The sequence below is a fragment of the Streptomyces sp. SP18BB07 genome (genome assembly GCF_036322545.1).
In the GTDB taxonomy this organism is placed as follows: domain Bacteria; phylum Actinomycetota; class Actinomycetes; order Streptomycetales; family Streptomycetaceae; genus Streptomyces; species Streptomyces deccanensis.
The window spans coordinates 56,732-113,711 of record NZ_JAQYWT010000342.1; the positions used below are offsets into that span (position 1 = coordinate 56,732).

At 72.2% G+C, this 56,980-nt stretch carries 49 protein-coding genes (1 of these 49 only partly in view); 17 read left to right on the forward strand and 32 right to left on the reverse strand.

The genetic code is table 11. The annotated features are described in order from the left end of the window. Both PUR53_RS31350 and PUR53_RS31355 read right to left on the reverse strand, forming a co-directional pair. Window positions 1-1,312, reverse strand: the 5' portion of a protein-coding gene (locus PUR53_RS31350; protein ID WP_443080388.1) for a hypothetical protein. 437 nt of this gene lie to the left of the window's left edge; the window shows 1,312 of its 1,749 coding nt (coding positions 1-1,312); its start codon is at window positions 1,310-1,312; its stop codon lies beyond the left edge, outside the window. Window positions 1,313-1,728: 416 nt separating this feature from the next. Further along, entirely contained in the window at window positions 1,729-2,853 is a 1,125-nt protein-coding gene (locus tag PUR53_RS31355; RefSeq protein ID WP_329899779.1) for an alpha/beta hydrolase, read from the reverse strand. Between the two features lie 193 nt (window positions 2,854-3,046). Here PUR53_RS31355 and PUR53_RS31360 point away from each other — a divergent pair, with 193 nt between their 5' ends. After that, entirely contained in the window at window positions 3,047-4,909 is a 1,863-nt protein-coding gene (locus PUR53_RS31360) for a phosphatidylglycerol lysyltransferase domain-containing protein (protein WP_329910418.1), read from the forward strand. A gap of 146 nt (window positions 4,910-5,055) precedes the next feature. Here the strand turns inward: PUR53_RS31360 and PUR53_RS31365 are convergent, their stop codons facing one another. The 11 genes from PUR53_RS31365 to dacB all read right to left on the reverse strand — a co-directional run bounded on the left by PUR53_RS31365 (window position 5,056) and on the right by dacB (window position 16,246). Next, on the reverse strand, window positions 5,056-5,541 hold the full coding sequence (locus PUR53_RS31365; RefSeq protein WP_329899777.1) for a DUF3180 domain-containing protein: 486 nt from the start codon (window positions 5,539-5,541) through the stop codon (window positions 5,056-5,058). Between the two features lie 119 nt (window positions 5,542-5,660). After that, a complete protein-coding gene (folK, locus tag PUR53_RS31370) occupies window positions 5,661-6,272 on the reverse strand; it encodes a 2-amino-4-hydroxy-6-hydroxymethyldihydropteridine diphosphokinase (RefSeq protein ID WP_329899776.1) in 612 nt (203 codons plus the stop codon). Then, complete coding sequence (gene folB, locus PUR53_RS31375) at window positions 6,269-6,628, reverse strand: dihydroneopterin aldolase (protein WP_329899775.1); 360 nt, start codon at window positions 6,626-6,628, stop codon at window positions 6,269-6,271. The genes folK and folB overlap by 4 nt, the downstream gene beginning before the upstream one ends. 254 nt (window positions 6,629-6,882) lie before the next feature. After that, window positions 6,883-7,386, reverse strand: a complete 504-nt coding sequence (locus PUR53_RS31380; RefSeq protein ID WP_329899774.1) for a nuclear transport factor 2 family protein — start codon at window positions 7,384-7,386, stop codon at window positions 6,883-6,885. After that, a complete protein-coding gene (gene folP, locus PUR53_RS31385) occupies window positions 7,383-8,249 on the reverse strand; it encodes a dihydropteroate synthase (RefSeq protein WP_329899773.1) in 867 nt (288 codons plus the stop codon). Before folP ends, PUR53_RS31380 begins: the two co-directional genes overlap by 4 nt. Before the next feature lie 59 nt (window positions 8,250-8,308). Beyond that, window positions 8,309-8,914, reverse strand: coding sequence for a GTP cyclohydrolase I FolE (gene folE / locus PUR53_RS31390; RefSeq protein ID WP_033524700.1), 606 nt, complete (start codon window positions 8,912-8,914; stop codon window positions 8,309-8,311). 201 nt (window positions 8,915-9,115) lie between these two features. Beyond that, entirely contained in the window at window positions 9,116-11,131 is a 2,016-nt protein-coding gene (ftsH, locus tag PUR53_RS31395; RefSeq protein WP_329899818.1) for an ATP-dependent zinc metalloprotease FtsH, read from the reverse strand. 179 nt (window positions 11,132-11,310) lie between these two features. Beyond that, window positions 11,311-11,871: a hypoxanthine phosphoribosyltransferase gene (gene hpt / locus PUR53_RS31400; RefSeq protein ID WP_239756444.1), complete on the reverse strand. Its 561-nt coding sequence runs from the start codon at window positions 11,869-11,871 to the stop codon at window positions 11,311-11,313. A 91-nt stretch (window positions 11,872-11,962) separates the two neighbouring features. Then, window positions 11,963-13,129, reverse strand: coding sequence for a tRNA lysidine(34) synthetase TilS (tilS, locus tag PUR53_RS31405; RefSeq protein WP_329910420.1), 1,167 nt, complete (start codon window positions 13,127-13,129; stop codon window positions 11,963-11,965). 191 nt (window positions 13,130-13,320) lie between these two features. Beyond that, window positions 13,321-14,445 (reverse strand): zinc-dependent metalloprotease, encoded by a 1,125-nt coding sequence (locus PUR53_RS31410; RefSeq protein ID WP_329910421.1) that lies wholly within the window; start codon window positions 14,443-14,445, stop codon window positions 13,321-13,323. Between the two features lie 148 nt (window positions 14,446-14,593). Beyond that, window positions 14,594-16,246 carry a D-alanyl-D-alanine carboxypeptidase/D-alanyl-D-alanine endopeptidase gene (gene dacB, locus PUR53_RS31415; protein WP_329910422.1) on the reverse strand — a complete coding sequence of 551 codons (1,653 nt, stop codon included), beginning with the start codon at window positions 16,244-16,246 and terminating at the stop codon, window positions 14,594-14,596. Window positions 16,247-16,325: 79 nt separating this feature from the next. On the opposite strand from dacB, the gene PUR53_RS31420 reads away from it, so the two are divergent. Together PUR53_RS31420 and PUR53_RS31425 are read left to right on the forward strand one after the other, a co-directional pair. After that, entirely contained in the window at window positions 16,326-16,817 is a 492-nt protein-coding gene (locus PUR53_RS31420) for an inorganic diphosphatase (RefSeq protein WP_048819635.1), read from the forward strand. 150 nt (window positions 16,818-16,967) lie between these two features. After that, window positions 16,968-18,692: a threonine/serine ThrE exporter family protein gene (locus tag PUR53_RS31425; protein ID WP_329910423.1), complete on the forward strand. Its 1,725-nt coding sequence runs from the start codon at window positions 16,968-16,970 to the stop codon at window positions 18,690-18,692. A 137-nt stretch (window positions 18,693-18,829) separates the two neighbouring features. On the opposite strand, the gene PUR53_RS31430 is transcribed toward PUR53_RS31425, so the two are convergent. Continuing rightward, the gene (locus tag PUR53_RS31430; RefSeq protein WP_329910424.1) at window positions 18,830-19,822 is read right to left on the reverse strand and encodes a DedA family protein; all 993 of its coding nucleotides are present in this window, start codon (window positions 19,820-19,822) and stop codon (window positions 18,830-18,832) included. A gap of 204 nt (window positions 19,823-20,026) precedes the next feature. Continuing rightward, window positions 20,027-20,788, reverse strand: coding sequence for a MerR family transcriptional regulator (locus PUR53_RS31435; RefSeq protein WP_329910425.1), 762 nt, complete (start codon window positions 20,786-20,788; stop codon window positions 20,027-20,029). 366 nt (window positions 20,789-21,154) lie between these two features. Between PUR53_RS31435 and PUR53_RS31440 the strand changes: the two genes are divergently transcribed. Next, the gene (locus PUR53_RS31440) at window positions 21,155-22,594 is read left to right on the forward strand and encodes a glutamate decarboxylase (RefSeq protein ID WP_329910426.1); all 1,440 of its coding nucleotides are present in this window, start codon (window positions 21,155-21,157) and stop codon (window positions 22,592-22,594) included. Between the two features lie 172 nt (window positions 22,595-22,766). Here the strand turns inward: PUR53_RS31440 and PUR53_RS31445 are convergent, their stop codons facing one another. The 5 genes from PUR53_RS31445 to PUR53_RS31465 form a co-directional block, all read right to left on the reverse strand. Next, on the reverse strand, window positions 22,767-23,564 hold the full coding sequence (locus PUR53_RS31445; RefSeq protein ID WP_329899765.1) for an ABC transporter permease: 798 nt from the start codon (window positions 23,562-23,564) through the stop codon (window positions 22,767-22,769). After that, on the reverse strand, window positions 23,561-24,550 hold the full coding sequence (locus PUR53_RS31450; protein ID WP_329910428.1) for an ATP-binding cassette domain-containing protein: 990 nt from the start codon (window positions 24,548-24,550) through the stop codon (window positions 23,561-23,563). The genes PUR53_RS31445 and PUR53_RS31450 overlap by 4 nt, the downstream gene beginning before the upstream one ends. 110 nt (window positions 24,551-24,660) lie before the next feature. Further along, window positions 24,661-25,302, reverse strand: a complete 642-nt coding sequence (locus PUR53_RS31455) for a PadR family transcriptional regulator (protein ID WP_329910430.1) — start codon at window positions 25,300-25,302, stop codon at window positions 24,661-24,663. Window positions 25,303-25,456: 154 nt separating this feature from the next. Then, entirely contained in the window at window positions 25,457-26,917 is a 1,461-nt protein-coding gene (locus tag PUR53_RS31460) for an aldehyde dehydrogenase family protein (protein WP_329899762.1), read from the reverse strand. 122 nt (window positions 26,918-27,039) lie between these two features. Continuing rightward, on the reverse strand, window positions 27,040-27,864 hold the full coding sequence (locus PUR53_RS31465) for a helix-turn-helix domain-containing protein (RefSeq protein ID WP_329910431.1): 825 nt from the start codon (window positions 27,862-27,864) through the stop codon (window positions 27,040-27,042). 424 nt (window positions 27,865-28,288) lie between these two features. On the opposite strand from PUR53_RS31465, the gene PUR53_RS31470 reads away from it, so the two are divergent. Next, complete coding sequence (locus PUR53_RS31470) at window positions 28,289-28,807, forward strand: ATP-binding protein (protein WP_329910432.1); 519 nt, start codon at window positions 28,289-28,291, stop codon at window positions 28,805-28,807. Window positions 28,808-28,884: 77 nt separating this feature from the next. Here PUR53_RS31470 and PUR53_RS31475 read toward each other — a convergent pair whose 3' ends face one another. The 5 genes from PUR53_RS31475 to rpmG all read right to left on the reverse strand — a co-directional run bounded on the left by PUR53_RS31475 (window position 28,885) and on the right by rpmG (window position 31,502). Next, on the reverse strand, window positions 28,885-29,151 hold the full coding sequence (locus PUR53_RS31475; protein ID WP_033524685.1) for a DUF397 domain-containing protein: 267 nt from the start codon (window positions 29,149-29,151) through the stop codon (window positions 28,885-28,887). 398 nt (window positions 29,152-29,549) lie between these two features. After that, window positions 29,550-29,783 carry a 30S ribosomal protein S18 gene (rpsR, locus tag PUR53_RS31480; RefSeq protein ID WP_329899760.1) on the reverse strand — a complete coding sequence of 78 codons (234 nt, stop codon included), beginning with the start codon at window positions 29,781-29,783 and terminating at the stop codon, window positions 29,550-29,552. Between the two features lie 6 nt (window positions 29,784-29,789). Next, window positions 29,790-31,040: a CobW family GTP-binding protein gene (locus tag PUR53_RS31485; protein WP_329899759.1), complete on the reverse strand. Its 1,251-nt coding sequence runs from the start codon at window positions 31,038-31,040 to the stop codon at window positions 29,790-29,792. A gap of 5 nt (window positions 31,041-31,045) precedes the next feature. Further along, a complete protein-coding gene (locus PUR53_RS31490; RefSeq protein ID WP_045562601.1) occupies window positions 31,046-31,330 on the reverse strand; it encodes a type B 50S ribosomal protein L31 in 285 nt (94 codons plus the stop codon). 7 nt (window positions 31,331-31,337) lie between these two features. Then, window positions 31,338-31,502, reverse strand: a complete 165-nt coding sequence (rpmG, locus tag PUR53_RS31495; protein WP_033524681.1) for a 50S ribosomal protein L33 — start codon at window positions 31,500-31,502, stop codon at window positions 31,338-31,340. 61 nt (window positions 31,503-31,563) lie between these two features. On the opposite strand from rpmG, the gene rpmB reads away from it, so the two are divergent. The 4 genes from rpmB to PUR53_RS31515 all read left to right on the forward strand — a co-directional run bounded on the left by rpmB (window position 31,564) and on the right by PUR53_RS31515 (window position 33,632). Further along, window positions 31,564-31,800: a 50S ribosomal protein L28 gene (gene rpmB / locus PUR53_RS31500; protein ID WP_045562600.1), complete on the forward strand. Its 237-nt coding sequence runs from the start codon at window positions 31,564-31,566 to the stop codon at window positions 31,798-31,800. Then, the gene (rpsN, locus tag PUR53_RS31505) at window positions 31,800-32,105 is read left to right on the forward strand and encodes a 30S ribosomal protein S14 (RefSeq protein WP_329899758.1); all 306 of its coding nucleotides are present in this window, start codon (window positions 31,800-31,802) and stop codon (window positions 32,103-32,105) included. Before rpmB ends, rpsN begins: the two co-directional genes overlap by 1 nt. Before the next feature lie 166 nt (window positions 32,106-32,271). Further along, on the forward strand, window positions 32,272-32,871 hold the full coding sequence (locus tag PUR53_RS31510; protein WP_329910434.1) for a hypothetical protein: 600 nt from the start codon (window positions 32,272-32,274) through the stop codon (window positions 32,869-32,871). 191 nt (window positions 32,872-33,062) lie between these two features. After that, a complete protein-coding gene (locus PUR53_RS31515) occupies window positions 33,063-33,632 on the forward strand; it encodes a DUF4232 domain-containing protein (protein ID WP_329899756.1) in 570 nt (189 codons plus the stop codon). A gap of 81 nt (window positions 33,633-33,713) precedes the next feature. On the opposite strand, the gene PUR53_RS31520 is transcribed toward PUR53_RS31515, so the two are convergent. Then, the gene (locus PUR53_RS31520; protein WP_329910435.1) at window positions 33,714-34,925 is read right to left on the reverse strand and encodes a DUF2786 domain-containing protein; all 1,212 of its coding nucleotides are present in this window, start codon (window positions 34,923-34,925) and stop codon (window positions 33,714-33,716) included. A gap of 135 nt (window positions 34,926-35,060) precedes the next feature. Between PUR53_RS31520 and PUR53_RS31525 the strand changes: the two genes are divergently transcribed. The 4 genes from PUR53_RS31525 (at window position 35,061) to PUR53_RS31540 (ending at window position 40,919) form a co-directional block, all read left to right on the forward strand. Continuing rightward, the gene (locus PUR53_RS31525) at window positions 35,061-35,912 is read left to right on the forward strand and encodes an ABC transporter ATP-binding protein (protein ID WP_329899754.1); all 852 of its coding nucleotides are present in this window, start codon (window positions 35,061-35,063) and stop codon (window positions 35,910-35,912) included. After that, complete coding sequence (locus PUR53_RS31530; protein WP_329910436.1) at window positions 35,906-38,128, forward strand: ABC transporter permease; 2,223 nt, start codon at window positions 35,906-35,908, stop codon at window positions 38,126-38,128. The genes PUR53_RS31525 and PUR53_RS31530 overlap by 7 nt, the downstream gene beginning before the upstream one ends. Before the next feature lie 220 nt (window positions 38,129-38,348). Then, window positions 38,349-39,092, forward strand: coding sequence for a Clp protease N-terminal domain-containing protein (locus tag PUR53_RS31535; RefSeq protein ID WP_329899751.1), 744 nt, complete (start codon window positions 38,349-38,351; stop codon window positions 39,090-39,092). A 120-nt stretch (window positions 39,093-39,212) separates the two neighbouring features. Next, complete coding sequence (locus PUR53_RS31540) at window positions 39,213-40,919, forward strand: bifunctional 3'-5' exonuclease/DNA polymerase (protein WP_329899750.1); 1,707 nt, start codon at window positions 39,213-39,215, stop codon at window positions 40,917-40,919. A gap of 114 nt (window positions 40,920-41,033) precedes the next feature. Here the strand turns inward: PUR53_RS31540 and PUR53_RS31545 are convergent, their stop codons facing one another. Both PUR53_RS31545 and PUR53_RS31550 read right to left on the reverse strand, forming a co-directional pair. Next, window positions 41,034-44,375 carry an AfsR/SARP family transcriptional regulator gene (locus PUR53_RS31545; RefSeq protein WP_329910438.1) on the reverse strand — a complete coding sequence of 1,114 codons (3,342 nt, stop codon included), beginning with the start codon at window positions 44,373-44,375 and terminating at the stop codon, window positions 41,034-41,036. A gap of 336 nt (window positions 44,376-44,711) precedes the next feature. After that, complete coding sequence (locus PUR53_RS31550) at window positions 44,712-45,611, reverse strand: glycosyltransferase family 2 protein (protein ID WP_329899748.1); 900 nt, start codon at window positions 45,609-45,611, stop codon at window positions 44,712-44,714. 470 nt (window positions 45,612-46,081) lie between these two features. On the opposite strand from PUR53_RS31550, the gene PUR53_RS31555 reads away from it, so the two are divergent. Together PUR53_RS31555 and PUR53_RS31560 are read left to right on the forward strand one after the other, a co-directional pair. Then, window positions 46,082-46,774 carry a DUF6000 family protein gene (locus tag PUR53_RS31555; protein WP_329910439.1) on the forward strand — a complete coding sequence of 231 codons (693 nt, stop codon included), beginning with the start codon at window positions 46,082-46,084 and terminating at the stop codon, window positions 46,772-46,774. A 195-nt stretch (window positions 46,775-46,969) separates the two neighbouring features. Next, window positions 46,970-47,587: a hypothetical protein gene (locus PUR53_RS31560; protein WP_329910441.1), complete on the forward strand. Its 618-nt coding sequence runs from the start codon at window positions 46,970-46,972 to the stop codon at window positions 47,585-47,587. Between the two features lie 98 nt (window positions 47,588-47,685). Here the strand turns inward: PUR53_RS31560 and PUR53_RS31565 are convergent, their stop codons facing one another. The 3 genes from PUR53_RS31565 to PUR53_RS31575 all read right to left on the reverse strand — a co-directional run bounded on the left by PUR53_RS31565 (window position 47,686) and on the right by PUR53_RS31575 (window position 53,054). Beyond that, window positions 47,686-49,134, reverse strand: a complete 1,449-nt coding sequence (locus PUR53_RS31565) for a Tat pathway signal sequence domain protein (protein ID WP_329899745.1) — start codon at window positions 49,132-49,134, stop codon at window positions 47,686-47,688. 492 nt (window positions 49,135-49,626) lie between these two features. Further along, on the reverse strand, window positions 49,627-52,185 hold the full coding sequence (locus tag PUR53_RS31570; protein ID WP_329910443.1) for an ABC transporter permease: 2,559 nt from the start codon (window positions 52,183-52,185) through the stop codon (window positions 49,627-49,629). Next, window positions 52,182-53,054, reverse strand: coding sequence for an ABC transporter ATP-binding protein (locus PUR53_RS31575; protein ID WP_329910728.1), 873 nt, complete (start codon window positions 53,052-53,054; stop codon window positions 52,182-52,184). Before PUR53_RS31575 ends, PUR53_RS31570 begins: the two co-directional genes overlap by 4 nt. Before the next feature lie 209 nt (window positions 53,055-53,263). Here PUR53_RS31575 and PUR53_RS31580 point away from each other — a divergent pair, with 209 nt between their 5' ends. Together PUR53_RS31580 and PUR53_RS31585 are read left to right on the forward strand one after the other, a co-directional pair. Then, window positions 53,264-55,051, forward strand: a complete 1,788-nt coding sequence (locus PUR53_RS31580; protein ID WP_329910444.1) for a sensor histidine kinase — start codon at window positions 53,264-53,266, stop codon at window positions 55,049-55,051. Next, complete coding sequence (locus PUR53_RS31585) at window positions 55,048-55,776, forward strand: response regulator transcription factor (protein WP_329910446.1); 729 nt, start codon at window positions 55,048-55,050, stop codon at window positions 55,774-55,776. Before PUR53_RS31580 ends, PUR53_RS31585 begins: the two co-directional genes overlap by 4 nt. Window positions 55,777-55,802: 26 nt before the next feature. Here PUR53_RS31585 and PUR53_RS31590 read toward each other — a convergent pair whose 3' ends face one another. Continuing rightward, a complete protein-coding gene (locus tag PUR53_RS31590; protein ID WP_329910447.1) occupies window positions 55,803-56,882 on the reverse strand; it encodes a saccharopine dehydrogenase NADP-binding domain-containing protein in 1,080 nt (359 codons plus the stop codon). Between the last annotated feature and the right edge of the window lie 98 nt (window positions 56,883-56,980).

The window sequence follows — 56,980 nt, forward strand, 5'->3', positions numbered from 1 at the left end:
GTGCGGGGCCACCGGCCGCGCGCTCGTGCCCCTGGGGCGCCGCCGACCTCCCCACCGCGTCGCCCTCCTCGGCGGTGAGCACCGGAACCGACTCCTCCTCCGCCTCGGCGGAACGTCCCTGCCGAGTGCCCCCGTCCGTCGGCCCGTCCGGGTCCCCCTTGGGAGAAGGGCCCTTCGGGGAACCGCTCCCCTTCGCCCCCTCCCCCTTGGCCGTTTCATCGGCGGACTCGGCGGACTCGGTGGACTCGGTGGACTGATCGGGCTCGGCGGACCGGCCGGCTTCGGCCGGGTCGGTGGATTCGGCCGACGCCGGAGCATCGGCAGACGTCTCGACCGACTCGTCGACCGGTTCGTCCGACGACTCATTGCTCGGCTCAGCGGCCGGGTCATCAGCGGACTCGCCCCCGGCCTCCGTGCTGGAGTGCTCGGTGCTGGGCTCCTCAGCGTTGGAGTCCCCGGAGTCGGCCCCCTCGGGTTCGAAGCCCTCGGAGGTGGTCTCCTCCTCGGCCCCGGCCGCTACGGACTCGGCGGCACCCTCCTCGTCCGCCCCGGCCTCCTCCGCGCCCCGCTGGGTGATGATCCGGTCCAACGCCGAGTTCGCGCGCAGGAAGAGCGACGAACCGGCCGGCGAGAACACCGAGGGGACCGACTTCTCCGCCTCCGAGTCCTCCTCGCCGACCACGGCCCCGGCCTCGGCAGCGGCCGCGGCCTCGACCTCGCCCTCCGCACCCTTCGCGGCAGAAGTCCCCGTACCCGCCCCGCCCGTCGTGTCCCGGGCCGCCGCCTTCGCCGCCGCGGCCTTGGACGCCGTCTCCCACGAGGCCCAGGGCGCACCCTGCACGGGCACCCCCTGTGGCGGCACCGTGGAGGTCCGGGACGCCGCCGTGGCCCCGTCGCCGTCGCCGTCGCCCGCGTCCGCGCCGGCCGCAGGCAACGCCCGCGCGTCCTCGGGGCCGGTCGCCTCGATCTCCAGCAGGCGGCGGCCCTCCAGGGCGCTGGCCCGCTCGGTCTCGGCGGTGGCATAGCGCCGCAGCAACGCCGCGTGTTCGTTGCGGAGGTTGGCCAGTTCGGTGCGCTTGGCGCGAAGCTTGTGCTCCAGCTTGGTGCGCAGCTCACGGGACTCGTCGAGGTCGGTCTCCAGTTCGGCGACCTTCTCCTCGTGACGCCACTCGTCGCTCGCCCGCGCGCGCGTGAGGTCGGCGACGCGTTTGCCCGCCTCGACGTCCCAACGGCGCATGACCGCCGCGCCCACGGCCGCGGTCGCGGCGGCGACGGCGGCGGTGACCCGGAGCACCGCCGGCTCGGAGAACATCCATGGCCCAAGGGCGCAGACGAGCGAGACGCCTGCGATCGCCGTGGGGGGCAGCAGCCTGTGCAGAGGCGGTGAATGGCGGTGACGTCCACGTGGCATGGCCAGAAACTTACCGCGCGTAGGCGAATGATGGTGCCCCGGGCCGCAAAAACTCAGCCGCCCCTCTCACCTCTCACAAGCCTTCACAAGCTTGCCCACCGCGGGTGCGGCAATGCGCCCACCGGCGCCTACTCCACTGGATCAACCTCATTGAATCCGGATACGCCTTGGCCACATCCGTCTCTTTCCCCGCCGCTGAATTCCCCGAATTGCCGAACGCGCCCCGAACGCGCTCCGGACCCACCCCCGAACCGTTACCGAACTCGTCGCCGCCCCGTCGCCCGACCGTGACCGCCCCGCCCATTCACCGGCCGACTTCACCGATCGCTCAACCGCCCGCTGACCCACTGCAACGTCGCCGGGATCTCCCGGCGCCACGTGTTGAAGTTGTGCCCGCCGCTGTCGAGGATGATCGACGAGATCCGCGTCGGCCGGATCTCCTTCACCTGTTCGATGAACTTCAGCGTCGCCTTGTAGTTGGTCTCCCCCTGTTTGCTGCTGGTGACCAGCAGAGAGGTGTCCGGCGCCGGACGGTGCTTCAGATACCAGAACAGGTCCGCCTCGTTCCGCAGCGTCTTGTCCCCTTGGAAGAGATCACCGGTCGTCGGGTCGATCGGCGCCTTGTAGTACGGCGAGAGGCCCGCGCCGGCGGCGAACACCCGGGGGTGGTGCATGGCGAGTTTCAGCGCGCAGTAGCCACCGGTCGAGTCGCCGACGACGCCCCAACTGCCGGGCTTCTTGCCGACCCTGTAGTGGTGGCCCACGGCGTCCGGCAGATCCCTGGCGAAGAACGTCTCGGTCTGCGGCCCGCCCGGGACGTCCACGCACTCGGTGTCGCGCGGCGGCGCCACCGTCGGCCGCAGCATGACCAGGATCATCGGCTGCGCCTTCCCGTCCCGGGCCAACGCGTGGGCCGTCTGCGGAAAGTGGAGCCCCTTGATGAGCGCCTCGGCGGTGCCCGGGTAGCCGGTGAGGACGACCGCGGCGGGGAAACTGCGGGTGCGGTACCGGGGCTGGAAGTACTCCGGCGGCAGATACACGTACGCCGGGCTCGCGATCCGGCTCGTACGGCCGACGATCTCGACCTTCTGGATCTGGCCGCCGACCTCGGGACGCCCGCCGCCCGCCACGTTCACCTGCTGGGTGTCGACGACCCGTAACGGGCCCCCGGTCTCCACCCCGTCGTGGTCGACGACCACCCCCTGACCGGTCTCCCGGCCGAGGAGGTCGGCCCAGCTGGCGTAGAAGCCGAAGGCCTGGTTGGCGGCGAGGCCGACCGACACGAAGACGGCGACCTGCGTGGCCAGCAGTACGACGATCCGACCGCTGACGGCACGCCACCCGCGCCGGGCCAGGCGTGGCCACAGCCACACCGTCCCGATGAACAGCAGCACGGCGGAGAGCACCGCCAGCACCAGCACCTTGTTGCTCGTAAGACCCATCGGACCGTCCCCCGCCGCCCTTTCTTTCCTTCTCTTTCCCTGCCCTTTGGTTCAGCTTTCCGATGGAGAGTGAACCTCCCTCGCCAAGGCACCGTCCTAGAGGGCGCAATGTCGCCGGATGCCGGAAAAGGCACCGGATCCAAGCTCTCTCGCGGAACTACGGGATGCGATGTCTGTCAGGACAGATGGGGAAATGTCGGGTGCGGTTCCGGTCCGGTCGGACCGACTCGCGCCGAGCGCCGACCGGCCGCTGAAGGGCGCGCGCCGGGGCGCGATGCATGGCGCCCTGCGCGGCGTACTGCGCGGCCCGCGCCCCGAGGCCGTACCCGCCCTGGTCGCCAGGGCCTGCACGCTCGTCGGGCTCGTGGACATCGCCGCGGGGGTGTTCCCCCGCTTCCGCAACAGCCGTATGCACGCGCTGGCCGAGGTGCTCCCCGGCGCGCTCGGCCCGTTCGCGGCGGCGCTGTCCCTGAGCGTGGGCGTCCTGCTGCTCCTGCTCGCCCATGGCCTGCGCCGGCGCAAACGGCGGGCCTGGCGCGCGGCCGTGGTCCTGCTCCCGGCCGGGGCCATCGCCCAGTTCACCTACCGGCACTCGCTCGTCGGTGTGCTCGTCTCGCTCGCGCTGCTCGTCCCCCTGCTGCGGCACCGGGACGAGTTCCGCGCCCTGCCCGACCCCACCAGCCGCTGGCGGGCGCTCGCCAACTTCGTGCTGATGGGCGCCGGTTCGATCGTCCTCGGTCTGGTCGTCGTCAGCGCCCACCCCGGGCGCATGGTGGGCGACCCGAGCCTCGCCGACCGGCTCGAACACGTCATCTACGGCCTGTTCGGCTTCGAGGGCCCGGTCGACTACGCCGGTTCCACGTCCTGGACGGTGGCCTTCTCCCTCGGCGCCCTCGGTCTGCTGACCGCCATCACCACGATCTACCTGGCCTTCCGCCCCGAACACCCGGCGGCCCGCCTCACCGACGACGACGAGGTACGGCTGCGCGCCCTGCTCGACCGGCACGGCGGCCGCGACTCACTCGGCCACTTCGCGCTCCGCCGCGACAAGGCGGTCGTCTTCTCCCCGAGCGGCAAGGCGGCGGTGACGTACCGCGTCGTCTCCGGGGTCATGCTCGCCAGCGGCGACCCGATCGGCGACGTCGAGGCCTGGCCCGGCGCGATCGAACGCTTCATGGACGAGGCCAAGGCCCACTCCTGGACCCCGGCCGTCATGGGCTGCTCGGAGACCGGTGCGGAGGTCTGGACCCGGGAGACCGGTCTGGACGCCCTCGAACTGGGCGACGAGGCGGTGGTGGACGTCGCGGATTTCTCCCTCGCCGGACGCGCGATGCGCAACGTGCGTCAAATGGTGAAGCGCATCGAGCGCCTCGGTTACGAGACCCGGGTACGGCGCGTCCGTGACCTCGGGGAGGCCGAGCTGGACCGGATCCGCCGGGCCGCCGAGGACTGGCGCGGCACCGACACCGAGCGCGGCTTCTCCATGGCGCTGGGCCGCATCGGCGACCCGGGCGACGGGGACTGTCTCATCGCCACCGCGCACAAGGCCGACGAGACCCCCGGCCCGTACGGCGACCTGAAGGCCGTTCTCCACTTCGTGCCCTGGGGGCCGGACGGCGCCTCGCTGGATCTGATGCGCCGCGACCGCTCCGCCGACCCCGGCATGAACGAACTCCTCATCGTCGCGGCCCTCCAGGCGGCCCCCCGCCTGGGCGTCCGGCAGGTCTCCCTGAACTTCGCGATGTTCCGCTCGGCCCTGGCCCGCGGCGAGAAGATCGGCGCCGGCCCGGTGCTGCGCGCCTGGCGCGGTCTGCTGGTCTTCCTGTCCCGCTGGTTCCAGATCGAGTCCCTCTACAAGTTCAACGCCAAGTTCCGGCCGCGCTGGGAGCCCCGCTTCGTCGTCTACGCCACCTCCCGCGACCTTCCCCGCATCGGCCTGGCCGCGATGCAGGCCGAGGGCTTCGTCAACCTCGCCCTGCCCCGCCTGCTGCGCCGCCGCGCGAAGGCTCCGGCCCCTTGCGCCCACGCGATGCGCTCCGCGAGCAACGCCGCCTGAGTGGTCGCGCCGCAGGGCCGGCGCGGCCCGCCGTAGGAACAGCGCGGCCGTAGGAACAGTGCGGGCCGTCCGGGGCTGGCCGCGCAGTTCCCCGCGCCCCTGTTGTGGCCTTCGGCCGACTCAAGGGGCCGCGGGCCCGCCCGGCGTCATGTCGCCCGCGCCGCCCCGCCGCCCGTCTCGTCGTCCTCCGGAAGCTTGCAGACGCGCTCCAGGAAGAAGGCGGCCACTATGACGCCGATGCCCGCGAGGACGGAGAACCCGGCGTAGATGGCCTGGTCGCGGCGGGCCGGGACCTCCAGGGACTCCAGGAGGAAGACGCCGACCCCGCCGTACATCCCGGCGACGAGGGCGGCGACGAGGGCGCTGGCCTGACCGAAGACGACCGCGCGGGCGGCCATCAGAGGGTCGACGCCCTTCGCCTCCGGCCGGCGCTCGCGCTGGGCCTTGAGTCGGCTGCGCAGCGACAGCGCGGTGGCCGTCAGGACGACGGCGATCAGGGCGAGCACGATGGGGGCGGCCAGCGGGACGCTCGGCAGGGTGTCCACCGAGTTCCACAGCCGGGCCCCGGCCCAGGACAGCACCCCCGCCACCACGAACACCGCGGCCAGCGTCCTGATGCGCAGCTCTTTCACGATGCCCTTTCGACGAGCCCGATGGTCCACGGACGCCGGCCCCACGAGCACCGGGTGGTCGGCCCGGCCGGTGGTCCCGACGGCGTCGGGGATGATCCCGACCCGGTAGACCTTAACGACTACTCGGGCAGCTGGAGTTCCAGGTCGGCGCGGGGCGACACACCCTCACGGGTGATGCCGTCGAGCAGGAGGGCGACCGGGCCGCGGCCGGCGAGCTGGGCCTCCGGCTCCACGTCGTGCCACGGCGCGAGGACGAAGGCCCGCTCGTGCGCCCGCGGGTGCGGCAGGGTCAGTGCCGGGTCGTCGGAGACGACGTCCGCGTACGCCACGATGTCGACGTCCAGCGTGCGCGGGCCCCAACGCTCGTCCCGCACCCGGTGGAAGGCCTCCTCGACGGCCTGGGCCCGCTCCAGCAGCGAGGAGGGCGGCAGGGTGGTCTTCAGGACCACCACCGCGTTGAAGTACGAGGGCTGGCTGCCCGGCGCCACACCCCACGGCTCGGTCTCGTACACCGGCGACACGGCCTTGATGCGGACGCCCGGGGTGTCCTCCAGGGCGTCGACGGCGCCCTGGAGGTTCTCCAGCCGGTTGCCCAGGTTGGAGCCGATGGAGATCACGGCCCGGCGGGGGTTGTGCAGGGTCGTGTCGGCCTCGTCCACCTTCTGCACGACGGAGGCCGGCACCGGCTGTACGGTCGGGTCGCTCTGACCCTCGGTGAAGAACGCGGTCATACTCGGCTCCGGGTGATGGTGACGGTCACGTCGTCGAACGGGACCGTGATCGGCGCGTTCGGTTTGTGCACGCTGACCTCGGCCTCCTGGACTCCCTCGTGCCTCAGGCACGCCTGGGCGATGCGCTCGGCGAGGGTCTCGATGAGATTCACCGGCTCGCCCTCCACGAGGGCGACGACCTCCTCCGCCACGATCCCGTAGTGCACGGTCTTCGCCAGGTCGTCGTCGGCCGCGGCCGGCCGGGTGTCCAGTCCGAGCGTGAGGTCCACGACGAAGGTCTGGCCCTCTTCACGCTCGTGCGGGAACACCCCGTGGTACCCACGGGCTCTGAGGCCGCGCAGCGCGACACGATCCACGCGAATCACTCCTGCAGTCGTCGGGAACGGCCGACGTCCTCCGTGTCCGAGCACGGTCGGCACCTCGGCCACCTTCGAATCTACCTGCGGGCACTGACAGCGCTCACCGACGGAAGGCTCGATTCCACTTCCGTACGGACAGGGTTCATCGAGCGTTTCCCCAGGGAACGCGACGGCTCACGGGTCGGAAGCCGCCCCTACCCGCGCACCTGTGTTCCCAATCACCTCTTGAGCCCTGCGGACCGCCCGCCCACTCAGGAAGGTGACTCCTCGCTCTCGTCGTCATCGGATTCCGTCAGGACCGGGGACCCGTGGTGCGACCAGAGCTTCCAGCCGTCGGATGTGCGACGGAACACATTCGTGGCGACCACCAGCTGCCCCACGAGCGGCCCCAGCTCGTCACCGCCGTCCGGCGCCGGACCCCCGCTGAGGATGTTCTCGGTGCAGGTGACGAGCGCGGTGTCCCCGGTGACCGAGACGTGCACGTCGGTGAGGAAGAACTGGATGTACTCCGTGTTGGCCATGATCAGCGCGTACGACCGCAGCACCTCGCCGCGCCCGGTGAGCACCGGCCAGCCGGGGTGGACGCAGGAGATCACGCCGGTCTCGGCGGGGTCGTGCCACTCCTCGTCCACGCCCACGTCGGCCGGGGCCAGCCAGAGCGAGGAGAGCGTCTCGAAGTCGCCCTGTTCCATGGCCTCGTAGAAGGCCCGGTTGGCGAGTTCGACCTGTTCGACGTCGGTGTGGGGAGCGCTCACCGCTCCCGGGCCCCTTCGATGGCGCGGGTCACGCGGACCGCGTCGGCGGTGGCGCGGACCTCGTGCACGCGGACCGCCCAGGCGCCCTGCTGCGCGGCCAGGGCCGACACGGCGGCGGTGGCGGCGTCCCGTTCCCGCGCGGGCGGCGGGGCCCCCTCGGCGCCCGCCAGCACCCGCCCGAGGAACCGCTTGCGGGAGGCGGCGACCAGCAGGGGGTGACCGAGCCCGTGCAGCCGGTCGAGGTGCGCGAGGAGGGCGAGGTCGTGCTCGGCGTCCTTGGAGAAGCCCAGGCCCGGATCGACGACGATCCGGTCCGCCGCGACACCGCCCTCCTGCACGGCCTCCACACGCGCGCGCAGCTCCTGGAGCACCTCGGCGACGACGTCCTCGTAGACGCCCCTGACGTTGCCGCCCTCCAGGAAGCCGCGCCAGTGCATCACCACGAAGGGGGCGCCCGCGTCGGCGACGACCGGGATCATCGCGGGGTCGGCCAGTCCGCCGCTGACGTCGTTGACGAGGGCGGCACCGGCGGCGAGGGCCTGCTCGGCCACGGACGCGCGCATGGTGTCCACGGACACGGTGACGCCCTCGGAGGCCAGCCCCCGGACGACCGGGACGACCCGGCGCAGTTCCTCCGCCTCGTCGACGCGGGCGGCACCGGGGCGGGTCGACTCACCGCCGACGTCCACCAGGTCCGCGCCCTCCCCGACCATGTCCAGACCGTGCTTGACCGCCGCCGTGGTGTCGAAGAAACGGCCGCCGTCGGAGAAGGAGTCCGGGGTGACGTTGACGACACCCATGACCGCGCAGCGGTCCCACCCGGGCATTCCGGCCACCCGCCCACGCCGGTTCTGCTTGCTCATGCGTCAAGCCTAGGCCCCCGGCAGCAGCCGCGGTCCTCCGCTCCCGGGACTGGGGGAGGTCAGTGGGCCATGATGAGGCTCATCGCCTCGTTGCGGGTCGCCGCGTCCCTGAGCTGACCGCGCACCGCCGACGTTATGGTCTTCGCGCCGGGCTTGCGGATGCCCCGCATCGACATGCACATGTGCTCGCACTCCACGACCACGATCACCCCGCGCGGCTCCAGGATCTCCATCAGCGAGTCGGCGATCTGCGTCGTCATCCGCTCCTGCACCTGCGGGCGTCTGGCGTAGACGTCCACGAGCCGCGCCAGCTTCGACAGCCCGGTGATCTTGCCGCTGGTGGACGGGATGTAGCCGACGTGCGCCACGCCCCGGAACGGGACCAGGTGATGCTCGCAGGTGCTGTACACCTCGATGTCCTTGACCAGCACCATCTCGTCGTGACCGAGGTCGAACGTGGTGGTCAGCACATCCTCCGGCTGCTGCCACAGCCCCGCGAAGATCTCCTTGTACGCCCGCGCCACCCGGCCCGGCGTCTCCCGGAGACCCTCTCGGTCGGGATCCTCGCCGACGGCGATCAGCAGTTCCCGTACGGCGTTCTCGGCGCGCTTCTCGTCGAACTCGCCGATGGTGCCCTCGCCGTCCAGCGTCACGGGGTCGGTCATGTCGTGCCTCGCTCCTGAGCCTGTGACACGTACGGATGACGCGTCTCGTCCTCGGCCTTCTTGCGGCCCTTTTTCGGCCATACGAAAATGCCGCGCCCCCCAGGCTAGAACCAGGGGGGCGCGGCAATCATTCCGGGCCTGACGAGGGGGCCCGGGCCGGGAGCCGAGGGGCTCCCGGTGGCCGGTTCTCGTCGGTGGGCGTCAGCTCTCCGTGCTCTCCTCCGGGGTCGCCTCGGCGGGCGCCTTGGTGGTGATCGCGGGAGCCGAGCCGTTGGCGCCGTTCGTCAGTGCGAGCTCCTTCGGGGAGAGCACCGGCGGACGGGTGGACGGGGTGCGGCGGGAGGAGCCGGTCCAGGCGGGCCGGGGCGGACGCTTGACGATGGGCGCGAAGATCTCGGCGATCTCCTCCTTGCCCAGCGTCTCCTTCTCCAGCAGCTGCAGCACGAGGTTGTCGAGGACGTCGCGGTTCTCGACCAGGATCTCCCAGGCCTCGTTGTGCGCGTTCTCGATGAGCTTCTTGACTTCCTCGTCCACGAGCGCGGCGACCTCTTCCGAGTAGTCGCGCTGGTGAGCCATCTCACGTCCGAGGAACGGCTCGCTGTTGTCGCCGCCGAACTTGATGGCGCCGAGACGCTCGGTCATGCCGTACTGCGTGACCATCGCCCGGGCCAGGTTGGTGGCCTTCTCGATGTCGTTCGAGGCACCCGTGGTCGGGTCGTGGAAGACCAGTTCCTCGGCGGCGCGGCCACCCATCATGTACCCGAGCTGGTCGAGCATCTCGTTGCGGGTGGTCGAGTACTTGTCCTCGTCCGGCAGGACCATCGTGTAGCCGAGGGCACGGCCTCTCGACAGGATCGTGATCTTGTGGACCGGGTCGGAGTTCGGTGAGGCCGCCGCGACCAGGGCGTGTCCGCCCTCGTGGTACGCGGTGATCTTCTTCTCCTTGTCCGACATGATCCGGGTCCGCTTCTGCGGGCCCGCGACCACGCGGTCGATCGCCTCGTCCAGCATGTGGTTGTCGATCAGCTTCCTGTCGCTGCGGGCCGTGAGGAGCGCGGCCTCGTTCAGGACGTTGGAGAGATCGGCACCCGTCATACCGGGGGTGCGGCGGGCGACGGCGCCCAGGTCGACGTCGGGCGCGACCGGCTTGCCCTTCTGGTGGACCTTGAGGATCTCCAGACGGCCCTGCATGTCCGGGCGGTCGACCGCGATCTGGCGGTCGAAGCGGCCGGGGCGCAGGAGGGCCGGGTCCAGGATGTCCGGGCGGTTCGTCGCGGCGATGAGGATCACACCGCCCTTGACGTCGAAGCCGTCCATCTCGACGAGCAGCTGGTTCAGCGTCTGCTCGCGCTCGTCGTGACCGCCGCCGAGGCCGGCGCCGCGGTGACGGCCGACCGCGTCGATCTCGTCGACGAAGACGATCGCCGGGGCGTTCGCCTTGGCCTGCTCGAAGAGGTCACGGACCCGGGAGGCACCGACACCGACGAACATCTCGACGAAGTCGGAACCGGAGATCGAGTAGAAGGGGACGCCCGCCTCGCCGGCCACGGCGCGTGCGAGGAGCGTCTTGCCCGTACCGGGCGGGCCGTACAGCAGCACGCCCTTGGGGATCTTGGCGCCGACGGCCTGGAACTTGGCCGGCTCCTGCAGGAACTCCTTGATCTCGTGGAGCTCCTCGACAGCCTCGTCCGCGCCGGCGACGTCCGAGAACGTCGTCTTCGGGGTGTCCTTGGTGATGAGCTTGGCCTTGGACTTCCCGAAGTTCATGACTCGGGAGCCGCCGCCCTGCATCTGGTTCATCAGGAACAGGAAGACGACCACGATGAGGACGAAGGGGAGCAGAGACAGCAGGATGCCGACGAAAGCGTTCTGCTTGGTCGGGGAGACCGTGTAGCCGTCGGGAATCTGCTTGTTCTGGAACTTGTCCTGCAGGGTGTTGGCGAGGGTGACGCCCTGGTCGCCGATGTAGCTCGCCTGGATCTTCGAGCTGCCCTCGATCTTCTGGCCGTCCTTGAGCTGAACCTTGATGGTCGACTCTTCGCCGGTGGTCAGTTTGGCTTCTTTGACCTTGTTGTCATTGATCGCCTGGACCACCTGGCCGGTGTCCACCGTCTTGTAGCCGCCGGACGAGCCGACGACCTGCATCAACACGACCACGGCAAGGACGGCCAGCACGATCCACATGACTGGCCCACGGAAGTATCGCTTCACGTCCATCCATACGGAGCGGTGCCGCCCCGTCCCTCCTGCCATAGTGAGTTTGATAAAAGACTGTTCTTCGGACGGTACCCCAGCTTTGTCACACGAAGCCGCAGCGGACCGATGTCAATACCGTCCTCGCATGCTCCAACGGCGCGAAACCCGCTGGGGTTCCCGAGCGTCTTACGGGGGTTGGTTCAGCCGCCGTAGACGTGGGGCGCGAGCGTACCGACGAACGGAAGGTTGCGGTACTTCTCGGCGTAGTCGAGGCCGTAGCCCACGACGAACTCGTTGGGGATGTCGAAGCCGACCCACTCCACGTCGATGGCGACCTTGGCGGCGTCGGGCTTGCGCAGCAGCGTGCAGATCTTCAGGGACTCGGGCTCGCGGGAGCCGAGGTTGGAGATCAGCCAGGACAGCGTGAGACCCGAGTCGATGATGTCCTCGACGATCAGGACGTGCTTGCCCTTGATGTCGGTGTCGAGGTCCTTGAGGATCCGCACCACACCCGAGGACTGGGTGCCCGCGCCGTAGGAGGACACAGCCATCCAGTCCATGGTGACCGGGGTGGACAGGGCCCGGGCCAGGTCCGCCATGACCATCACCGCGCCCTTGAGGACGCCGACGATCAGCAGGTCCTTGCCCGCGTACTCCGTGTCGATCTTCGCGGCCAGCTCGGCCAGCTTCGCGTCGATCTCTTCCTTGGTGATGAGCACCTCTTTGAGGTCGGTGCCCATGTCTTTCGCGTCCACCCGCATCACTTTCGGTCGTCCCAGGGCCGCTGCCGGACGCCCGCGTCCCGTGCGGGGGGCTCGGGGCCCGTCGCGCGGGCCCCGTCGGCGTCCGGATTCAGCCTTGCCGAATCACCAGTCTGCCACCCTGCCGCCGGGCGACGACCCGGCCGGGGAGATTGATGGCCCCCTGACCGCGCCAGCCGGTGATGAGACGGTCGATCTCCTCGATGTGCCGGGCGAAGAGGGAACCCGCCGGGGCGCCGGCCTCGATGGCGGCCCGGCGCAGGATCCGGCGGCGTACCGCGGGCGGCAGAGCGTAGAGCTTGGCGCACTCCAGCTGGCCGGCGGCGTCGCGGACGGCGGGCTCGGCCTGGCGGGCCCAGCTGTCGAGGGCGTCGGCGTCGTCCCGGGAGAGCTGGGCCGTACGGGCCAGGGCCTCGACGACGCCTTTGCCGAGCGCCTTCTCCAGGGCGGGCAGGCCCTCGTGGCGGAGCCGGGAGCGGGTGTAGGCGGGGTCGGCGTTGTGCGGGTCGTCCCAGACGGGCAGCGACTGGACCATGCAGGCCTTGCGGGCGGTCTGCCGGTCGAGCTGGAGGAAGGGGCGCCGGTAGCGGCCGTCGGCCCCCGAGACCGCGGCCATCCCGGACAGGGAGCGGATGCCGGAGCCGCGGGCCAGCCCGAGGAGGACGGTCTCGGCCTGGTCGTCGCGGGTGTGGCCGAGGAGGACGGCGGTGGCGCCGTGGCGTTCCAGCGCGGCGTCCAGGGCGGTGTAGCGGGCGTCGCGGGCGGCGGCCTCGGGGCCGCCTTCGCGTCCGACGGTGACGGCGACGGACTCGACCGGGTCGAGGCCGAGCTCCCGCAGGCGCAGGGCGACTTCCTCGGCGCGCAGGTCGGAGCCGGGCTGCAGACCGTGGTCGACGGTGATGCCGCCGGCGCGGACGCCGAGCTTGGGTGCCTCGAAGGCGAGGGCGGAGGCGAGCGCCATGGAGTCGGCGCCGCCGGAGCACGCCACGAGCACGAGCGGCTGCTCGTGCGCGCCGGAGCCCGCGCGTGCGGCGCCCGGGCGCGCGGAACCACCACGCCTGACCTCGACAGGCATGGCCGCGGGGGGTACGACCGTGGGGGGCGTGGGCACCGGTGGTGCGCCCGGGTCCGCGGGCGCGCCCGGGAGCGCGTGGGCGGGCGCGTGGAGGGTGGTGTTCGTGTGGTGTTCGGTGAGGAGGTCGTGGAGTACGCGGCGGACCGCCAGGCGTATCGCCGCGACCGCGGGGTGGGGACCCATGTCCGGTTCCCTTCATGAAATTGTCGGGGGGTGAGCCCGAGCTCGGTCACTCAGAGTGTGTAGATGGTGACAGAGACGGGCCGTTCCCCGAGCATTGCACGCCTACCCCTCGCTCACGGTCCCTCGGACGGGTGATTGGAGGGGCGTTCGCCTGCCGTCGGCCGGATTCGTTCACCACGCTCGCGCGCGGCTCACGACTCCGCCTTGCGGTGCACCCGCGCGACCCAGTCCGCCGGTTTGGCGATCTCCGCCTTGGTCGGCAGGGTGTTCGGGGAGGTCCACACCCGGTTGAAACCGTCCATGCCGACCTGTTCGACGACCGCCCGTACGAACCGCTCGCCGTCCCGGTACTGCCGGAGTTTGGCGTCGAGGCCGAGCAGCTTGCGCAGGGCCTGGTCGAGGCGGGAGGCGCCCTTGGCGCGGCGCTGCTGGAACTTCTCGCGGATCTCGGCGACCGAGGGCACGACGGCCGGGCCCACGCCGTCCATCACGAAGTCGGCGTGGCCCTCCAGGAGGGACATGACGGCGGTGAGTCGGGCGAGGATCTCCCGCTGGGCGGGGGTCTGCACCAACTCCACGATCGAGTGACCGTCGTCGCCGACCTCGCCCTCGGGGCGGCCCCCCGCGAGTGACTGGGCGGCTTCCCTGATGCGCTCCAGGAAGGTCGTGGGATCGACCTCGGTCTCCCCCAGGAACGACTGGATTTCACCCTCCAGGTGGTCCCGCAGCCAGGGGATGGCCGTGAACTGCGTGCGGTGCGTCTCCTCGTGCAGACAGACCCAGAGGCGGAAGTCGTGGGGCTGCACGTCGAGTTCGCGCTCCACGTGCACGATGTTCGGGGCGACGAGCAGGAGTCGGCCGCCGCCGTTCTCACCTGCGGGCAGTTCACGGGTCGCGGGGGCGAAGGTCTCGTACTGGCCGAGGACCCGGGAGGCCAGGAAGGACAGGAGCATGCCCAGCTCCACGCCGGTGACCTTGCCGCCGACGGCGCCGAGGACGGCTCCGCCGGGGGTGTTGCCGCGACGTTCCTGCATCTTGTCGAGGAGGGGCTTCAGCAGTTCCCGGAAGCCGGCGACGTTGGCCCGGACCCAGCCGGGCCGGTCGACGACGAGGACGGGGGTGTCGTCGCCCGTGTCGGGGAGCATCCGGGTGAAGGCCCGGACGTGCTCCTCCGAGGCCTTCGCGTGCCGGCGGAGCTCGGCGACGATGGCCCTGGCCTCGTCGCGGCTCACCTCGGGGCCCGGCCGCACGAGCCGGGTCGCGGTCGCCACCGCGAGATTCCAGTCGACCATCTCGGCACCACCGATACGAGTCATGTTGTCAACCGTACGTGAGCGCTGCCGCTTGGGGCAGGCCGTGGCGGGTGGGGGGTGCCTGGGGGCTGTGGGTACGTGCGGGTGGGTGGTGGTTGCTCGCGCAGTTCCCCGCGCCCCTGAAGGCATGGGCTGCGCCCAGCCTTCCCCCTCAGCGGCAGCCGCAGGTTGCCAGGGTCGAGGTGGCGTCGGTCAGGAGGTTCTTGGCCGGGTCGGTGTTCTCCAGGGGGGTCTCCGTGGCGAGGAAGGCGAACGCCAGGAGGCGGCCGTCGGCGTCGACTACGGTGCCGGCGAGGGTGTTCACGTTGCTGAGGGTGCCGGTCTTGGCGCGGACGATGCCGGTGCCGGTGGCGTCGCTGGGGTAGCGGCCGCGCAGGGTGCCGGTGAAACCGGCGACCGGGAGGCCGGTGAGGACGGGGCGGAGTTCGGGGTGGTCGGGGGCCGCGGACTCGGCGAGGAGGGCGGTGAGCAGAGCCGGGGTCAGCGCGTTGCCCCGGCTGAGGCCGCTGCCGTCCGCGAACTCGACGCCCTCCAGGGGAACTTCGAGCTTCTTCAGTTCCTTCTTGATGGCCTCGGCGCCGCCCTCGAAGCTCGGCTGCTCGCCCGTCGCGAGCGCGACCTGGCGGGCGAGGGCCTCGGCGATGTCGTTGTCGCTGTGGGTGAGCATGCGCTCGACCAGGGTGGAGAGAGGCGGGGAGGAGACCGCCGCGAGCTCCTTCGCGTTCTTCGGGGCCGTGGTGGAGCCCCCGATCCTCACCTTGACGCCCCGGTCCTCCAGGAGGTCCGCGAACGCGGCGGTCGCGTCCTTGGCCGGGTCGGGGTCGCGGTCCGCGCTGCCGCTGAAGGAGCCGTCGAGGCGGGCCTCGTCGACCATCAGCGGGACGACGAGGGCGAGGTTGCCATTCACGCCGATGGTGTGCTGCTCGGGGCCCTCGTAGAGGGAGGTGTCGTAGGTGAGGGTGATCTCGTTCAGGTGACGCTTCTCGACGGCGGCTGCCGTGTCGTCGGCGAGGGTGCGCAGGCTCGCGTACCCGTCCGTGTCCTCGTGGGCGGTGACGGTGGGGTCGCCGCCGCCGACGAGGACGACCTCGGCGGAGTCGGGCTTCAGCACCGTGCGGGTCTCGATGCGGTGGTCGGGTCCGACCGCCGAGAGGGCCGCGGCGGCCGTGGCGATCTTGGTGGTGGAGGCGGGCGTCAGGGCCTCGTCCGCGTTCCGGGCGTACAGCTGCTCGCCGGTCTCGACGTCGACGACGGAGGCGGCGCGGCGGGGGCCCAGGACGGCGGAGTTCAGGATCGGGTCGAGGAGGGCCGACAGGGCGGCGGAGTCGGGCGCGGAGCCCGCCCCCGAGGCGCCGCCGAGGCCGGCCAGGACGGAGGGGGCGCTCGGCGCGGGCTTGGGCGCCCCTGCCGCACTACCGGACGACGTACCGGAACCACGTCCGTGATCTGCGCCACCCTGGCCTTCGGGCGATGCCGCCCAGTCGCGCTCGGCCGTACGCTGACCGGAGGAGTCCCAAGGTCCGGCGGCGGCCACCGCCCCGGCCGAGAACACCAGCCCCAGGGTGGCCGCGCCGGCGGTGAACTGGAGGGTCGTGAGCTTCTTCGCTCTCCCCGTGAGCTGCGAAGAGCGTGCCGTGACGGCGCTCGTGACGCGTACGACGCCGGGTTTCACCGCCTGTGCGACGCGCGCGGCACCGGGCTTCACGGCGCGTGCGACGCGCGCGATCCCCGGTTTCACGCCGTGCACCACCCGCACCACACGCGGTCTCGCGGCCCGCCAGACCTTCGGCTCCCGCACGACCACCAGCCCCTTTCGCGATCACACACCTGCGTGAGGGACACTTAACCACCAGAACTATGTGTTGATCATGGAGGAGTCACCGGTGGAGTTCGACGTCACGATCGAGATTCCGAAGGGTTCGCGGAACAAGTACGAGGTGGACCACGAGACCGGTCGGATCCGCCTGGACCGTCGACTCTTCACCTCGACCGCCTACCCGACCGACTACGGATTCGTCGAGAACACCCTCGGCGAGGACGGCGACCCGCTGGACGCGCTGGTCATCCTGGACGAGCCGACCTTCCCGGGCTGCCTCATCAAGTGCCGCGCGATCGGCATGTTCCGGATGACGGACGAGGCCGGCGGCGACGACAAGCTGCTGTGCGTCCCGGCGACCGACCCGCGTGTGGAGCACCTGCGTGACATCCACCACGTCTCGGAGTTCGACCGCCTGGAGATCCAGCACTTCTTCGAGGTCTACAAGGACCTGGAGCCCGGCAAGTCCGTCGAGGGCGCCGACTGGGTGGGCCGCGCCGAGGCCGAGGCCGAGGTCGAGAAGTCGTACAAGCGCTTCAAGGAGCAGGGCGGTCACTGACCCCCGACTGAGTTCTTCGGCTGCCTTGCCGATCGATTCCGCGAACGGGCCGCGTGTCCCCAGGAGGGGCGCGTGGCCCGTTCGCGTATCCGTGTGTGTCGGTGCGCATACTGAGGCGTACCTGAGGTGTCGTACAGGGAGCGCGGCTGAGTGGGAGTGACGGAGCCCGGGGACGGCGGGCAGGTGGAGGACCGCAAGCCGGTGTCGGACGAGGCTGGCAGTGCCTTCGCGCCCGTGGGATTCGCTCTGGGGATCGACGGGGACGCGTCGGTGACCTCGGAGTTCGCGATCCCCGCAGGGCTGGACGTGCCGGCCGCGGAGGCGGAGGCGCAGACGACGTCCGAGTTCGCGCTGCCGGAGGGGCTGGCGCCGCCGGAGGGGGTCCCGGACGAGCACGAGGGGTCGGCGTTCAGTGTGCCGCGGACCTACAGCGCGCGGCACGCGCCGGTCGCGTTCACACCGGCCGGCGGGATCCCGGCCGTCAGTCTGACCAAGGACGTGCCCTGGCAGGACCGGATGCGCACGATGCTGCGGATGCCGGTGGCGGAGCGGCCCGCGCCGGAGTCGCCGACGGTGCGCGTGGAGGGCGAGTCGGGGCCCGCCGTACCGCGTGTGCTCGACCTCACACTGCGTATCGGCGAGCTGCTGCTCGCGGGCGGTGAGGGTGCGGAGGACGTGGAGGCGGCGATGTTCGCCGTGTGCCGCTCCTACGGCCTCGACCGCTGCGAGCCGACGGTGACCTTCACCCAGTTGTCGGTCACCTACCAGCCGTCGCTGGTGGACGACCCGGTCACGGCGTCCCGGATCGTCCGGCGCCGGGCCACCGACTACACCCGGCTGGCGGCGGTCTTCCGGCTGGTGGACGACCTCAGCGATCCGGAGAGCGCGATCTCCCTGGAGGAGGCGTACCGGCGGCTCGCGGAGATGCGACGCAACCGGCATCCGTATCCCGGCTGGACGCTGACCCTGGCGAGCGGGCTGCTGGCGGGGGCCGCGTCCGTGCTGGTCGGCGGTGGCGTGGTCGTGTTCGTCGCGGCGGCGCTCGGCGCGATGCTCGGCGACCGGCTGGCGTGGCTGTGCTCGGGGCGGGGGCTGCCGGAGTTCTACCAGTTCCTGGTGGCGGCGATGCCCCCGGCGGCGATCGGGGTGGCGCTGACCGTGGCGCACGTGGACGTGGAGGCGTCCGCCGTCATCACCGGTGGGCTGTTCGCGCTGCTGCCCGGGCGGGCGCTGGTGGCGGGTGTGCAGGACGGGCTGACCGGCTTCTACATCACCGCCTCCGCGCGGCTCCTGGAGGTCATGTACCTCTTCGTGGGGATCGTGGTGGGCGTGCTGCTCGTCCTGTACTTCGGGGTGAAGCTGGGCGCCGAGTTGCATCCGGACGCGGCGCTCGGCAGCGCGGACCGGCCACTGCTGCAGCTCGGGGCGTCGATGCTGCTGTCGTTGACGTTCGCGCTGCTGCTCCAGCAGGAACGATCCACCGTGCTGGCGGTGACCCTCAACGGCGGTGTGGCCTGGGCCGTGTACGGGGCCATGCACGACGCGGGCGGGATCTCGCCGGTGGCTTCCACGGCGGTGGCGGCCGGGCTGGTGGGCCTGTTCGGGCAGTTGCTGTCGCGGTACCGGTTCGCTTCCGCGCTGCCCTATACGACCGCGGCGATCGGGCCGCTGCTGCCGGGTTCGGCGACGTACTTCGGGTTGTTGGGGTTCGCGCAGAACGATGTGGACGCGGGGCTGGTGTCGCTGACGAAGGCGGCGGCGCTGGCGATGGCCATCGCGATCGGGGTGAACCTCGGGTCCGAGATGTTCCGGTTGTTCCTGCCGGGGGCCGCTCGGGCGGGCCGTAAGGCCGCGAAGCGGACGCGAGGCTTCTAGCGCCGGGTGCCTGATAGCTCGGGGGCTGCTGAGTGCTGGCGGCTACGGGTCGGTTGTGGCTGATCGCGCCCACGCGGCGGAGCCGCAAAGAGAAACAGCCCCGCGCCCCTTGAAAGCGGGGCGCGGGACCTTGGCCGTCAGTACCGCGGGTGGTCCTGCCCCTGGTAGCCCTGCTGGTTCTGGTCCTGGGGGTACTGGCCGCCTTGCGGGTACTGGCCACCCTGGGGGTACTGGCCGTTCCGCGGGTACGGGCCGTTCTGCGGGTACTGCTGGGCGTAGGGCTGCTGTTGGGGCTGCTGGTGGCCGTAGTTCTCCTGGTAGCCCTGCTGCTGGTAGCCCTGGTTGTCGTACCCCTGGTTGCCGTAGCCCTCGTTGCCGTAACCCTGGTTCTGGTCGTACGACTGCTGCTGGGGCTGGTCGGTCGGCGGGATGCGGCGGAGCTGGGTCGTGGCGTCGTCCATGACCGGGGCGGCGGCGGACTGCTGCTGCTCGGGGCCCTGCGGCTGGTTCTTCTTCGCCTTCCGCGCCTTGAGGAGCTCGAAGATGATCGGGAGCACCGAGATGAGGACGATGAGGATGAGCATCGCCTCGATGTTCTTGTGCACGAACTCGATCTGACCGAGCCAGGAACCGAGGAGGGTGACGCCCGCGCCCCACAGGATCGCGCCGACGACGTTGAAGACGAGGAACGTGCGGTAGCGCATGCCGCTGACGCCCGCGATGATCGGCGTGAACGTCCGCACGATGGGCACGAAGCGGGCCAGGATCAGGGACTTCGGGCCGTGCTTCTCGAAGAACTCGTGGGCCTTGGTGACGTTCTCCTGCTTGAAGAAGCGGGAGTCGGGGCGGTTGAAGAGGGCGGGGCCGACCTTCTTGCCGAACATGTACCCCACCTGGTCGCCCAGGATCGCCGAGACGCAGATCAGCACGATCGCCAGCCACAGCGGGAAGTCCAGCTGATCGGTGGTGATCAGGAGGCCGGCCGTGAACAGCAGCGAGTCACCGGGCAGGAAGAACCCGAAGAACAGGCCGGACTCGGCGAACACGATCAGGAGCAGGCCCCAGATGCCGAACGAGTTGAGCAGATAGTCCGGATCCAGCCAGCTCGGTCCGAGGGCGATCGTCTGCACGGTTCCGGGCTCCTGGGGGTGAGGAAGAGTGAACGCCTGTGGGTGGGGACCCACGAGGGCGGGTCGCACAGGGGGGTGGGACCCATAGGGGTGACCAAAGCTATCAACGCACGGTCACCCCACTAGGTTCCACCGGTTCCTCCAGAGTGCCCTGTGGCCGCACTGAGACCAAGCTGTGTGGTCAGGGGTGCGGTCGGAGGGGGATCAGGGGCGTCGGCGGGCCGCGTTCGCGTTGATCGCGTCCCGCAGGTGTTCGGCGAGGCCGGGGCGCATGGTGTCGTAGAACGCCTTGAAGCGCTCGTCGGAGACGTACATCTCGCCGAGGCCCTGGTGCATCTCGTACGGGCAGTCGTAGAACCAGGTGCAGATGTGCTGCCGGTGTTCCTCGGCCATGTTCATGGCCGCCTCGCCGGTGGGCGGCTCGCCGGCGGCCATCAGGGCGTCGTAGCGCGCGCCCCAGTCGGCCACCTCGTCCTGCATGCGCTTCCAGTCCTCCTTGGTGTACGTGGCGGCGCGGCGCTGCGACTCGGCGTACGCCTCGGTGCCTCCCCAGCGCTGTTCCGCCTCCTCCGCGTACTGCTCGGGGTCCTTGTCGCCGAAGACCTCGAACCGTTCCTCGGGGGTGAGGTTGATGCCCATCTTGCGTGCCTCCATGGCGTGTTCCACGGCCGCGGCCATCTTCTGCAGCTTCTCGATCCGGGCGGTCAGCAGCTCGTGCTGGCGGCGCAGGTGGGCCCGCGGGTCCACCTCCGGGTCGTCGAGCAGGGTCGCGACCTCGTCGAGGGGGAAGCCGAGCTCCCGGTAGAACAGGATCTGCTGGAGCCGGTCGAGGTCGCCGTCGCCGTAGCGGCGGTGACCCGCGTGGGTGCGCTCGCTCGGTACGAGGAGGCCGATCTCGTCGTAGTGGTGCAGCGTGCGGACCGTGATCCCGGCATAGCCCGCGACCTGTCCCACGGTGTGGCTCATGCTTCCGCTCCCTTGTCGGTACGTGTTCCAGGCTGGGGCCTCACGTGACGTGAGGTGCAAGTCCTTTGTGCGGGGTGGCGGGCGCGTGGCGGGTGCCGGGGCGCGCGGACTGTGCTTTTGTGCGATGGCCCGCTCCCGGCGGTTTTCCTACGGTGGGTCCGTCGACGGACGGGCGGTCCGCCGACGGGACGCCGGGCCCGGCATGGGGGTGCGGGCCGGGCGTCACGTCGCGGGCCGGACCTTGCCGATCCGTACGGGGGTGATACGACCGGCACATCATCATCACGGGCTACCCGCACCCCCTCCGCACCCCCTCCGCGCACCCGTGAGGTGCGTGTCCCCGGCGGCGGACCTACCGTCGAAGGCATGCCACTGCACCGATGGGACAGCGACGCCCCGCAGGACGCCGGGCACCACCGGAACGACGGGCACCAGCTCGCCGTGAACCCCTTCTACGGCCAGGCCAACCCGGTGGGCGGCATGACCGAGGCCCCGCCCAAGCACCGGCTGCCCGAGGCGCCGCTGGCACCCTCGACGGCGTACCAGCTGGTCCACGACGAACTCATGCTGGACGGCAACTCCCGGCTGAACCTCGCCACCTTCGTCACCACCTGGATGGAGCCCGAGGCGGGGGTGCTGATGGGTGAGTGCCGGGACAAGAACATGATCGACAAGGACGAGTACCCGCGCACGGCCGAGCTGGAGCGGCGGTGTGTGTCGATGCTCGCCGATCTGTGGAACGCGCCGGATCCCGCCGCCGCCGTCGGCTGCTCGACCACCGGGTCCAGCGAGGCCTGCATGCTCGCCGGGATGGCCCTCAAGCGGCGGTGGGCGAAGCGGAACGCCGACCGCTACCCGTCGGCGGGCGCCCGGCCCAATCTGGTCATGGGGGTCAACGTCCAGGTCTGCTGGGACAAGTTCTGCACCTTCTGGGAGGTGGAGGCCCGGCAGGTGCCCATGGAGGGCGACCGGTTCCACCTCGATCCGGCGGCGGCCGCGGCACTGTGCGACGAGAACACGATCGGGGTGGTGGGCGTGCTCGGCTCCACCTTCGACGGGTCGTACGAGCCGATCGCCGAGCTGTGCGCCGCGCTCGACGAGTTGCAGGAGCGTACGGGCCTGGATGTGCCCGTGCATGTCGACGGCGCGTCCGGCGCCATGGTCGCGCCCTTCCTCGACGAGGAGCTGGTGTGGGACTTCCGGCTGCCGCGGGTGTCGTCCATCAACACCTCCGGGCACAAGTACGGGCTGGTGTACCCGGGCGTGGGCTGGGCGTTGTGGCGGTCCACCGCCGAGCTGCCGGAGGAGCTGGTGTTCCGGGTCAACTACCTGGGCGGGGACATGCCCACGTTCGCGCTGAACTTCTCCCGGCCGGGGGCGCAGGTCGTCGCGCAGTACTACACGTTCCTGCGGCTCGGGCGGGAGGGGTACCGCGCTGTGCAGCGGTCGACGCGGGACGTGGCGATCGGGCTCGCGGAGGAGGTCGGGAAGCTCGGGGACTTCCGGCTGCTGACGCGGGGGGACGAGTTGCCGGTGTTCGCGTTCACGACGGAGGAGGGGGTCTCCTCGTACGACGTGTTCGATGTGGCTCGGCGGATGCGGGAGCGGGGGTGGCTGGTGCCGGCGTACACGTTTCCGGAGAACCGGGAGGATCTGTCGGTGCTGCGGGTGGTGTGCCGCAACGGGTTCACGTCCGATCTGGCGGGGCTGTTCCTGGAGGATCTGGGGCGGTTGCTGCCTGAGCTTCGGCAGCAGTCCGGGCCGGCGGTGCGGGACAAGGGGGCGGCTACCGGGTTCCATCACTAGCCGGGGGGTGCGGCCAGGTTTTTTCGCCCCCGCCGCCCCTACCCGTCCCATCCTCGGCAAGGGGCTGTGCCCCTTTGACCCCCAGGCGTCCGTCCGGTGGGGCTGGTCGCGCAGTTCCCCGCGCCCCTGAAAGGCAGGGGGCTGCGCTCCCTGCCTTTTCAGCGCTGCTCCGCTACTTGCTCAGGGCGGCGAACTTGCGTACCGCCAGAGGGAAGAAGATCGCCAGTAGCGCCAGGGGCCAGGCGATCGCTGTCCAGAGGTGGTTCGCTTCGGCGCCCGGGGTGCCGAAGAGGTGGCGTACCGCCGTCGCCGTGTGGGACATCGGGTTCCAGTCGACGACCGTGCCGAGCCAGCCGGGCATGGAGGCGGGGGTGGCCAGGGCGTTGGAGAGGAAGCCGATCGGCCAGACGAGGATCTGTACGGCGGTGAGGAGTTCGGGTCGGCCGGCCAGCATCGCGAGGTGGATGCCGATCCACAGCATCGCGAAGCGGAAGAGCAGCAGGAGGCCCACCGCGCCGAGGAAGGCCGCGGGCCCGCCGTGCGCGCGCCAGCCGAGCGCGAACGCGACGGCCATGAGGACGGCCAGGCCCACCGCCGACTGGAGCATGTCCGCGACCGAACGGCCCACCAGGACCGCCCCGTTGGTCATCGGCATCGAACGGAACCGGTCGATCACCCCCTTGTTGAGGTCCTGGGTGACGGCGAGCATCGTGCCCTCCAGACCGAAGGCCATGGTGAGCGCGAGCATGCCGGGGACCAGGTAGTCGAGGTAGTCGCCGGTCACCCCGCGGCCGCCGCCGATCAGATAGCCGAACATCAGCAGCAGCATCACGGGGAAGACCAGCCCGACGAGCAGTTGCACCGGTTGCCGTGCCCAGTGGGCGAGTTCGCGGCGGGTCATGGTCCAGGAGTCGGTCAGGGCATGCGCGCCCACCGCCGTGTGCGCGGTCGTCGGTGTCGTCGTGGTCATGCTCGTACGGCCTCCTTCGTACGGTCGTCCCCGGTGACGTGCAGGAACACCTCGTCCAGGGTCGGGCGGCGCAGGGCGATGTCCTCGGCCTCGATGCCGGCGTCGGCGAGGGCGCGGACGACCGCGGTGAGGGCCGTCATGCGGTCGGTGACCGGGGCGCTGAGGCGGCGGCGGTCCGTGTCGACCGTGATGTCGCCCTCGGGGACCGGCAACAGAGCCGTGGCAGCGCCCAGTTGACGGGCGTCGCGCAGGACGATGTCGATGCGGTCGCCGCCGGTCAGGCGCTTGAGCTCGTCCGCCGTGCCGTCGGCGACGACCCGGCCGCCGTCGACCACGGAGATCCGGTCGGCGAGCTGGTCGGCCTCCTCCAGGTACTGGGTGGTGAGCAGGACCGTCGTACCGCCGCCGACCAGCGAGCGGACGGAGTCCCAGACCTCGGTGCGGCCGCGGGGGTCGAGGCCGGTCGTCGGCTCGTCCAGGAAGAGCACCTCCGGTTCGGTGATGAGGGACGCGGCGAGGTCGAGGCGGCGGCGCATACCGCCGCTGTACTGCTTGACGGCCTTGCGGCCGGTGTCGCCGAGGCCGAACCGCTCCAGGAGTTCGTCGGCCCGCACGCGCGCGTGGCGGGTGCCCAGGTGGTGGAGACGGCCGAACATCTCCAGGTTCTGCCGGCCGCCGAGCTCCTCGTCGAGCGCGGCGTGCTGGCCGAGGAGGCCGATGCGGAAGCGCACCTCACGCGCGCGTGTCACCACGTCGTGCCCCGCGACCTCGACGCGGCCCGCGTCCGGTCGCAGCAGGGTGGCGAGGATCCTGACCAGGGTCGTCTTGCCCGCGCCGTTGGGCCCGAGCACCCCGTGCACGGTGCCCCGCGCCACCTGGAGATCCAGTCCGTCGAGGGCGACCTTGGCGCCCCTGCCGCTCTTCCCGCCCTTCCCTCCGCCGTAGACCTTTCGCACCCCTTCGACCGTGATCGCCGCGTCCGCCATCGGGGCCTCCCTCTCGGTCGCCGTTCGCTCCACCGCTCACCTCCACCACAGTAGTCAAACTTGACTACACGAACGAAGGTAAACCCTCGCGGCCTGGTGGTCAAACTTGATTAGTGGTCGTCCCCCGGGTGCCGCTCACCGGTCGCGTACGGGTTGTCCTGGCCCTCAGCGAGGACGCCGACGAACGGCTCGCCCTCCCCCGCGAAGGTGTAGGCGCCGCCGCGGATGCGGTCGATGAGGCTGCGGGTCCACTCGGCGCCGCTGTCGGAGGAGTCGAGCCAGAAGTTCATGATCTCGCCGATGTGCCCGAACTGGGCCGGGCCCTTCTCGGGCGCGTAGTACTCGGTGATGCCCTCGCGCCAGGCGCCGATGGCCTTCACCCGCTCCTCCAGGAGGGCGAGCACCTCCGCGCGGCCGAGGTCGACCATGAAGCCGAGCCCGGCCGAGAGCACATCCGGCTTCTGGTGGTAGGTGGCGAGGGACTCCCGCAGCAGCTCGAAGAACTCCTCGGTGCCGGCCTCGGTGATCGTGTACTCCGTGCGGGGCGGCCCGCCGGCCGTGGAGGGGGCGATCTCGTGCGCGACCAGCAGGCCCTGTTTCGCCATCTGCTTCAGGGCGTGGTAGATCGAGCCGGGCTTGGCGTTGGACCACTCGTGCGCGCCCCAGTACTCCAGGTCGTTGCGCACCTGGTAGCCGTGGGCCCGCCCGTGCTGGCGCACGGCGCCGAGCACGAGAAGACGGATCGCTGACATGGGCCCAGCGTAGAACCAGGCGGGATCACCCCGGCTCGCACCCGGCGCCTCGGACCACGCCTCCGCGACGGGATACGTGGCAGACACGCACCTACGGTTCGGCCGGGTGCATGTCTGCCCGGGCGTGGTCCTCGGCCCCGGAAGCGCGTCGCTCTCAGAAGGGGAAGAAGCTCCGCTTGTGCTGGACCGAGATCCACTTCTGGGTGGTGAACGCGTCGACCGTGGTCTCGCCGTTGAGGCGGCCGATGCCGGAGTGCTTCTCGCCGCCGAAGGGGACGAGCGGCTCGTCGTGGACGGTGCCGTCGTTGACGTGGAACATGCCGGTGTCGATCTGCTTGGCGAACGCGACACCCCGCTCGATGTCGCCGGTGTGGACGGCGCCGCTGAGGCCGTAGGGGGTGTCGTTGACGATATGGACGGCCTCCTCCTCGCCCTCGAAGGGGATGAGGAAGACGACCGGGCCGAAGACCTCCTGCTGGAGGAGGGCGGAGCCGGCGGGGACGTCGGTGAGGACGGACGGCTCGACCAGGTTGTCGGTCGTGGAACCGTGGACGAGCGCGGTGGCGCCCTCGGCGAGGGCCTGCTCGACGACGGACTTGAGCGAGTCCGCCTGCGAGGAGTTGATGACCGGGCCGATGACCGTGCTCGGGTCGCTCGGGTCGCCGACCTTCAGGGACTTCACCTTGGCCACGAACTTCTCGGTGAACTCGGCCTGCACCGCGCGGTCGACCAGGACGCGGTTGGCGGCCATGCAGACCTGGCCCTGGTGGACGTAGCGCGAGAAGACGGCCGCGTCGACGGCGTAGTCGATGTCCGCGTCGTCCAGGACCACCAGGGCGCTGTTGCCGCCCAGTTCGAGGATGGTGCGCTTGAAGTTCGCGGCGGCGACGGTGGCGACGTGGCGGCCGACCTTGTCGGAGCCGGTGAAGGAGATCAGCTTGGGGATGGGGTGCTCGATGAAGGCGTCGCCTATCTCGGCGATGTCGGTGACGACGACGTTGAGCAGCCCGCCGGGCAGGCCGGCCTCCTCGAAGATCTTCGCGACGAGGGTGCCACCGGTGATGGGGGTGTTCTGGTGCGGCTTCAGCACGACGCCGTTGCCGAGCGCGAGGGCGGGGGCGACCGACTTGAGGGAGAGCAGGAAGGGGAAGTTGAAGGGGCTGATGACGCCCACGACGCCGACCGGTACGCGGTAGAGGCGGTTCTCCTTGCCGTCGATCGGTGACGGAAGGATTCTGCCCTCGGGGCGCAGCGCCAGCTGAATCGATTCGCGCAGGAACTCCTTGGCGAGGTGCAGTTCGAACCCGGCCTTCAGATACGTACCGCCGAGCTCGGCGATGATCACCTCGGTGATCTCCTGCTCGCGCTCCTCGATGACCTTCAGGGCCTTCTCGAAGACCGCGCGCCGCGCATAGGCGTTGACCTCGGCCCAGTCCTTCTGGGCCGCCTGGGCGGCCCGGTAGGCCTCGTCCACCTCGTCGACCGTGGCGATGGTGATCGACGCGAGCTTCGCGTCGTCGTACGGGTTGAAGTCGATGATGTCCCAGGAGCCGGAGCCCGGGCGCCACTCGCCGCCGATGTACTGCTGGGCCAGGTCGGTGAAGTAGGACGACATGTGATCCTCAATCAGTCGGCATCGATCAAGATTGATCACTCGTCATCGTACTGGTGGGTAAAGGGAGTTGGAGAGCTACTCGGGAGACTCTGTGAAGACTCGCATCACTCGAGACGCAGGACTCAGGAGAGCTGGAGCAGGCCCCGCAGCAGGTCCCTGCTCTCGGCCGGGGACGGGCTGTCGTCCTGGAGCCGCTTGATCGCCCGCTCGTACTGGGCGATGTCCTCGGCCTTGTCCAGGTAGAGGGCGCTGGTGAGCTGTTCGAGATAGACGACGTCGGTGAGGTCGGACTCGGGGAAGCTCAGCAGGGTGAAGGCGCCGCTCTCGCCCGAGTGGCCGCCGAAGCTGAACGGCATGACCTGGACCGTCACGTTCGGGCGCTCCGAGATCTCGATCAGATGCTGGAGCTGCCCCCGCATCACGTCCCGGTCGCCGTACGGCCGGCGCAGCGCGGCCTCGTCGAGGACGCAGTGAAACTGCGGGGCCCTCTCGGCCACCAGGTACTTCTGGCGCTCCATGCGCAGGGCGACCCGCTTGTCGATCTCCGCCTCGCTCGCGCCCCGCATGCCCCGGGCGACGACCGCGTGGGCGTACGCCTCGGTCTGCAACAGACCGTGCACGAACTGGACTTCGTAGCTGCGGATGAGGTGGGCCGCCGCTTCCAGGCCGACGTAGGTGGGGAACCAGCTGGGCAGGACGTCCGAGTAACTGTGCCACCAGCCCGCGACGTTGGCTTCCTTCGCCAGGGAGAGCAGCGAGGTGCGCTCGTTCTCGTCGGTGACGCCGTAGAGGGTCAACAGGTCCTCCACGTCACGGGTCTTGAAGCTGACCCGGCCGAGTTCCATCCGACTGATCTTCGACTCCGAGGAGCGGATCGAGTACCCGGCCTTCTCCCGGGTGATCCCCTGCGACTCGCGCAGCCGCCTGAGATGCGAGCCCAGCAGCATCCGCCTCACCACCGACCCGCTCGATTCACCGGCACCCACGTTCGTCCAGCCTCCCCAACTTCTTCAGGGGCCGCAGTCTGCCACTAATCCACTCCGATCCGCACTCGCCCGGTTACAGAAATGGAAAGTCTTCAACATCTGAGACGGATGAGACGGAGGAGGAGAGAAGGGAGTGTGGCCGAGACGCGTCGCGAAGAACACCCCGCGGACACAGGAGATCGCCAGAAAGTCGCCAGGAAATCGCCGGCCTGAGCCCGACGGGAGGGTGCGGAGCGACAGAAGAAATGTTCAGCAAGCGGTATGTGAAGGTCCAATTCGGGCGCGTGCACGTGCATCTGCCCTTGCATCTGCTGTACGCATCAGAAACCATGGTCCCGCGCCACCGCTGCATCGCAACGACCGCGAACACCCGGGAGTGCCTCGCATGGGGACGAATGGATCGACCATGCTCGAACCCTTACGGCAGGGACTTCCGCCACTTGATCCCGCGGCCGTGTCCGACGCCGCGTCCTGCGCGCTGCCGCCCCGCTACGAAGCGGTGCGCGAGGCACGGCAGTTCACCCGGGGCACCCTCGACCAGTGGCGGTTGGACGAACGGTTCGACGACGTCTGCCTCGTGGTCTCGGAACTCGTCACCAACGCCCTGCGGCACGGCCTGCCCGCCGGCAACGGGGCGGGCCCGGCCCAGGACCCGCCCGTGCGGCTGCACTTGATGCGCTGGGCCGAGCGGTTGGTGTGCGCGGTGCGCGACCCCAGTCACGACAGCCCGGTCGCGGGCGACTCCGAGGACTTCGCGGCGGAGTCGGGCCGGGGGCTGTTCCTGGTCGACTCGTTCGCGGACAGCTGGGGCTGGCATCCGCTGGGCGGCGCGCTCAGCGGCAAGGTGGTGTGGGCGCTGTTCCAGGTGGAGCCGGCGCCGGGCCACCCGTCCGCCCGTAGGTGAACCGCGGCGCTTTTCGGCGCCGCGGTTCTACGCGTGTCACATCATGGGGGGCGTCGGTCGCCCGCCGACGGCGGACCTCATCCGACCAGGTGGTCGAACTCCCCGTCCTTGATGCCCAGGAGCATCGCCTCGATTTCGGCGCGGGTGTAGACGAGCGCCGGGCCGTCGGGGAAGCGCGAGTTGCGTACCGCCACCTCGCCGCCGGGCAGCCGGGCGAACTCCACGCAGTTGCCCTGCGAGTTGCTGTGCCGGCTCTTCTGCCAGGCCACCGCGTGGAGCTCGGTCAGCTCCGTCGCGGCCATGCCGTTGTACACGTCATCCACGCCGTACACGTCGTGGTCCACAGGTCGCTCCCCGGGGTGGTGCAGTAGTGCGCTGGATGCGCGTTGGCTCTGGTGTGGCCGTGTTGCAGATGGTGCCGGTCGTGTCCGTGTTGCCGGTGGTGTCTGCGTTGCCAGTGATGCGGTGGTCAACTGCCCCGGATCATAGCTTTGTTCACGTGCCGATGCATGAGCGGATGCACGTGCACGGGGGGTGTCTCCGCGGTTACAGCACCAGAGAGACGTAAGACATGGCGGTCCTGTTCCATCCGGGCCCCTATCTCTCCGTACGGGGTGGGGGTCCGGGCGGTTCAGGGCGGAGCGAGCGACTTCCGCGGAATGGCGGAAAAGGGACGGCCCCGGGGAGGTCGTGGAGCCTCCCCGGGGCCGGGTGGGGGGTGATTCGCGTCAGGCGGTTCGCGTCAGCGGGTGACGTACGGCAGGAGCGCCATCTCCCGGGCGTTCTTGATGGCCCGCGCGAGCAGGCGCTGCTGCTGTGCGGTGACCCGGGTCACGCGACGGCTGCGGATCTTGCCCCGGTCGGAGATGAAGCGGCGCAGCAGGTCCGTGTCCTTGTAGTCGATGTACGTGATCTTCGCCTGGTCCAGCGGGTTGGGGCGGGACTTGACGGGCTTGCGCTCCGGCTTGCGGGGCATGGCGGTTCAGACCTCCAGGAAGGTGTCGAAGGGGCGCGGCAGCCGTTCCCAGGCGTCGCGGCCCGCGGCGTACTCGGCGTCGGTGAGCAGGCAGGACTCCAGCAGCCGTTCGAGTCCGTCGCGGTCCAGGCCCGGGGAGGTGAAGACGAGGTGCTGGCAGCGGTCGCCGTGTTCCGGGTGCCAGTCGAGGGCGGCGGCGGCGCGGCGGACCGGGGGCACCATGTCCCAGGCGGCGTCCGGGAGCGAGGCGAGCCAGGGGCCGACCGACTCGACGCAGAGGGCGCCGCCGGCCGCGTCCCAGTGGAGCAGGGTGTCGGGGCGCTCGGCCAGCCAGAACCTGCCGCGGCTGCGGGCCGCCGCGCAGCAGAGGTCTTCGAGTGCCGCGTAGAGGCGTTCCGGGTGGAAGGGGCGGTGGCGGTGCCAGACGAGTGTGGTGACGCCGTGTTCGTCGGCGTCGGTGGGGAGGAGGGCGCTGGCGGGGTGCTGGGCGGCTGCGGCGGCGTCGACGTCGAAGCCGGCGAACGCGGCGGCGAGCAGGGCCGGGGAGCGCCGTGGGTGGTGCTGGAGGCTGCCGGGTGCGGGTGCGTCGTGGCTGGTCGCGCAGTTCCCCGCGCCCCTTTCAGGGCCTGCGGCCACCTCAGGGGCGCGTTGCCGGTCGGCTATGGGCACCTGCTGGGCCGTCGGGTGCAGTTGGGACAGGAGGGCTCTGTCCTCGTCGTCCGCCTCCGCCGAGTCGAGTACGGCCAGGGTCGGGGCGTACTCCAGTTGGCGGGCGAAGGTGTCGGCGACCGTGCGTTGGTCCGTGGTGGCGGCGGCGAGGCCCCGGTCGGCGAGGTCGTCGCCGTTGCCGAGGTAGGGCAGGAGGAGGGCGGGGTCGACGGCCGTGATCACGGAGGTGAGGCGGAGACCGCTGGCGGCGACCACCTCGGCCATGGCCTTCGGCTCGACCGAGTCCCAGAGTTCGACCACGGCGAGGCGGGTGAGGCCCGCGTCGGCGAAGCGCTCCAGTTCGGGGACGAGGTCCTCGCGCAGGGCGCAGCAGGCGCAGTCGTTGACGAGCGGGGTCTCACCGGTGGAGATGAGGCCCGCCGCGTCCCGAACGGTCCGGACGACCTTGGCGTCCGGACCGTCGGTGGCGGTGGAGAGGTCGTGGTGCAGCGCGACGCTGCCCGGGACCCCGGCGAGCAGCGCCTCGACGGCGGCCCGCCGGGCGTCGGCGTGCAGCCCGCCGACGATCGCGACAGACAGCTGGGTCACGTCGGTCAGCCCCGCTTCTTCCCGGTCGCTCCGGCCGCCCCGGAGTTCTTGGCGCCGTAGCGCTTCTCGAACTTCTCGACGCGGCCCGCCGTGTCCAGGACGCGGGCGGTGCCCGTGTAGAAGGGGTGGCTGACGTTCGAGATCTCGACGTCGACCACCGGGTAGGTGTTGCCGTCCTCCCACTCGATCGTCTTCTCGCTGGTCATCGTCGAGCGGGTCAGGAAGGTGTGGTTCGCGGCACGGTCCCGGAAGACGACCGGCCCGTACGACGGGTGGATGTCCTTCTTCATCGGCGCCTCAGCGCTCCTCTCGGAAGTCGACGTGACGGCCCGCCATCGGGTCGAACTTGCGCAGCGTCAGCCGGTCCGGGTCGTTCCGGCGGTTCTTGCGGGTGACGTAGGTGTAGCCGGTGCCGGCCGTGGACCGGAGTTTGATGACCGGGCGGAGTTCGTTGCGTGCCATGGTGGTACCTTACTGAAAATGAATTCCATTTACATCACCTGATCGAGAGAGGTGCATCACCTTGTCCGCCCACTGCATGCTGACCGGCGCCCAGCCCGGCTTCGGCAACCGCATCTCGCACTCCCACCGGCGTACGTCCCGCCGTTTCGACCCCAACATCCAGTCCAAGCGGTATTGGCTGCCCAGCGAGAACCGCCATGTGCGGCTCCGGCTGAGCGCGAAGGGGATCAAGACCGTGGACGTCATCGGCGTCGAGGCCGCGGTCGCCCGGATCCGTGCCCGGGGGGTGCGGGTCTGATGGCGAAGAAGAGCAAGATCGCGAAGAACGAGAAGCGGCGGGAGATCGTCGCTCGGTACGCCGAGCGGCGGGCCGAGCTGAAGGAGATCGTCCGGCGGCCGTCCGCCACGGACGCCGAGCGCGAGGCCGCCCTGCGGGAGCTGCGCGCCCAGCCGCGCGACGCCAGCGCCACGCGCGTCCGCAACCGGGACCAGGTGGACGGGCGGCCCCGGGGGTACTTCCGGACGTTCGGGCTGTCCCGGGTGAGCCTGCGGGAGCAGGCGCACGCGGGGTATCTGCCGGGGGTGCGCAAGTCGTCCTGGTAGTCGGTGGGGGGCGGGGTCCTCAGTCGTCGGTGGGGGACGGGGTTCTCAGTCGTCGGTGGGGGGCGGGGTTCTCTTCGTTCCCGGCCAGCTGCAGCCGAGGGGCTGCTGGTAGCTTGCCGCTGTCGCCGCGGCGACCGGATCCGGCCACACTCTCGGGAGAACTCCAGTGACTACGGCGACTACGGCGACTAGTGCGACCAGGGCGACCACGGTGATGGCGGCGATGGGGGCAGGGCCTGAGGGTGGGGCTGCTGGGGCTTTCTTCGCCCGGCGGCGGCGGCTGCGTGTCGTGGCCGGGGTGGCCGGGCTCGCGGCCGCGCTCGTGCTGACGGGGTGCAGCGGCGGCGGTGACGGGGACTCCGCGGGCAAGGAGTCGTCGGCCGCCCCCTCGGCGACGAAGGGGTCGGACAGCGGCGGCGGCTCCGGGGACTCCTCCGGTGCCAAGACCGAGCTCCAGGGCAACTGGCTGGCCACGACCGGCGGCAAGCCGGTCGCCCTGTTCGTCAACGGCGGCGAGGCCGCGGTCTTCGCGGGCACCTCGGTGTGCAGCGGCAAGGTCTCCGACGCGGACGACATGCAGATGATCAGCCTCAAGTGCCAGGACGGCAGCGACGACCGCACCGAGGGCATGGTCGACAAGGTGAGCGCCAAGTCCCTCACGATCACCTGGGAGGGCGGCGTCGGCGAGGAGACGTTCCGGAAGGCGGAGGGGTCCATGCCGTCCGGGCTGCCGACGGATCTGCCCACGGCGAGCGCGGGGTCGTAGGCCTGTCTCTTCGGGCAGAGGCGCGCGGGTCACCTTCCGGCCGTGGACCGGTGGATTTTTGCCTCGGGCGGCGCTCGGGTCGTAGATCATGTGTCGGACGGGCCGCGGAACCTCCGGGTTCCGTGGCCCGTTCGCACGTTCACACGCCACCGGCTGTGCTGTGACAGCCACGAACTCCACCGGGAACCCCCATGCGCACCGCTCCGACCGCCATCGCCGCCGCCCTTCTCGCGGCCCTCACGCTGACCGCCTGTAGCGGGAGTGACGGAGGTGAGGGAGGCGACGGCGGGGACGACGGCAAGACCGGGGCCGCCACCACCGAGAGCGCGCAGGGGGCCGCGTGCACGGCCGCGCGGGTCGGCTTCGAGGTCGGTCCCAGCAGTGCGGCACCGGCCGCCGGGGACGAGGGGGCCGTCCCGATCACCGTGACCAACAAGGGCGACGCCGCCTGCACGTTGACGGGTCTCGCCGGGGTCGACCTGGTCGCCGGCGACAAGTCGTGGGCGCTCCAGCCGCAGGAGGGCGCGTCCGAGGAGACCGAGGTGACGCTGCAGGGCGGCCAGTCGATGAGCTTCTCGGTCTCCTACGTGCGCGGGGTCGACGGTGACTCGGAGAAGAGTGCCGCCGTGGATCAGCTGAAGCTGACCCTGCCCGGAGACAGCAAGGTCAGCAGCTTCAAGTGGCCGGACCCCGTGGTCGCGGTGAAGTCCGAGAGCACGTTGGAGGCGACGGTGGGGCCGTTCCTGCCGGTGGGCGACTGAGTCATCGAGGGCGGCGAGGTGTCAGGGGTCCGGATCTGTGACGTGTCAGGGGGCCGGCCCCGAGTTCAGGTCGGTCTCCGTTCATGACGGCAGGCGGGGGCGGGATCTGACCTGGGCTCGGTCGGCCGCTTCCGCTCCCTGTTGCCAGCCGGCGAGGTCGCTGACGCCTCGGACGCGGGTGGTGACCGTGTCCGGGAACATCCGGCTGAACTCGTCGTGGACGGCGACGTCGCGGGCGGCGAGGACGGGCAACAGGTCCTGTTCCGGGGCGCCCGCCCCGCGAGCGCCGGCGCCCGCGGCCTCCGCCTCGGCGACCTGGGCCTCGGCGACCGCCGCCAGCCGGTCGCCGATGCGGTGGGCGTAGGCGGCCAGGAAGGACTGCCGGAAGGTCTTGGTCCGCTTGCGGCCGCCCTTGCGCTGGGCCGCCTCCGCCTTGGTCATGGCGGTGGTGGCCTGCACGAGGAGCGAGGTGTGGAGCAGCTCGACCACCTCCAGGTCGGCCTCGAACCCGACCACCGTGGAGAAGCCGAGGGCCTCGTTCCAGACGGCCTCGCAGCGGTTGGCCCGGGCGACCGCGTCGAGGAGGACCGCCTTGGCCGTCTCGTACGGCGGGTCGACGCCGATCCGGCACGCGCCGGGCGCGTCCTCGCTGTGCGCGCGGGCCGCGAGCAGCGCCTCGTCGATGCTGTGCCGCGCCATCAGCTCCTGCGCCTTCGCGCTCAGCGCCTCCGCCTCCTCCGGGAATCCGGTCGCCTCCGCCTTGGCCAGGAGCGCGCGGATCCGGCTGAGCATGCGGGACTCGGGGTGCGGCGAGTTCTTCCCGGCGCCGGCCTCCCGCGGGCGGTCCAGGGGTTCGAGGGTGGGCAGGCGCAGGAGGAGGCGGTACAGCTCCAGGGTCGCGGTGGCGTAAGAGAAGCGGTCCGCGCGGGTGGGGTGCGCGGCGAGTTCCCTGATCTCGTCGAGCTGGGCGGCCCAGCGGGGGCTGTGGGACTGGGGACGGGCGCCCGTCCGCGCCTGCTCGTGCGCGTTGTGCTCCTCGTGCTCCTCGACGACGAGCCGCGCGAGGAGCCGTACGTGCTCGTCCTCCAGCTCGCGCCGCGTGAACCGGACGACGTCGGCGGGCTGCCAGCCCCGCCGCCAGGCCCCGGCGACAAACTCCCGTCCGCGCCGGGCGAGTTCGGCGTCGGCCGCCGGGTCGGCAGCGAGCAGGGAGGCGCCCGTGTCGAGGGCGGCGTCGGTGTCGGCGTAGAGCGCCGCCTCGAAGGCGCGGTCCACCGTGCTGGTCGTACTCACGTGTTCGATCGTGTCATGGGGTGGGGGCGGGGGTTCCGGGGGCGGGGGTTCCGGGGGCGGGGTAGGGCTGGCCCTACCCCCAGGACGCCCCTCAGGGGTCGTGTGCGGGCGCGGCGGGGACGGTTCGCTTGGGGCATGACCACGGTAGAGAGAGACAGGGCCTCCGCGGAGGCGGGCAGGGTGTCGGCGGTGGCGAGCCGGCCGGGGGCAGGGAACGGGGAGACGGGGGGCGCGGCGGTACGTGTACGGGGTCTGCGGCGGGCGTACGGGGCGGTCGTCGCCCTCGACGGGGTGGATCTGGACTTCGGGGTGGGGACCTTCACGGCGGTGATGGGGCCTTCGGGGTCGGGGAAGTCGACGCTGCTGCAGTGTGCGGCGGGGCTCGACCGGCCGTCGGGCGGGACCGTGCGGGTCGACGGTGTGGAGCTGGCCGGGCTGAGCGAGCGGCGGCTGACGCTGCTGCGCCGGGAACGGATCGGCTTCGTCTTCCAGGCCTTCAACCTCCTGCCCTCCCTGACCGCCGCGCAGAACGTCGCCCTGCCGTTGCGGCTCGCCGGGCGGCGCCCCTCGCGGGGTGCGGTGCGCGAGGCGCTGGCCCGGGTGGGGTTGGCCGAGCGGGGCGGGCACCGGCCCGCTCAGCTGTCCGGCGGACAGCAGCAGCGGGTCGCCCTCGCCCGTGCGCTGATCACCCGCCCCGCCGTCCTCTTCGGGGACGAGCCCACCGGGGCGCTGGACACCACAACCAGCCGCGAAGTGCTGTGCCTGTTGCGGGAGTTGGTGGATCGGGAAGGGCAGACCACGATCATGGTGACCCACGATCCGGTGGCCGCCTCGTACGCGGACCGGGTGGTGTTCCTGGTCGACGGGCGGGTGAGCGGGGAGCTGGTCCGGCCGTCGGTCGAGGCGGTGGCGGCGCGTATGGCGGGGTTGGAGCGTACGGCGGGCGACGGCACATCCTCCGGCGCCGACGGAGGTGTGACGTGCTGACGCTGTCGTCGTTGCGTACGCGGTGGGCCGCGTTGCTCGGGTCGTTCGTCGCCGTGTTGCTGGGGGTCGGGGTGATGACGGCCATGGGGCTGGGGCTCGCGGCGTCACTCGACCCGCCCGCGCGTGCGCCGGAGCGTTTTGGCTCCTCCCCCGTCGTGGTGGCGGGCCTGGACAGGCTGACGGTGGAGGTGCGGCGAGGGCCGGGCACGGCCGAGGTCTCGCAGAAACTGGCCCGTCCACACCCTGTGGACGGAGAGCTGCTGGCGGAGCTGCGGAAGCTGGGGCCGGTGACGACGGGCGCGGCTGCGGGCACGGGAGCGGGTGCGGGTGCCGCGACTGACGCCGGTGGGGCCGACGCGGTCGGCGTGGACGCGTCCGTGGCCGAGGTGCGGGCGGTGGTCGGGGAGCGGGCGCGGGTGCTGACCGGTGACGCACGGCGGCAGGTGGATCCGTCGTACGAGCGGGACGCGGAGGCGCTGGTCGCCGTGAACTCGCTGCTGGGGACGGCCGGCGGGGTGGCCGTGTTCGTGTCGGTGTTCGTGACGGCGTCGACGTTCGCGTTCGTGGTGGCGCTGCGCAGACGGGAGTTCGGGCTGCTGCGGATGGCCGGCGCGACCCCGGGTCAGGTGCGGCGGATGCTGCTCGGCGAGGCCGTGGCGGTGGGGCTCGTGGCGTCCGGCGCCGGGTGTGCGCTGGGGGCGTGGGGGGCGCCTTTGCTGGTACGGGTGTTGGTCGACGGCGGGGTCGCGCCGACGTGGTTCGCGGTGCCGGACGCGGTGGTGTGGCCGTATCACGCGGCCTTCTGGACGGGTGTGTCGGTGGCCCTGGCGGGAGCGTGGGTGGCGGCGCGGCGGGCCGGGCGGATCGGGCCCGTGGAGGCGTTGCGCGACGCGTCCGTGGACACGGGGGTGCTGCCGCTGTCCCGGCGGGTGATCGGTGCGCTGCTGCTGGTGGGCGGAGTGGGGTTGCTGGCCTGGAAGTTGGGGACGGACCCCGCCGAGCTGCTGAAGCGGAAGACCTACACCACCCAGCCGATGCTGCTGATCACGGCGGTGGCCGCGCTCGCGCCGCTGCTCGTGCGGCCGGTCGTACGGCTGGTGGGCGCGGCGCTGCCCGGGGCCGTCGGGCTGCTGATCAGGGAGAACGCGGCCACGTCCGTACGCCGCACCGCGGCCGTCGCCGCGCCGGTGCTGGTGACCGTCGCGCTGGCCGGGTCGCTGCTGGGGTCCGCCGGGACGGTGGCCGGGGCGAAGGGCGCGGAGGCGGCAGCGCGGACCGGGGCGGACTTCGTGGTCACCGGTGAGTCGGGTGCGGAGTTGCGGGAGGAGGCGGTGCGGGGTGCCGTCGGGGACGGGGCGACGGTGGTCGGGTCCGCGTCCACCGCTGTGTACGCCGTGGAGGAGGGGACCGCGTTGGTGCGGTCCGAGGCGCGGGCGGTGACGGACGCGGCGGCGCTGGCGACGGTGTCGCGGTTGCCGGTGGTCGCCGGTGACGTGCGGAATCTCGACGACGGGTCGATCGTCGTGAACGAGGAGTGGGAGCGGCACGAGGTCGGGCAGAGCGTGCGGGTGTGGCTCGGGGACGGGCGGCCGGTACGACTGCGGATCGCGGCGGTGCTCGCGGAGGGGACCGGGGACAACGGGGCGTATGTGACGGCCGCGAACGCGGGTGGGGCGGTGGTGGACCGGGTCGAGGTGCGGGTCGCTCCGCGCGGGAGCGGGGTGGAGCGGGCGGGAGTCGCGGCGGCGCTCGAAGGGGCGCCGGAAGGGGCGCGTTCGGAACGGGCCGGCTGGACCGTGCGGACGGCCGAGGAGTGGCTCGCGGCGAACAAGCCCGGCACCAAGGCGCACACCCGGCTCGGATTCCTCGTGGTGCTGGGGATCGCGCTCGTGTACGCGGGGATCTCGCTGGCCGGGACGTTGTTGATGGCCACGTCGGCGCGGGGTGCGGAGCTGCGGTCACTGCGGCTGGCCGGGGCGACGCGGGGTCAGGTGCGGGTCGTCGTGGTGGGTGAGGCGCTGGTGGCGGTCGTGGTGGGCGTGTTGCTGGGCGTCGCGGTCATCGCCGTGAACCTCGCCGGGGTGGCGGGGGCGTTGGGGCTGTTGTCGGCGCCGGTGGGGGTGGCGGTGCCGTGGGAGGTTCTCGGGGCGTGCGTGGGGGCGTGTGTCGCGGTGGGTGGGGTGGTGGCGGTGACCGGCGCCGGAAGGCAGAGGTAGGAGGTCGGGCGCCTGAGGGGGTGGGGGGCCGCGGTTGGGAGGCGGGTGCGGGGCCGTGGGGGCTTCTCGCGCAGTTCCCCGCGCCCCTGGCGGGGTGGAGGTGGGCCGGTGGTGCTGGCGGTGAGGTTGGCGACGACGCCGAAGTAGAGGGGAAGCGAGAGGGGACGGAGGATGTCAACTTCGGGTTGACACCCCCTTGGTGTCAACCTAAGGTTGACACATGACGACGAACCCGCGCGCCACCGCCCCCATCCGTCTCGACGAGCTCATCGAAGCCATCAAGAAGGTGCACCCGGAACCGCTCGACCAGTTGCAGGACGCGGTCATCGCCGCGGACCACCTCGGGGACGTGGCCGACCATCTGATCGGCCACTTCGTGGACCAGGCCCGGCGTTCGGGCGCCTCCTGGACGGACATCGGCCGGAGCATGGGCGTCACCCGGCAGGCCGCGCAGAAGCGGTTCGTGCCGAAGGCCGAGAACGACCTCGACGCCAGCCAGGGGTTCAGCCGCTTCACCCCCCGCGCCCGGAACGTGGTCGCGGCCGCGCACAACGAGGGCAAGGCCGCCGGCGCCGTCGAGGGACTGCCCGCCCACCTCGTCCTCGGGCTCCTCGCCGAACCGGACGGGCTCGCGGCCAAGGCGCTCGTCGCCCAGGGCCTCTCCCCCGAGGCCGTACGGGAAGCCGCCACCGCCGTCCTGCCGCCCGCCTCCCCCGAGGTACCCGAGCTCATCCCCTACGGCCCCGACGCCAAGAAGGTCCTCGAACTCACCTTCCGCGAGGCCCTCCGCCTCGGCCACAACTACATCGGCACCGAACACATCCTCCTCGCCCTCCTGGAGTTCGAGAACGGGGAAGGGGTGCTCAGCGGCCTCGGCGTCACCAAGGAGGCCACCGAGGCATACGTGACCCAGGCACTGCAGGCGATCGTCCAGAGCCAGGGCGAGAGCCAGGGGCAGGAGTAGGAGCAGGGGCACGGACAGAGGCGGGGAGAAGGGCAGCGGTAGCGGCCGTCGGCTGTCCGTCCCTTTGGGGCCCGCGTCGCACGAGCGTCGATGTCAGACCCCCCTGTCACACTCGCACCCATGACCGACCGGTGGGTGCTTGCGACGGCCGAGGACGGGGGTGTGGAGGTCGCCCCGCTCGGGGACGACGGGCTGCTCGCGGGGGCGGTGACCTGGGAGCCCGATCTCGCGGAGGCGGTGCGGCGGCGGGGGCCGCGGGTGGGGCGGTGGGTGTGGCGCGCCACCGGGGAGGTGTATCCGCGACTGCTCGCCACGGGGGTGCGAGTGGAGCGGTGCTACGACATCGAGGACGCCGAGACCCTGCTGCTCGGGCACGAGGGCCGGCTCGGTGAGCCCCGCTCCGCTGCCGCCGCCCTCGCCCGGCTCCGTCGGGCGCCCGTACCCCCGGACCCGCCCCCGCGCTCCGCCGACACCGGCGCCCAGCCGTCCCTGTTCGAGCCCCGCCCCGTCCACGTCCCCCTCGCCGACCTCGTCGAGGTGTACGCGGACCAGCAGCGACGGCACGACGCCACTGCCCACCCCGACCGGATGCGGCTGCTGACCGCCGCCGAGTCGGCCGGGATGCTCGTCGCCGCCGAGATGAACCGGGCGGGGCTGCCGTGGCGGGCCGACGTCCATCGTGACGTGCTGCACGAGATGCTCGGCGAGCGGTACGCGGGCGGCGGCGAGCCGCGTCGCCTCGCCGAGCTCGCCGAGGAGGTGTCGCACGCGTTCGGGCGGCGGGTGCGGCCCGATCTGCCCGCCGATGTCGTCAAGGCCTTCGCCCGGGCCGGCATCCGGGTCCGGTCCACCCGGCGCTGGGAGATCGAGAGCCTCGACCATCCGGCGGTGAAGCCGCTCCTGGAGTACAAGCGGCTGTACCGCATCTGGGTCGCCCACGGGTGGTCCTGGCTCCAGGACTGGGTCCGGGACGGCCGCTTCCGCCCCGAGTTCCTCGCGCACGGCACGGTCACCGGGCGGTGGGTCACCAACGGCGGGGGCGCCCTGCAGATCCCCAAGGTGATCCGCCGTGCCTGCGTCGCCGACCCGGGCTGGCGGCTCGTCGTCGCCGACGCCGACCAGATGGAACCCCGGGTACTGGCAGCCATCTCCCGTGACCCCGGGCTGATGGAGGTCGCGGGCCGTCCCACCGACCTCTACCAGGCCGTGTCCGACCGTGCCTTCTCCGGGAACCGTGACCACGCCAAACTCGCCGTGCTCGGGGCGGTGTACGGGCAGACGTCCGGGGACGGGCTCAAGAATCTCGCCGCGCTGCGCCGACGCTTCCCGCGCGCCGTGCAATACGTCGACGACGCGGCCCGCGCGGGCGAGGAGGGCCGGCTCGTACGGACCTGGCTCGGGCGTACGTGCCCACCGGCGGCCGGCGCCTCCGACGCGGCCGGCGACGAGGCGGGCCTCCCCCAGGACGACGGTGACCCGGACACCCGGGAGCGTGGGCAGGGTGACGAGTGGGTGCCCGGGTACGCCTCCACCAACTCCCGGGCCCGGGGCCGCTTCGCCCGTAACTTCGTCGTACAGGGCAGCGCCGCCGACTGGACCCTGCTCCTCCTCGCGGCCCTCCGCCGCTCCCTCGACGGCATGGCGGCCGAGCTGGTCTTCTTCCAGCACGACGAGGTGATCGTGCACTGTCCGGAGCGGGAGGCGGAGGCCGTGGTGGCGGCGATCCGTGAGGCGTCGGAGCTGTCGGGGCGGCTGGCGTTCGGGGAGACGCCGGTGCGGTTTCCGTTCACTACGGCGGTGGTGGAGTGTTATGCGGATGCGAAATGAGGGGCGGGGGGCGCCTTCCGGGGTGGGAGGGTCTGTCGGCTGGCGGCTGCGGGATCGTCGTGGCTGGTCGCGCCCACGCGGCGGTAGCCGCAGATTCCATGCCGCCCCGCGCCCCTAGGAGGCGGCTGCGCCGCCATTCGGCGCGCGGTTCTTCAGTAGTTCTCTCAGGTCTGTCGCCACCGTCGAGTCCGTGTCGTCCAGGATCTCCTGGGCCTGCTCCCACTCGTGGTAGGCCTCCTCCTCGTGGCCGTCGGCGCGGAGCAGCAGCCCCCGCTGGTGCCGGGCCAGGCCCACGGCGTACTGGTCGGCGCGGCGTTCGGCGAGGTCGAGGAGGATGTCGCACTCCTGGGCCGCGCGGTCCGGGCGGCCGAGTTCGCGCAGGGCCCGCACCAGGCCGAGCCGGGACTTGGACTCGCCCTGCCAGTCCTCGTCGTCGCCGAGGATGCGCAGGCTCTGCTCGAAGTTGCGTACGGCGGCGGCCGGTTCGCCGAGGCGGAGGTGGGCGTAGCCGATGTTGCAGTGCGCGGTGTGCCGTACGACGAGGCTGTCGGCGATCTCGCCCAGCGCCAGGCTCCGTTCGTGGTGGGCGATGGCGGCGCGCGCGTCGGTGTGTTTGTACAGGTTGCCGAGGTGGCTGAAGGTCACCGCCTCGCCGTAGGGGTCGCCGAGCTGCCGGGAGAGTTCCAGGCTCTGCCGGAGCGTCTCCTCGCTCTCCTCGTACCGGCCGAGGCTCTCCAGCACGAGTCCGCGGTTGTTCAGGCAGCGCCGAACGCACGAGACCACTCCGAGGCGGCGCCACAGTTTCAGGCCCTCGTCGTTGAGGGCGAGCGCCTCCGAGGCCCGGCCGGACATGAAGTGCAGGCCCGCGCGGTCGGTGAGGGCGAACGCCTCGGCCTCGTCGTCCCCGAGGGACCTCGCCACGTTCAGGGCGTGCCGTCCCAGCACGTCCAACTCGGCGAGCCGGCCGCCTCGGTGCAGATAGGGGAAGAGGTGGCGGACCAGGGTGGGGACGAGTGCCGCCGCCGAACCGGTGTCCGCCGGGCCGCCGTCGCCGACCGCGCCGACCTCGCCGCCCGCGCCGACTTTCGCGGCCCTCCCGCCCGTGCCTGCCGGGCCGCCGTCGCCGTGGTCGCGGGCGCAGCGTTCCACCAGGGCGACGATGGCGGGGAGTTCGCGGTCGCCCCAGGCGAAGGCCTCCTCGGCGGAGGTGAAGGGCGGTTCCGTGGGCGGTTCCGCACCGGGGGGTGCCGCGACCGTGGCCGGCGCGGTCCTCGTACGGAGGCGTTCGTCGCGCTCGTACCCCGGCGGCAGCATCACCAGCAGGCTCTGCCGGGCGCGTCCGGTGTACCAGCGCAGGGCCTGCTCCACGGCCGCGGCGGTCTCGGTGGCGGTGGCCGAGTCGGCGAGTTCGCGGGCGAAGTGCCGTACGAGGTCGTGGGGGACGTACCGACCGTACGTCGTCTCCTCCAGGAGGGCCACGTCGACGAGGCGGTCGAGGGCGGCCTCCGCGCGGAACTCGTCGGTGCCGGTGAGGCGGGCGAGGAGGGGTGCGCCGTAGGCGGGCAGGTCGAGGGCGCCGATGTGGCGCAGGGCGTGCGCGGCGTCGCGGTCGGCCTCGCGGTCGGAGGCGCGCAGGGCCTCGTGGGCGACGGCGAGGGAGCGGCGGACGCTCAGGTCGTCGTATTCGAGGTGCTGCAACCGTCCTTCCGTGGCGGCCAGTTGACCGGCGAGCGCGTCCGGGGTGAGGGCGCGCCGGGCGGCGAGGCGGGCCGCGACGACGCGGAGGGCGAGCGGGAGGCGGCCGGTCAGTTCGACGAGGGGGTGCGCGGCGTCCAGGCCCGCGGCGCGGCCCGAGGCGGCCCGCAGCAGGGCCGCGCTCTCGTCGTCCGACAGCGGGGCGAGCGGGAAGCGGTGGGCGCCGTCCAGCGCGGTGAGCGGCGAACGGCTGGTCACGATGACCGCGCAGCCGGGGCCCGCCGGGAGCAGGGGGCGTACCTGGGCGGCGGTCGCGGCGTCGTCCAGGACCATCAGGGTGCGGGCGGGGGCAAGGGTCGACCGGAGCAACGCGGCGGCCGCGTCCGGGTGTTCGGGGATACGGCGGGGGGCGGTGCCCAGGTCCCGCAGGAGGGCGGCGAGGGCCTGGGCGGGGGTGAGGGGGGTCATGCCCGGGGTGGCGCCGTGGAGGTTGATGTACAGCTGGCCGTCGGGGAAGTGTTCGGCGAGTTCGTGGGCGAGGTGGAGGGCGAGGGCGCTCTTGCCGACGCCGGCCATTCCGCTGATGACGGCCGTCGGCGAAGCGGGGCGCCTACTGACTCGGGGGGCACCGTGGGTCGGCGGGTGCGGATGCGTCGTGGCTTGTCGCGCAGTTCCCCGCGCCCCCAGGGGGGTAGGGGCGCGGGTCGCTTCATACGGACCCGTATCCAGAGCCCTCCGCAGCTCGGCCAACGCCTCCCGCCTGCCGGTGAAATGGGCCGGTGGCGGCGGGAGTTGGGCCGGGCGGGGTGGGGCGTCGGCGTCGGCGGCTTCGGGGGACGGCCCCTGGGCGTGTGCGGCGGGTTCCCGCAGGATCTCCGCGTGGGCCTCGCGTACGGCCGGGCCCGGTTCCACGCCGAGTTCGTCGAGGAGGCGGGCGCGGAGGTCGCGGTGGACGGCGAGGGCCTCGGCCTGGCGGCCCGTGCGGTGCAGGACGAGCATGAGGAGCCGGTGGAAGGCCTCGCGCAGGGGGTGTTCGGCGACGAGGGCGGCGAGTTCGGGGGCGAGGGCGCCGAGGGCGTGCGCGCCTGCGGGTTCCGCCTCCGCCCCGCCGGGTTCCGCCCGGCCGTGTGCCGCGCGGCCGTGTGCCGCCCTGTCGTGTGCCGTGCTGCCGGGTTTCGCCCTGTCGGCCGCGAGGTGGAGTTCGGCGTCGTAGCGTCGCTCCAGGAGCAACAGCCGTGCCTCCTCCAGGCGTTGGACGAAGGCCCGGGCACGGAACTCCTCGACCGGCAGACCGCCGAGCGGTGTCCCCCGCCAGAGGGCGAGCGCGGCGGTGGACTCACGGACGGTCCGGCTCCAGTCGCGCTCGGCGTGGGCGGCGCGCGCGGCGCGGGCGTGGCTCTCGAAGACGCGGACGTCCAACTCGCCCTCGTCGACCCTCAGCAGATAGCCGGGCGGGACCGCGCGCAAGCGTTCGGGGTCGTCCAACAGCCTGCGCAGCCGGGTCACATGGTTCTGCAGGGAGGCCTGCGCGGACGGGGGCGGCGCCGCGTCCCACAGCACGTCCTTCAGGGTGTCGACGGAGACGACCCGCCCGGGTTCGAGCAGCAGCGCGACGAACAGGGCGCGCATCTTGCCGCTGCCGACGGACCGTACGCCGCCACCGAACCGCGCGGTGTTCCCGGCGACTTCGGTGTCATCCGCGCCCCCGGCCCCGTACAGAACCGGCGGACCGAGCAGTCCGAACCGCAGCCCGTCCCGCATAGAACCCGTCCGCTGCCTTCCCGCACCGTCGTTCCGGGCCCACCCCGCGGCGACCTGCCGCCGCCTCCCGTACGGCCCCCCGTGGAACCGTTGGGCCCATGTTAGCGATCCGTTGGCGGAACCTGATGTGATCACTTCATCGGATCCGGCGACGACGGCGCACGCGTGAGACGCGTAGCTCGGGGGAGTGCCGCCGCCGCTGCCGGATCCGAGAACGTGGAAAGCGCTGTGCCCCGGTCGGTGGAGGTGAACGACCGGGGCACTCGTGCGTGCGGGCCCCGTCGTGGGGCGGCCCTAAAGGACCGGGGGGCGGCTCTAAGGGATCGTGGGAGCGCCCTAAAGGATCGGGGGGCGGCCCAGACGGGTCAGGTGCCAGACCGTTCGCCAGCTCATCGGCCTGCGTTCGCCGCCCGACTCCCGCCAGCCCTCCACGAAGCCGCTGAACCAGGCCTTCAGACCGCCCGCCGAGCGCATCCGCAGCAGGGTGATGAGGACCCACACGCCCAGGTGGACGGGGATGAGAGGGAGCGGGAGGCGGCGGCGGGCGAGCCAGACGCGGTTGCGGGCGTTGACGCGGTAGTAGATGGCGTGCCGGGCCGGTGACGTCTTCGGGTGCTGGAGGAGCAGTTCGGGGGCGTACAGCACGGTCCAGCCGGCGTCGAGCGCCCGCCACGCCAGGTCGGTCTCCTCGTGCGCGAAGAAGAACTCGGCGGCCCAGTCGCCCGTCTCGCCGAGCATGGCCATGGAGAGGGCGTGCCCGCCGCCGAGGAACCCGGTGACCGGCCCGCCGCGCATCGGGTCCTTCGCGCCGACCCTCGGCACGTGCCGCCGCTGGGTCTCGCCGTGCTCGTCGGCGATCCGGAACCCGACGATGCCGAGGCGCGGGTCGGCGGCGTACAAGTCCCGTACGCGGCGCAGCACATCGGCGTCGACGAGCAGCCCGTCGTCGTCCAGCTCCACGACGACGTCGACGTCACCGAAGGCGCGGAGCCGCTCCAGGGCGACGTTCCGGCCGCCGGGGCAGCCGAGGTTCTCGTCCACCTCGATGAGGGTGACCTCGCCGGGCAGGCCCAGCCGTTCGGCGAACTCGGGGAGGGGGCAGCCGTTGCCCACGATCACGATCCGTTCGGGCGCGACGTCCTGCTTGGCCACGGAGGCGAGCAGCGCGTCCACCTCCGCGGGCCGATTGCCCATCGTCACCACGGCGACAGCGACCCGAGGCCCGGCCTCCACCACGACACCAACCCCATTCCGTCCACGGACCGCCTACTGACGACCGGCGGGGCGACGACGACCGGCGCGGCCGCAGACGGCCGCCCCGGAGCGACTCGGAGCGACCCGGAGCGACCCGACGACCGTCGACCCGCTTCCCGTCCTCCACCGACTGTTTACGGCCGGGATGCTAGTCGTTCACGACGGAGACTTCGCATTGACTCCTCGGCTTCGCCGTTCAGGCCCTCCCCGGTCCCCCCGCGTCGACCCCGCCGCCCCCACCGACTCGGGTCGCCCTCGGCACAGTTGATTACGGATCAGGCCTCTCTTCCGCTCCGGTCGTTTTCGGCCGTTTCCGCCCTGATCGGTCCTGCTCGATCCTGCTCGGCCCCGCTCGGTTCCGCTCGGCCCCGCTCGGTTCCGCTCGGTTCCTTTCGGCGTCACGACGCCTGTGGCCTTCTCCGGGGCGGACGGCCTGGATCTACGCTTCCGGCATGGTGGAGCGGAGATGGCGGAGACAGCTGCGTGGGTCGCGGGCGGGGCACGTGCCGGTCATGACTCCGGAGGAGGCGGTCCGGTGGAACGCCGTCAAGCGGTACGTCCAGCCGCGCGCCGACCGGCGGAGCATCGGCCGGTACGGGGAACTGCTCAGCGGCCGGTTCCTGCGGTTCGAGGGGGCCACCCGGAGGCGGTTCCTGCACCCTCTGCTCGCCGACGCCTCGTCGATCACGGACGCCGACCTGGAGGCCCTGCTGTTCGAGGGCTGGCGGCCCCGCCTCACCGCCGCGTGGCTGATCGGCATAGCCCGGCGGACCTCCTTCCGGGCCCGCCTCGGTGAACTGCTGCTGGCCAGCGAGACGGTGTACGCGGGCCTGGGCTACTGCTTCGCGCTGGCCCGTTTCTCCACCCTCGAGGACGCGGAGATCCTCGCCGCCTACCTGGATCGCTATCTGCCCCGCACCGACCTCCGCTACGACCAGCCCCTGGCCATGGGGGCCCTCCTGTACGTCGACAGCCGTCTGGGTACGGCCCACGCGGCGCCCTTCACCGCGCCCGGCGGCCCCTATCAGCGCTGGGTGGAGGTCGTCGTCCACGAGTCGGACCGCCCCGCGTACGCCCCCGACCAGCAGCTCGCCGCCATGACCCGACTCTGCGACTTCGCCGACGGCTGGACCACGCCCGACTGAGGGACGGGTGGACCGCGCCCGGCTGAGGTGATGGCTGGACCGCGCCCGGCTGAGGGGACGGCGGCAGCGGACTCCGGCGGAGAGGCGCGGGCGGACGCGGGGCGGCGGTCGCGGATCTGGTGGAGCGGCGCGGGCAGACCCGGGGCAGCGGTCGCGGGTCTGGTGGGGGCGTTGTTCACCGGCTAGGGTCCGCCCATGATCCCTGGGGAAGCGCCGGCTGCCGACGCGACGGTCGTGCGGTACGGCCTGCGGCGGTTGCTGTGGAGCCTGTTGTTCGTGCCGGTGACACTCGTCTCCGGTGGGCTCGGCGTGGTTGAGGCGGTGTACGGCCGCGACAGGGACGGCCTGTTCGCCGTTTGGGGCCCCGTGTTGTTCATCATGATGGCGCTGCTGTTCGCTGTTCCGGTCGTCTCCACCTGGCGGGCCCGCCACTGGGTGATGGCCTTCGACGCGACGGGCTTCTGGTGGATCCGGGGCAAGGAGATCGCCATGATCCCCTGGGACGCGCTCGCCGGAGTGGGCATCTACTGGACGTCCCAGCTCTTCACCGTCGAACTGTGTCCCCGGGGCGAGATCGACCGCGACGACCCGCTGCTGTGGCAGTTCGTCCGTGACACGGAACCGCTCCGGCCCGGACTTCCCCGTCTGCGTTACCGCATCCGCCTCCCCAATGCCCCCACGCCCTACGAGCAGGCCCTGCGCCGGTGGGCGCCCGAGCTGTGGTTCGGCGTGGTGGCACAGCCGCCGGCGTACGCGGGGCTGCCCGACCGGGCGGGACACCGGGAGCGCACGGCGAGGCGGGGAGAGGGCTGACCGTCGGCGTCACTCGTGCTCGTCCGCCGTGAGAACGAGCGACAACTCCGGGGCCCGGAGCGGGAGTCACGCTCCAGACCCCGGAGCGGACGGCGGTGTCAGGCCCGCAGCGGGTTGGAGCGGACCGCCGCCATCAGGTACCAGGCCGTGGCGCCCGTGTGCCGGTACGGGTAGTAGCCGAAGCCGAAGCCCGTGTCGAGGGGGCTGCTGGCCGAGACGACACCGGAGCGGTCGGGGAGGGCACGGCCGCCGACGGTCTGGGCGGTGCCGAGGAGGTCCTGGGCGCGTTCGAGAGAGGCGAGGAGGCGCCGGGCGCGCTTCTCGTCGCCGCGCGCGCCCCGGTCGCGCAGGGCGAGCGCGAGGTGAGCGGTGCCCTCGAACCAGACCCCGTTGCGGTTGGGCCGGGGCTGGAACTCGGCGATGGGCGCGTCCTCGTTCGCGAGGAGACTGGCCGAGCTGAAGGTCACGCCCTCGTACGACTGCCCGGCGGGGACCGTGCTGTTGCGGCGCTCGGCGTAATCCTCGACGGCGAGTTCCCGCGCCGCCCAGTCGAGGGAGCGCGCGTACCGGTCGGAGTCGAGGGCGAGGTGCGTCCAGGTCTGGGTGTCCTCGGGGATCGGTGACTTGTTGACGGTGACGCCGTCGTTGGTGCCGGTGTAGAAGAAGCCGCCGGCCGTGCCCCGGCCCGGCTCCCACATGCCCTTCACGAAGGCCTCGGCCCGGGCGCGACGCTGCCACCACACCCGGTCGCCGGTGAGCCGGGCGAGCCGTCCGAACAGACAGATCAGGTCGGTGTTGTGCTCGGTGGAGGTGAACGGCAGTTTCTCGTTCGCCCCGTTCACGCCGAACTTGTAGCCGCCGAGGGGCTCGTCGGTACGGCCGGTCCGCTCGATCCACTCCCCGATCCGCACGGCGGCGGCGAGGAACCGCCGGGCCCCGGTCCGCCGGGCCAGCGCGCTCAGCGCGATCCCCGCCCAGGCCATGTCCCCCACGGCCGTCCCGGTGAAGCCGAACTGGGTGCCGACGTTGGCCGTGCCGTCCGCCCGGACGAACCCGTCCGGTTGCGGTACGCCGTCGTAGTAGACGTACGGCCCGACGTTGTACGCCTGGCGCAGTCGGCCGTCGTCGTACGCCGGGTCGTGCTCCTGGGCGTAGATCAGCGCGTCCCCGAGCGCCACCGCCCTGGCCCGTCCGTCCTCGGTGCGCACGGCGAGGTGGGCGAGGATCGCGAGGGCGTTGTCGTAGGTGAAGGCCGTGCTGAACAGGCCCGCCTGGTCGGTGTAGCTCTGGGTCAGCCGGAGGTCGCCATGGTCGGGGTAGGCGTCCATGGCGGCGGCCAGGAAGGCGTGGCCACGGCGCGGAGCCGAGGCGCCGGAGGCCGCCGGTGCGGCGTGGGCCGCGCCCGCGCCCGGGCCGACGACGGTGAGCGCCGCCGCCGCGCCGAGTCCGGTGCCGAGGAGCCTGCGGCGGCTGAACGCCTGGGCTCGGCCGCCGTTGCCGATGCCGGTACGGCCGGTGCTTCCGGTGCTTCCGGTGCTTCCGGTCATGGGTCTCCTTGCAGGTGTGGGGTTCGGTGCGGGGTGAGGCACGCTCCGTACCGCGTCCTGAGAGCGCTCTCAGACGGATGGGGGCTCATTCTGCTGGTGCGCGCGACGCGGGTCAACGCCCTTGCCAGGCACGCGATTTCCCCTCCGTCCGGCAGCAGAAACCTGGCGTCCCACGCACCTTGTGGGTGCGCGGGACGCCTCGCGGGATCCGGGGGCCGGGGTACGCGGACTCCGCCACGCGCACCCCGGCCCCCGGATCCCCGGAACCGTGAGATCGGTCCTCCACGACACCCACCTCACGGTCGTTCAGCGGCTTCGCCGACCGGACGACGGGCGCCGACACCACTGTTCGATCCACCACTGTTCGTTCCGGTCGGACAGGGCGGGGACAGGGGAGAGCCAGGCAGGGTAAGAGCGCGTACAACATTGGGTACGCACCCGCCCCCACCCAGAGACAAGTCCGCCTTGTCCGCCTTTGCGTTCCGTCGCCGCCTACTCCGTACGGAGCGCCCTGGCCGTACCCGCCCCCGCCGCCCACCCCGCCGGCAGCAGCGCGCCCGCCACCGCGATGACCAGCCCGCCCAGCGCGAGGCAGGCGAGCACGGGCGCGTCGTACACGGCGAGGACGGTGTCCGGCAGGGTCATGCCGACGGCGTCGCCCATGAACGGCGTGACGACCCCGTGCAGGACGATCCCGGCGGGGACCGCGACCAGCCCCGCGAGCAGGCCGACCCCGGCGACGGAGACGACGACCATGGCGACGGTCTGGCGGGGTGTCATCCCGAGCGCCTTGAGGACTCCGAGGTCGCGGACCCGTTCGCGGGTGTCGAGGACGACCGTGTGGAGGACTCCGAGTCCGGCGACCACGACGAGCATGAGCGTGAGCATCCCGATCAGCGCGTCCATGGCCACGATCACACTGGAGGAGTTGCCGCCGTCCGCGTGGGCGAACCCGGCGAGGCCCGCGCCGTCGAGCGCGCGGTTCAGCGCGTCCAGGTACTGCGCCGGATCGGTTCCCGACGCCGTCCGCACATGGAACCGGCCGGGCAACGCCTCTTCCCCGAGCCCGAGTTCGGTGAGGGTGGCGGTCGAGGTGAGGAGGGTCATGCCCCCGTCCTGGGTGAAGAAGGCCTCGCCGACGATCCGTACGGTGGTCCGCCGGCCCTTCTCGTCGAGCGTCACCGTGTCCCCGACCCCGATCCCGGCGGCCGTCAGGAAGCGCCCGGTCACCACCGCCTGGCCGGGCCCGTCGAGCCAGTGCCCCGAGACCATGTCGGGCGCGCCCCACGCCGAGTCGCCCTCGTAGGCGACCACGGTCGTCGCCCCGGTGACCCCGGAGACGGCGACCTGGGCCTGGGCGGTGCCGTAGAAGCGTCGGGTGCCCTGCTGGGCGCGGAGCACGGTGGCGACCGCCGCCGGATCGGCCTTCTCCCGCTCGCCGTCCGGCCCGCCCGGGCTCCCCGCCCCTTCCACCGGCACGACCTGGGCGCCGGGCGGCCCCTGACCGCCGCCCGCCTCCACGACGACCGAGCCGGCCGAGTCGAGTATGCGGCCCTCCTGGACCTTGCCCAGCGTCAGCGCGAGGCCGACCGCGAAGGTGACGGACAGGGCGCCGAAGACGACCGCCGCGGCCACCGTCGCCGACCGGGCGGGCCGGGCGAAGGGATGCGCCAGGCCGAGCCGGATCGCCGGCGGCAGCAGCGACAGCGGTCGGGCTCCGAACGACCGTGCCGCCCGCCTGCGCTCGGATCCAGCGCGTCCAGCGCGTCCAGCGCGGGCCACCCGTCTGCGCTCCGGCCCACCGCGCCCGGCCCCTCCGGAACCTCCCCCCACCGCGATCGCCTCCACCGTCCGCAGGCGTCCGGCGCGCAGAGCGGGGACCACGGCGGCGACCGCGACCAGCAGGAGCGCGGCGCCGGGCACCGTGACGTCCACCCAGACCGGGAGCCCTCCGGCCGGGGCGCCGAACGCCTCCCCCACCTCGTTCAGCACCGGCAGGGCCAGCACATTGCCGAGCACCACCCCGAGGGCACAGCCGAGCGCCGCCGGGACCAAGGCCTGGGCCACATACGCCCGTACGACCTGCGCGGGCGTGAACCCGAGCGCCTTGAGCACACCGATCCGCCGGGTGGCCGCCCCCACGGCCCCACCGACCACGATCCCGATCACCAGCACCGACAGACACAGCCCGAGCACCCCGAACGCCGCCAGGAACGGCACGAACGCCATCGCGTTCGCCGTCTCGTCCTGCCGCACGGTCAGATACGACCGCGCCCCGCTCATCGCCCCCTCCGGTACCGCCGCGACGATCGCGGCGCGCGCGGCGGCCAGGTCGGCCTCGGTCGTTGCCTGCCGGAAGCGGTAGAGCATCTCGTACGCGGTCGAACCGGCCCCGGCGTCCGACGAGTTGCCGCTTTCGGCCGCGCCTCCGACGCTTCCGGCGCCTCCCGCGTCGCGGGTCTCCCCAGCCAGCGTCTCGGCCTGGGCGGGCGTCACCCAGGCCTCGCCCGTGCCCGTCACCGAGCGGGCGATGCCGGTCACGGTCAGCGTGGGCCCGCCCGGCGCCTCGGGGACGGCCAGTCGGTCGCCCGGCCGGAAGGGCCCGGCGCCTGCGGCCACGACGATCTGGCCCGGCCGGGTGGCCCACTCGCCCTCGACCAGGTCGATCACGTCGACGGGTCCGCCCGCGTCCTTCCGGCCGACGACGGTGATCGGCGGCAGGTCGACCCCGGCCGGCAGGAAGTCGGACCCTGTGACGGTGCGAGGCCGTACCGAGACGATCGGGAAGGGCCCGGCCGCGGCGGTCACGCCGGGGGCGTCGGCGGTCGCCACGAGCCGTGCCGCCGTCACCTTGGTCCCGTCGAACTGCCCCGTCAGATGCGCGCCGCGCTGCTCCGCGAAGGCCCGATCGAAGGGCGCGCGTGCGGCGACGAGCAGCCCGACCGCGAGAACGGACGCCGTCACGGCCATCAGCGTCGTCAGCACCATCACGACGGTCCGCACCCGCCGACGTCCCACGCCGGCCCGCACCACCCGCCCGAGCGCACTCACCGGTCCACCGCCGCGATGCCCGAGCCGCCGACGTTCTGGCTGCCGCCGAAGTTCTGGCTACCAGCGATGTTCTCGCTGCCGCCGGGGTCGTTACGCGGGTTCTCCCGCACATCGGGGTGGCGGTCGCCCCGCCGGTCGTCGTGCGGCGCGTCGCGCACGATCCGGCCGTCGACGAGTTCGACCGTCCGGTGCGCGCAGGCCCGGGCGAGGCGCGGGTCGTGGGTGACGAGGACGATCGTCTGGCCGTCCGCGTTGAGGTCGGTGAGGAGCGCGCGGACGTCGTCGCCGGAGGCGGAGTCGAGCGCGCCGGTGGGTTCGTCGGCCAGCAGGAGGGCCGGTCGGTTCATCAACGCGCGGGCCACGGCGACCCGTTGCCGTTCGCCCCCGGACAACCGGCCGGGGTACGCGTGGGTGTGCCGGTCGATACGGAGGTACTCCAGCAGGCCCGCCGCCCGTCGGCGCGCCTCGGCCCTGCCCAGGCCGGCCAACTGAGCGGGCAGCAGCACGTTGTCGACGACGGTCAGGTCGTCCAGCAGATTGAAGAACTGGAAGACCATGCCGACCTTGGCCCGCCGGTACCGCGCCGACCCGGCCTCGCCCAGCCGGTCCACCCGTACGCCGTCGACCGTGACGCTCCCCGAACTCGGCCGGTCCAGCCCCGCGATCAGGTTGAGCAACGTCGACTTGCCGCTCCCCGACGGGCCGATGACGCTCACCGCCTCCCCGGCCCGCACGCGCAGCGAGACCCCGTCGAGCGCGGGCGGCCCCTCGCCGCCGTACGCCCTGCGCACGTCACGGATGTCGATGACGGGCGTGCCGGGGGCGCCGGTGCTCGTGGGCGGGGGTGAAGGCGGCGGGGGCGGGGGCATGGTCACGGGGCCTCCTCGGGAGGGTGGTCGGTGTGTGGCCCCGACGCTAGGGACGGCCCCGCGCCCGGTCGTCCCCCACGACGGCGAACCCCTCTGCCGTAGCGGACGGACCCCGCGCGTACGTCATCCCCGGGATGTACGCGGACGATGTACCGTCCGTCCCCACCACGACGGATGTGACGCCCGCGCCCGCTTGCCACACTGATCGCATGGGCGGTGGGGAGACGGGAAGAGACGGGCCGGGGGCGCGAACGGGACTGGTGCGGCGGTGGTGGGACGGTCTGCCCTCCCTGCTCCGTGCCACGCCCCCGCCGCCCCGCCCGTCCCGCTGGGCCTGGGTCGCCGACGCGTGCCTCGCCTTCTTCCTCGCCGCCTGCACGGTGGTGGCCACGACGGCACAGGACCTGGGCGCGGGCCCGAGGTTGCCGGGCAGGGTGCTGACGCCGGGGCCGGGGACGGGGACGTCGGCAGGGCCGGTGCCGCCCGAGGTCCCGCCCCTGCCGACGCCCCCGTACCTGACGCAGGACCTGGGTGCGCCCCACGCCTGGCAGTTGCTCCTCGCCGCCCTGACCGCGCTGCCGCTGCTGGTCCGGCGCCGCTATCCGCTGACCACGTTCTGGGCGGTGATCGTCACGACGATGGTCTTCAACCAGCGGTCAGGGGCGGCCGAAGCGACGGGGTACACGTTCCTGACCTGTGTGGTCGCCGCGCACAGTGCGGCCGTCCACAGCCCGTACCGGCTGCGCGCGCTCGGCAGTCTGGTGGCGGGCGCCGCCCTGGTCGCGGTGTTCGCCGAGGACAACTTCCCGTACGTCACGCCGGGTGTGATCCCGTTCCTCGTACTGCTCGGCGTGGGGCTCGGCGCCAACGCGATCCATACCTGGAAACAGCGCGTGCACGCTCTGCAGAAACAACAGGAGGCGGCTACGCGTCTGGCCGTCGAGCATGAACGGGCCCGTATCGCACGGGAGTTGCATGACGTCGTCACCCACAATGTGAGCGTGATGGTGATCCAGGCGGGCGCGGCCCGCAAGGTGATGGACGTCGCCCCCGACCGTGCCCGCGAGGCCCTGCTCGCCGTCGAGTCGGGCGGCCGTACGGCGATGACCGAACTGCGCCATGTGATGGGCCTGTTGACGATGTCCGACGAGGACCGGCCGCTTACGACCGCCGAGACGGGCCGGACCGACACGTGGAGAATCCCGAGCGACTCGGACTCCGGCAGGGGAACGGGCTGGGGCGGGGGCATGGGCTGGGGCTCCGGCACGGGCACGGGCTCGGGCACCGGTACGGGTACTGGTACAGGCTCTGGCTCGGGCTCCGCTTTCGGGGCGGGATCCGCTTCCGGGACGGGACCTGGCTTCGGGGCTGGATCCGCTTCCGGGACGGGACGTGGCTTCGGGGCGGGATCCGGCTCCGGCCTCGCCCGGGGCCCCGGCGGCTCTGGACCCGGCTCCTGGGAAGGGCCCGCCGTCGACACCGAGTTGGCTCCGCAACCGGGGCTCGGGCAGCTCCCGGCGCTCGCCTCGCGCGTCCGTGCCTCCGGGGTCCCCGTGGAGCTGATCGTCACCGGCACCCCGGCCCCGCTGCCGCCGGGCGCCGACCTGGCCGCGTACCGCGTCGTCCAGGAGGCCCTGACGAACACGGTCAAGCACGCCGCGGGCGCCCAGGTGCGGATCACCGTCGACCACACGCCCACCGCCCTCCGCCTGGAGGTCACGGACACCGGCGGTACCCCCACCCCCGCGGCCGCCTCCGGCACGGGCCGCGGCCACCTGGGCCTGCGGGAACGCCTCGCCGTCCACGGCGGCACCCTCCACACGGCCCCCCGCCCGACCGGCGGTTACCGCGTCCAGGCGGTCATCCCGCTCACTCCGCCCAGCCCACCAGGGGAAGAGACACCCCGAAGCACCCCACCCGCAGTAGCCCCACCCGCAGTCGCACCACCCCTCCCCTCTCCCCCCGCCGGTACCCGACCCCCCGAGGAGCGCCCGTGACGGCCGGGCACCCCCCTGCCACGCCCCCGGCGGAGCCCGACCCGCCCCGCGTGGTGATCGCCGACGACCAGGCCCTGGTCCGCACCGGCTTCGGCATGATCCTCTCCGCCGACGGGATCGACGTGGTCGCCGAGGCGGCCGACGGGGAGCAGGCCGTCGAGGCGGTCCACCGCACCCGCCCCGACCTCGTCCTGATGGACATCCGCATGCCCGGCACGGACGGCTTGGAGGCGACCCGGCGCATCCTCTCCGGCACGGTCCCCGAGCCGCCCCGCGTCCTGATGCTCACCACCTTCGACCTGGACCGTTACGTCTACGCCGCCCTCACCGCCGGCGCCAGCGGCTTCCTCCTCAAGGACGTGACGCCCGAGCACCTGGTCGCCGCCGTCCGCCTGGCCCGCACCGGCGACGCGCTCCTCTCCCCCGCCATCACCCGCCGTCTGATCGAACGCTTCGTCTCCCCGACCCCCGAGACCCCCGCCCTCCACCGCGACCTCGCCCCCCTCACCCCCCGCGAACTCCAGGTCCTCCGGTCCCTCGCCACCGGCCTCAGCAACACCGAACTGGCCGCGCACTTCCGCCTCAGCGAGGCCACCGTCAAGACCCATGTCGCCCGCATCCTCGCCAAACTCCGCCTCCGCGACCGCGCCCAGGCCGTGGTGGTGGCGTACGAGACCGGCCTGATCGTGCCGGGCGCGGCACCCGGGACGCCGCCCGAGGAGTAGCCCCGACCCCGCCTCCTCCTCCCCGACTACCACTCCACCGAGACGTGTCCCGACAGCGCCCGGAGGAAGTCGGCCGCGTCGAACGCCGCCCCGGCGGAGCGCACCCCGGCCCCCTTCACTCGCCCCTCGATCACCCGCCGGACCGCCTCCACCGCGAGCGGCGCGCTGACGGCGTAGATGTCCTGCCCGCGCGCCGTGGCCCGCCGTTCCACGCCCCCGGAACGGACGACGACGTCGACGACGAAGGTCTGCGCGGACCGGCCCTGCTCGTCGACGGCGGCCGGCGCGGGCGTGTCCGGCGCGGCCAGTTCGCTCGCGGCCTCGACCGTCATGTACGTACGCACCTCGGGGACGGCCAGATGGCTCGGCACGGTGACGATGTCGGCCATGCTGAACTCCCCGATCACGGCCCGGGTCCCCATCGGCTCGGGGAAGTCCCACTTCGTGGCCGGTGCCGCGTCGTCCCGGTACTCCAACTGCCCGTCTGCGTACCGGACCCGTTGCCCGCCCCTGCGCCGCCGCGAGACCGCGCCCGCGTCCCGGGTCCCCGCCGTGGGGTGCCAGCCGCTCAGCCCGTACGCGATGTGCGCCTCGTCCGCCGCCGCCCAGCCGGCCGAGTCGGTCGCGGCGGTGACCAGCAGGTCGCCGAGTCCGCCGAAGAAGGCCATGGCGGGCACCACGACGACCCCCGCCGCCCGCGCCCTCTCCCCGAACTCCGCGAACGTGTCGAGGTTGGCCTCGATCTCGGCCGCCACGTCCACATACGGGATCCCGGCGCGCAACGCCGCCTCGATCACCGGCGCGGCCGTCTCCGCGAAGGGCCCGGCGCAGTTCACCACGGCGTCCGCCCCGACGAACGCCCGGTCCAGCGAGGCCGGTTCGTCGACGGAGGCGACCCGCACCGACCACTCCGGCCCCGGCCCTGACCCCGGCCCTGCCCCTGCCCCTGCCCCAGGCGCGGGTTGCCCTTCCGCGAGCGCCCGCAGCTTCTCCTCGTTCCGTCCGACCAGCAGCGGCACGAACCCCCGCGCCCGCAACTCCGCCACCACGAACCGCCCGGTGTGCCCGGTCGCCCCGAACACCGCGACCGTACGCCCTGCCCCCATCAGCACTCCCACCCTCACCGACGCCACCCGACGCCACCGTCATTCGACACGGCTGTCACCCGACGCGACCGTCACCGTCGACAGGGCGTCGACCGCCC

Bases quoted from the DNA above. Each gene is read 5' to 3' on its own strand.
- PUR53_RS31355 (WP_329899779.1), bottom strand. From the start codon at position 2,853: ATGGGTCTTACGAGCAACAAGGTGCTGGTGCTGGCGGTGCTCTCCGCC.
- PUR53_RS31360 (WP_329910418.1), top strand. From the start codon at position 3,047: ATGTCGGGTGCGGTTCCGGTCCGGTCGGACCGACTCGCGCCGAGCGCC.
- folK (WP_329899776.1), bottom strand. From the start codon at position 6,272: ATGACCGCGTTCTTCACCGAGGGTCAGAGCGACCCGACCGTACAGCCG.
- folP (WP_329899773.1), bottom strand. From the start codon at position 8,249: ATGAGCAAGCAGAACCGGCGTGGGCGGGTGGCCGGAATGCCCGGGTGG.
- folE (WP_033524700.1), bottom strand. From the start codon at position 8,914: ATGACCGACCCCGTGACGCTGGACGGCGAGGGCACCATCGGCGAGTTC.
- ftsH (WP_329899818.1), bottom strand. From the start codon at position 11,131: ATGGACGTGAAGCGATACTTCCGTGGGCCAGTCATGTGGATCGTGCTG.
- hpt (WP_239756444.1), bottom strand. From the start codon at position 11,871: ATGCGGGTGGACGCGAAAGACATGGGCACCGACCTCAAAGAGGTGCTC.
- tilS (WP_329910420.1), bottom strand. From the start codon at position 13,129: ATGGGTCCCCACCCCGCGGTCGCGGCGATACGCCTGGCGGTCCGCCGC.
- PUR53_RS31410 (WP_329910421.1), bottom strand. From the start codon at position 14,445: ATGACTCGTATCGGTGGTGCCGAGATGGTCGACTGGAATCTCGCGGTG.
- PUR53_RS31435 (WP_329910425.1), bottom strand. From the start codon at position 20,788: ATGAGCCACACCGTGGGACAGGTCGCGGGCTATGCCGGGATCACGGTC.
- PUR53_RS31440 (WP_329910426.1), top strand. From the start codon at position 21,155: ATGCCACTGCACCGATGGGACAGCGACGCCCCGCAGGACGCCGGGCAC.
- PUR53_RS31445 (WP_329899765.1), bottom strand. From the start codon at position 23,564: ATGACCACGACGACACCGACGACCGCGCACACGGCGGTGGGCGCGCAT.
- PUR53_RS31450 (WP_329910428.1), bottom strand. From the start codon at position 24,550: ATGGCGGACGCGGCGATCACGGTCGAAGGGGTGCGAAAGGTCTACGGC.
- PUR53_RS31455 (WP_329910430.1), bottom strand. From the start codon at position 25,302: ATGTCAGCGATCCGTCTTCTCGTGCTCGGCGCCGTGCGCCAGCACGGG.
- PUR53_RS31460 (WP_329899762.1), bottom strand. From the start codon at position 26,917: ATGTCGTCCTACTTCACCGACCTGGCCCAGCAGTACATCGGCGGCGAG.
- PUR53_RS31465 (WP_329910431.1), bottom strand. From the start codon at position 27,864: ATGCTGCTGGGCTCGCATCTCAGGCGGCTGCGCGAGTCGCAGGGGATC.
- PUR53_RS31470 (WP_329910432.1), top strand. From the start codon at position 28,289: ATGGGGACGAATGGATCGACCATGCTCGAACCCTTACGGCAGGGACTT.
- rpsR (WP_329899760.1), bottom strand. From the start codon at position 29,783: ATGCCCCGCAAGCCGGAGCGCAAGCCCGTCAAGTCCCGCCCCAACCCG.
- PUR53_RS31490 (WP_045562601.1), bottom strand. From the start codon at position 31,330: ATGAAGAAGGACATCCACCCGTCGTACGGGCCGGTCGTCTTCCGGGAC.
- rpmG (WP_033524681.1), bottom strand. From the start codon at position 31,502: ATGGCACGCAACGAACTCCGCCCGGTCATCAAACTCCGGTCCACGGCC.
- rpsN (WP_329899758.1), top strand. From the start codon at position 31,800: ATGGCGAAGAAGAGCAAGATCGCGAAGAACGAGAAGCGGCGGGAGATC.
- PUR53_RS31515 (WP_329899756.1), top strand. From the start codon at position 33,063: ATGCGCACCGCTCCGACCGCCATCGCCGCCGCCCTTCTCGCGGCCCTC.
- PUR53_RS31525 (WP_329899754.1), top strand. From the start codon at position 35,061: ATGACCACGGTAGAGAGAGACAGGGCCTCCGCGGAGGCGGGCAGGGTG.
- PUR53_RS31535 (WP_329899751.1), top strand. From the start codon at position 38,349: ATGACGACGAACCCGCGCGCCACCGCCCCCATCCGTCTCGACGAGCTC.
- PUR53_RS31540 (WP_329899750.1), top strand. From the start codon at position 39,213: ATGACCGACCGGTGGGTGCTTGCGACGGCCGAGGACGGGGGTGTGGAG.
- PUR53_RS31545 (WP_329910438.1), bottom strand. From the start codon at position 44,375: ATGCGGGACGGGCTGCGGTTCGGACTGCTCGGTCCGCCGGTTCTGTAC.
- PUR53_RS31555 (WP_329910439.1), top strand. From the start codon at position 46,082: ATGGTGGAGCGGAGATGGCGGAGACAGCTGCGTGGGTCGCGGGCGGGG.
- PUR53_RS31560 (WP_329910441.1), top strand. From the start codon at position 46,970: ATGATCCCTGGGGAAGCGCCGGCTGCCGACGCGACGGTCGTGCGGTAC.
- PUR53_RS31565 (WP_329899745.1), bottom strand. From the start codon at position 49,134: ATGACCGGAAGCACCGGAAGCACCGGAAGCACCGGCCGTACCGGCATC.
- PUR53_RS31575 (WP_329910728.1), bottom strand. From the start codon at position 53,054: ATGCCCCCGCCCCCGCCGCCTTCACCCCCGCCCACGAGCACCGGCGCC.
- PUR53_RS31580 (WP_329910444.1), top strand. From the start codon at position 53,264: ATGGGCGGTGGGGAGACGGGAAGAGACGGGCCGGGGGCGCGAACGGGA.
- PUR53_RS31590 (WP_329910447.1), bottom strand. From the start codon at position 56,882: ATGGGGGCAGGGCGTACGGTCGCGGTGTTCGGGGCGACCGGGCACACC.